The organism is Streptomyces sp. CB03238 (assembly GCF_002099185.1).
GTDB lineage: Bacteria > Actinomycetota > Actinomycetes > Streptomycetales > Streptomycetaceae > Streptomyces.
Map to the genome: position 1 here is coordinate 233,105 of NZ_NBCN01000009.1, position 57,671 is coordinate 290,775.

Consider the following 57,671-nt stretch of genomic DNA (forward strand, 5'->3'; position numbering starts at 1 on the left):
CCGGGAACCGGTCCGGGGGCGGGCGCGGGTGGGAAGGGGTCGGCCGGCGGCACGGTGGGGGGTCCGGGTGGGGCGGCTGCCGGCACGGGGGTGGTGCGGGGGCCGTCGCGGTGGTCGGGCTGTGGTGGGGCGGTGGGGGTGGGTGCCGGGTCGGCAGTCGGCGGGCCCGGCTCGGTGTGCGGCGATGCCGCTCCGCTGCGGTCGGCGCCGCCCGCGTGGGGTTCCGGCTCGGGCGCGGGCGGTCGGGCGGGCTCGGTGCCCCGGTGGCCGTCGGTGGGGGCGGGTGGGGCGCCGGGGGCGGGGTCGCCCGTTGGGGCGGGCGGTGTGGCCGGGCCCGGCTCGCCCGTCGGGGCGGGGGGCTCGGAGGGGCCCGGTTCGCCGTCGGGAGGCGGCTCGGGGGCGGGCGCCGGCTCGCGCGGCGTGTCGGGGGCCGGGTCCGCCGGGGGCGGGGGGTCGGGGGGCTCGGTCACGCGGCCACCGTAGGGGGGTACGGGGCGGTTCGCCCGTTGTGGGGACTTCGGGGGTGACGGCTTCCCACGGATGGCGTCCGGAGCCAGGGCCTCTGCTGTCCTGTGGGGATGACCTCCCCTCCCCGTACGCCCCTGCGGCCCCTGGTCTCGCGCAGCCGCGACGAGGCGCACCGCGCCGCCACGCCCCTGGAGCTCTTCTTCGACCTGTGCTTCGTCGTGGCGGTCGCCCAGGCGGGTGTCCAGCTCGTGCACGCCGTCGCGGAGGGCCATGCCGGGGACGGCATCGCGCGGTACGCGATGGTGTTCTTCGCCATCTGGTGGGCGTGGATGAACTTCTCCTGGTTCGCCTCGGCGTACGACAACGACGACGCCCTGTACCGCGTCGTGACACTCGTCCAGATCGCGGGGGTCCTGGTGCTGGCCGCCGGGGTGTCCCGGGCCTTCCAGGAGCACGACTTCTTCCTGGTGTGGCTCGGGTACCTGGTGATGCGGCTCGCGCTCGCCTCGCAGTGGGTGCGTGCCGCGCGGGCCGCGTCCGGTGCGGAGCGGACCATGGCGCTGCGGTACGCGGCCGGGGTGACGGTGTGCCAGGTGGGCTGGACGGCGTTGTTGGTCGTGCCCGAGGCGGCCCGTCCGTGGGTGTTCCTGGTGATGGTGGTCGCCGAGATGGCCGTACCGCCGCTCGCGGAGAAGGACTTCGCCTCCAGCTGGCACGCGCATCACATCGCCGAGCGGTACGGGCTGTTCACCATCATCGTGCTCGGCGAGACCATCGCGGCGGCGACCGTCGCCGTGAAGACGGGTGTCGAGGAGAACGACGCGCTGGACGACCTGCTGCCGATCGCCGCCGGTGGGTTGCTGCTGATCTTCGCCGCCTGGTGGATCTACTTCGTCGTCCCGGTCCACCGGCGGCTGCTGTCCAACCGGCAGGCGTTCCTGTGGGGGTACGGCCACTACCTGGTCTTCGCGTCGGCGGCCGCGATCGGCGCGGGCATCGAGGTCGCGGTCGAGCAGACCGTCGGCGAGGCCCACCTGTCGGCGACGGCTGCGGCGGCCGCGGTGACCCTGCCGTCGGCGCTGTTCCTGCTGCTGGTGTGGGCGCTGCATTCCCGGTACTTCAAGGTGGGCATCGCGCAGCAGTCGGTGCTGCCGTGTGCCGCGCTCGGGATCCTGCTCTGTACGTTCGCGGGGCGCTGGGGCGTCCTCGCGGCCGGGCTCGTCGCGGCGGCGTCCGTCGCGGTCGGGGTCACGCTCACCGCCCGTATGGACCGTGGTACTCAAGGGGCATGAATGACGCACTGACGGACGTGGCCGGGCTACGGGTCGGCCACGCGCGCGTACCGGGCGACAACGCGCTCAGCGGCACCACCGTGGTCCTGGCGCCGGAGGGCGGGGCGGTCGCGGCCGTGGACGTACGGGGCGGCGGGCCCGGCACCCGGGAGACCGACGCGCTCGACCCGCGCAACCTGGTCCAGCGCATCGAGGCGGTGGTCCTCACGGGCGGCAGCGCGTACGGGCTGGAGGCGGCGGCCGGCGTGATGGCCTGGCTGGAGGAGCGCGGCCGGGGTGTACGGGTGGGGCCCGACCCGTCGCAGGTGGTGCCGGTCGTCCCGGCGGCGTGCGTGTTCGACCTGGGCCGGGGCGGTGACTGGACGGCGCGGCCGGACGCGTCGACGGGGCGTGCGGCGGTGGAGGCGGCGGACGCGGCGGGCGCGCGCGCCCCCGTGGAGTGCGGGGCCGTCGGCGCCGGGACGGGGGCGGTGATCGGCGGGATGAAGGGCGGGGTCGGGACGGCCAGTACGGTGCTGGCGTCCGGGATCACCGTCGGGGCGCTCGTCGTGGCCAACGCGGTGGGTTCGGCGGTCGATCCGCTGACGGGGGCGCTGTACGGGGCGTACGGCGACGGGCCGGTGGCGTACCCGGACCCGGAGGTGCACGCGGCGGCGGCACGGCGGCTGGCCGAGGCCCTGGAGCGCAACGACTGGCCGCCGCTGAACACCACGCTCGCCGTGGTCGGTACGGACGCCGAACTGACCCGCGCGCAGGCGCAGAAGCTCGCGGGGACGGCGCACGATGGCATCGCGCGCGCCGTGCGGCCGGTGCACCTGCTCAACGACGGCGACACCGTGTTCACCCTCGCGACGGGCGAGCGCCCCCTGCCGGACACGCACGGCCCGCTCGCGCTGAACGAGGTGCTGGCCGCCGGTGCCACCGTCGTGACCAGGGCGATCGTACGGGCGGTGCTGGCGGCCGGGTCGGTGTCGGGACCGGGCGGCGACTTCCCCTCGTACCGCGATCTGTACCGGCTCGACTGAACTGCACCGGCATGGAGTTGTGGGGGGCGCGCGGGAACTCGCCATGTGCGCCCCTCGTTTTGTGGAAGCCGGACGCGTTGTCAGACCCAGGCACTACCGTAAGCAAGCATCGAGTGACACGCGGCGACGGCCTGGAGACCCCTCTTGAACGTTCCGAACAACGAGACGACCGAGATGCACGTCGAGCGCCTCCTGGGGCGGGCGCTGAACTCCTTCGACCTGCCCGACGCGCTGGTCGAGCGACTGGACTCCGCGCTGGCCCACGCCAGTTCGCTGCACTCGTCGCACCACAGCGCGGCGCTCCACCGGGCGACGTACCGGCATACGTACCTGCTGGCGGACGGCTCGCCGCTGACGTTGTGGGAGCTGGTGCACAACACCGGGCGGGACGGCAGCGAGCAGCACGAGCTGTACGTGGACGAGTCCGACGTACGGCTTGCCGCCGCCCGCCTGCCGGTCGGCTCCCCCGGGCCGGAGGAGGACCTGTCCGTGGACCTGACCGCGGACCTGGATGTGGACCTGGACGCGGATCTGGAGCTGCTGGGCGCGCTGCTGACCCGGCCGCCGGTCCCGGCCCCGCTGGTGTACGTACCGGACGACTCGGCGGACCACGCGCGCCGGGTGCTGCGCCGCGCGGAGAACGAGGACCGGCCGGGCGAGGCGGTGGCGGCGCGGCTGCGGGGCGCGTTCGCGCACCACATCAGGCAGGTCTTCGGCCGGCAGTGCAGCGTGGCGGGGAAGGACGCCGGGTTCACGCTGTACGAGCACGCGTTCCTGCTGCTGGACGGCAGCGAGATGAGCGTCTGGGAGGTGGAGCACACGGCGACGCCGGACGGCCGGCACATGTGCGAGGTCTACGAGGACGAGCACACCGCGCGCGAAGCGATGGAGCTCCGCGCGCGGGTGCGGGGGCGCGTGCGCTGACGGCTCGGCGGCGCGGGCGAGCGGCCTTGGACGAGGCGGGGGCCGGCGGTCGCCGGGGTGACGGCTCCCGGTCACCGGGGCGGGCCGCCGCCGGTTGCCGGGGCTCGGCGCGGGCTGACCGTGGCCGACGCCCGGACTGGGGCTCGGCGCGGGCTGACCGTGGCCGACGCCCGGACTGGGGCTCGGCGCGCTGGGCGGTACGCCACGCGACGTGCCATACGTGCCATACACCACGGGCGCCGCCCCGGGCGACCAGCGGCACGCGTAACGGCTCCCGGTCGCCGGGGCGGCAATGGCGCACCGCCGTCGCCGTCGGCGTCAGGCCGCGACGGTGACCTTCTCGTGGGTCTCCCCCGGCTCGTCCGCCGCCGGGACGAGGGCGGGGGCCTTGCGGGCGTGGCCCTTGAGGAGGACGACGAGCGCGGTGCTCACCAGGGTGCCGGCGACGATCGCGACCAGGTAGAGGGCCGGGTTGCCGATCAGCGGGATCACGAAGACGCCGCCGTGCGGGGCGCGCAGGGTGCACTCGAAGAGCATCGACAGGGCGCCGGTGACCGCGCCGCCCACCATGGCCGAGGGGATGACGCGCAGCGGGTCGGCGGCCGCGAAGGGGATCGCGCCCTCGGTGATGAACGAGGCGCCGAGCACCCAGGCCGCCTTGCCGTTCTCCCGCTCCGTCTTGGTGAACAGCTTGCCGCGCACCACCGTGGCCAGGGCCATCGCCAGCGGCGGCACCATACCGGCGGCCATCACGGCGGCCATGACCTTCAGGGAGCCCTCGTTGGGGCCGGCGAGCCCGCCGATGGCGAAGGCGTACGCGACCTTGTTGAGCGGGCCACCCAGGTCGAAGCACATCATCAGGCCGAGGATCACGCCCAGGACGACCGCGTTGGCGCCGGACAGGCCCGACAGCCAGTCGGTCAGCGCCTTCTGGAGCGACGCGATGGGCTTGCCGATCACCAGGAACATCAGGAAGCCGACGATCACCGACGAGATGAGGGGGATGACGACCACGGGCATGATGCCGCGCAGCGGGGCGGGCACCCTGACCCGCTGGATCGCCATCACCACCCCGCCCGCGAGCAGGCCGGCGGCCAGGCCGCCGAGGAACCCGGCGTTGATGGTGAGCGCGACGGCGCCGCCGACGAAGCCGGGGACGAGTCCGGGTCGGTCGGCCATCCCGTACGCGATGTATCCGGCGAGGACCGGGATCAGGAAGCTGAACGCCAGGCCGCCGATCTGGAACAGCAGCGCGGCCCAGCTGTCGGCCTGGCCCCAGGCGAAGTGCTCGGCGACGGAAGGGGCCTTGTCGATGGTGTAGCCGCCGATGGCGAAGCCGAGGGCGATGAGGAGTCCGCCGGCGGCGACGAACGGGACCATGTAACTGACGCCGGACATCAGCCACTTGCGGAGCTTGGTGCCGTAGCCCTCGCCGGGCTCGCCCGCACTCTCGACGGGCGTGCCGCTCCCGGCCGCCGCCGGGGCGGTGACCTCGCCGCGCAACGCCTTGCCGCGGACCTCGGCGATCAGCTCGGCGGCCCGGTTGATGCCGGCCTTGACGCCGACGTCGACGGTGGGCTTCCCGGCGAACCGTTCCTTCTCCCGGACGGGGACGTCATGCGCGAGGATCACGCCGTCGGCTGCGGCGATGACGGCGGGGTCGAGCCGGGCGAACCCGGCGGAACCCTGCGTCTCGACGGCCACCTCGACCCCGGCGTCCCGTCCGGCGCTCTCCAGGGACTCGGCCGCCATGTACGTGTGGGCGATCCCGGTCGGGCACGACGTCACCGCGACGACCCGGAACGGCACGGACGGCCCGCCCCCGAGCGTTCCCCCCGGCCCCCCGGCGCCCGGCGGCGCGGCGCTCCCGGCACCGTCGGCCGGCCCCGAGTCGGCCTCGGCGGCGGGCCGTTCCGCCCCGGCTCCTTGCCGTGCGGCGGGCTCGTCGGGCATGGACGACACCGACTCCGCGTCGGCGGCGGTGCCGGCCGCCCCGGAAGGCGCCTCGCCGGAGGCGGAGCCCCCGGCCGGGGTCGACGGGATCGACGGCGCCGCCTCCGGGGCGTCGCCGTGGATCAGGGTGGCGGCGTCGGCCGGGGAGGTCATCGTGCGGAGCGCGGAGGTGAAGGCGGGGTCCATCAGGCGGCGGGCCAGGCTGGACAGGATGGTCAGGTGGGCGTCGTCCGCGCCGGCCGGGGCGGCGATCAGGAAGATCAGGTCCGCCGGGCCGTCCGGGGCGCCGAAGTCGATGCCGGGGCCCGAGCGGCCGAAGGCGAGCATCGGTTCCGTGACGTGCGCGCTGCGGCAGTGCGGGATGCCGATGCCGCCGTCCAGGCCGGTCGGCATCTGCGCCTCCCGTGCCGCCACGTCGGCCAGAAAGCCGTCCAGGTCGGTCACCCGGCCCAGCCGCACCATGCGCTCGGCGAGCGAACGGGCCGCCGCTTCCTTCGTGTTCGCGGCCAGGTCGAGATCGACCAGGTCCGCGGTGATCAACTCGCTCATCGCGGGCTCCCTTGCTCGCTCAGGTATCGGTCGAGGGGTACGTCGGCGGTCACCGTGACCGCCGACAGGTTCAGGTCGGACGGCGTCGGCATCTCGCTGCCCGGCAGCCGCACGGCCGCCGCGCCGTGCGCCACCGCCGCCGCCAGGGCGTCCGGGCCCGCGCCGCCCGCGGCGAGGAAACCCGCCAGGGACGCGTCGCCCGCACCGACGTTGCTGCGTACGGCGTCGACGGCGGCGTACCCGTAGAGGGCTCCGGCGTCGGAGACCAGCAGTTGCCCGTCCGCGCCCAGGCTGGCCAGCACCGCGCCGGCGCCCGCGTCGCGCAGTTCCTCCGCCGCCTTGAGGGCGTCGCCCACCGTGACGAGGGGGCGGCCGACCGCTTCGGCGAGCTCCTCGGCGTTGGGTTTCACCACGTCGGGGCGGGCGCGCAGCGCGGCCGGCAGCGACGGCCCGGAGGTGTCCAGGGCGATCCGTGAGCCGTACCCGTGCGCGCGGGTGACCAGGTCGGCGTACCACTCGGGGCCGAGGCCGCGCGGCAGGCTGCCGCAGCAGGCGACCCAGTCGGCGGCGGGCGAGTACGCGCCGACCGCCGACAGGATCGCCTCCGACTCGCCCGGGGTCAGCCAGGGCCCCGGCGCGTTGATCTTCGTGAGCGTGCCGTCCGGTTCGGCGACCGCGATGTTGGAGCGGGTGTGGCCCTTCAGGGGGACGGGCGCCACCTCGATGCCCTCCGCCGCCAGTAGTTCGGCGACCAGCGCGCCGGGCGCGCCGCCCAGCGGCACGACGGCGACGGTACGGTGCCCGGCCGCCGCCACAGCGCGGGAGACGTTGACGCCCTTTCCGCCCGGGTCCATGCGCTCACCGGTGGCGCGCAGCACTTCGCCGCGCTCCAGGGACGGGACTTCGTAGGTCCGGTCCAGGGACGGGTTGGGGGTGACGGTGAGGATCATGCGCGTACGACTTCCGTTCCGGCCGCCTCGATGGCGGCCGCGTCTTCGGGCTTGAGTCCGGTGTCCGTGATGAGCAGGTCCACATCGGTGAGGTCACCGAAGCGGGCGAAGTGCTCCGTGCCGTGCTTGGCCGAGTCGGCGAGCAGCACCACGCGCCGGGCGGCGGCGACCATGGCGCGCTTCACGGCCGCCTCGGCGAGGTCGGGGGTGGTGAGCCCGTACTCGACGGAGAACCCGTTCGCGCCGAGGAGGAGCACGTCGGCACGGATCTCGTCGTACGCCCGCAGCGCCCACGCGTCGACGGCGGCACGCGTACGGTGCCGGACACGGCCGCCGACCAGGTGGAGGGCGATGCCAGGGTGGTCGGCCAGCCGGAAGGCGGCGGGCAGGGCGTGGGTGACGACGGTGAGCGCGCACTCGGGGGGCAGTGCGGCGGCCACCCGGGCAACGGTCGAGCCGGCGTCGAGGATGACGCTGCCGTCCTCCGGCAGCTCGGCGAGGGCGGCGCGCGCGATGCGGTCCTTCTCGTCGGCGGCGGTGGACTCGCGTTCGGCGAGGTCGGGCTCGAAGTCGAGCCGCCCGGCCGGGATGGCCCCGCCGTGCACCCGGCGGACGAGCCCGGCGCGGTCCAGGGCCTTGAGGTCGCGCCGGATCGTCTCGGCCGTGACCTGGAACTGCTCGGCGAGGGACAGCACGTCGACCCGGCCTCCCTCGCGGGCGAGGCGCAGGATCAGCTGCTGGCGCTCCGGTGCATACATGTGGTTTTACGTCCGATCAATGCCCGAACCTGTGGTTTCACTCGCAGACTACGTCCGCTTTTCCGGGAAGTAAACACATTCGGGCAAACGGAAGGCCCGACTCCAGAGACCGAGAAGGTCCCCGAAGCCGGGCCGCCATGACTCCGACGTCTACGCTGCCGGCGCCGGCGCGAGGTGCCGTCAGTGCGTGAGCACCGGTTCCGGCGCCTCCGCCACCTCCGGGGCGGCCGCGCCGCCCTCCAGGTGCTGCTTCGGCCGCCCCGGCAGCGCGAACATCACGGCGAAGATCAGCGCGAGGACCGCCACGACCCACCACAGCGCGCCCTGGAAGGCGTCCGCGAACGCCGCGCCGACCTCCGTGGGCGCGGGCCGCCGCTCGTCGATGACCGAGAAGAACACCACCGACACCAGCCCGAGGCCGAGCGCCGTGCCCATCTGCCCGGTCGTGTTGATCAGCCCGGACGCCGAACCGGCGTGCTCACGCGGCACGTCCGACAGCACCGCGTCCGTCAGCGGCGCCACGATCAGGCCCATGCCCACGCCCATCACGATCAGCGGCGCGGCCATCTGCCAGGGCGCGATCCCCGTCCCGTACCGCCCGGCCTCCCAGATGTAGAGGAGCACCCCGGCGGCCATGGTCAGCGCACCCGCCTGGAGCACCTTCCGCCCGTAGCGCGGCACCAGTTTCTGTACGGACATCCCGGCCGCGGCGGACACGGCGATGGAGAACGGCACACCGGTCAGGCCGGCCTTCAGCGGGGACCAGCCCAGGCCGATCTGCATGTACAGGGTCCAGACCAGGAAGAAGATGCCCATCACGACACCGAAGGTCAGCTGCACCGCGATGCCGGCCGCGAAGCTCTTCACCCGGAACAGCGACAGTTCCACCAGCGGCGAGCCGTCCTTGCGCGTCTTGTACTTCTCGTACGCCACGAACACGCCGAACACCGCCAGACTGCCCACCATGCACACATGGCCCCACAGCGGCCAGCCCAGCTCACGCCCGCGTGTCAGCGGGTAGATCAGCATCAGCAGCGCGAGAGTGACCAGCGCGACGCCGACCAGGTCCAGCCGCAGCGCCTTGTCGGCGCGCGACTCGGTGATGAACTTCCGGCCCAGGATCAGCCCGGCGATGCCCACCGGCAGGTTGATCAGGAAGATCGGCCGCCACTCCAGCCCGAACAGGTTCCACTGGGTCAGCAGCGCGCCCAGCAGCGGCCCGGAGACCGCCCCGAGACCCACGATCGCGCCGAACATCCCGAAGACCTTGCCGCGCTCGTGCGCCGGGAAGGTGACATGGATGATCGCCAGCACCTGCGGCACCATCATCGCGGCCATCGCGCCCTGCAGCAGGCGGGAGGCGACCAGCATCTCGGGGCTCGCGGCGAGACCGCAGAGGGCGGAGGCGACGGTGAAGCCGGCGATGCCGACGAGGAAGAGCCGCTTGCGGCCGTAGATGTCGCCGAGGCGTCCGCCCGTGATCAGCCCGGCGGCGAAGGCCAGCGCGTACCCGGCGGTGATCCACTGGATCGCGCCGAACGACGCCGACAGGTCCCGCTCGATGCTCGGGATCGCGATGTTGACGATGGTGACGTCGACGAGGTCCATGAACGCGGCCGTCATGACGATGGCGAGCGCCAGCCATCGCCGCCGGTCGGCGGCGGCGCTCTGCCCCGCTGCGTGAGTGGTGGAGGAAGTCATGCCGGAAAACTAATCGGTATATAGGACAGGTCATGTCCTAGTGGGGCCGCATGCTGGAAAGCATGACGGACACTCCGGCACGACTCCTGAATCTGCTGTCGCTCCTTCAGACGCCGCGCGAATGGCCGGGCAGCGAGCTGGCGGAACGGCTCCGCGTCAGTCCCCGTACGGTCCGCCGCGACATCGACCGGCTGCGCGACCTGGGCTACCCGGTCGAGGCGACCCGGGGCGCGGTCGGCGGCTACCGGCTGGTCGCGGGCGCCGCGATGCCGCCGCTGCTGCTGGACGACGAGGAAGCGGTGGCGATCGCCGTCGGGCTGCGCGCCGGGGCGGGCCATGCCATCGAGGGCGTCGAGGAGGCGGCCGTACGGGCACTGGCCAAGCTGGAGCAAGTGCTGCCGTCGCGGCTGCGGCACCGGGTCGCCACCCTCCAGAACGCCACGATCCCGCTGACGCGGGGCGACGGCGCGACCGTCGCGCCCTCGACGCTGACGACGCTCGCGGCGACGGTCACCGCCCATGAGCGCCTGCGGTTCGGTTACCGCGCGGGCGACGGGACGGAGACGAAACGGCAGGTCGAGCCGTACCGCCTGGTGTCGACGGGCCACCGCTGGTACCTGGTGGCCTACGACCTCGCGCGCGAGGACTGGCGCACCTTCCGTGTCGACCGGGTCGCCGACCCCTTCCCGACGGGCGCCCGGTTCACACCGCGCGAGCTGCCGACGGGCGACGCGGCGCAGTTGCTGGGCCACTCGGTGACGCGTACGCAGGAGCACGACGTGGACGTCACCTTCGAGGCCCCGGCGGAATTCGTGACGGCCCGCCTTCCCGAGCACCTCGTCCCCACACCGACGGGCCCGGGCACATGCCGGCTGCGCGCCCGCTCGGCGGACTCCGTGGAGTGGCTGGCGCTGCGGCTGGCCCTGGCCGACTGCGAGTTCACCGTCCACGGCCCGGAGGCGCTGGTGTCCTACGTGACGGACCTGGGCGCCCGCCTGACGCGGTCGGTGTCATAAAGGGCCGCCCCCGAAGGGGGGCGCGCAGTGCGTCGTGTTCTGGGCGTAAGACGACTGGGCTTGCGAAGGAGAGCCCAGGACACGATCCCCGGAGCGGCCCCAACGGCACGCTCCCGCGCCGGGCCGCCCCCGAGGGCCATACGACGGTGCCCGCCGAAACGGGCGCACCACACAACGGCGCCCCGCCGAAACGGGGCCCGAGGGCGACGCCCCGGAGGGTTACGCCGCCGCGTCGAAGCCCGTGTCGCGGGCCATGCGCTTCAGTTCCAGCAGTGCGTGCTTCTCGATCTGGCGGATCCGCTCGCGCGTCAGGCCGTGCTCCTTGCCGACCTCCGTCAGCGTCCGCTCGCGGCCGTCCTCGATGCCGTACCGCATGCGGATGATCGACGCCGTACGGTTGTCGAGCTTGCCGATCAGGTCGTCCAGCTCCTCGCTGCGCAGCAGCGTCAGCACCGACTGCTCGGGCGACACGGCGGAGGTGTCCTCCAGGAGGTCGCCGAACTGGGTCTCGCCGGCGTCGTCCACGGACATGTTCAGCGACACCGGGTCGCGCGCCCAGTCCAGGACGTCGATGACCCGCTCCGCGTTGGAGCCGAGCTCGGCGGCGACCTCCGCGGGCTCCGGGTCGCGGCCGTGCTCGCGGTTGAACTCGCGCTGCACGCGCCGGATGCGGCCCAGCTCCTCCACCAGGTGCACGGGGAGGCGGATGGTGCGCGACTGGTCGGCGATCGACCGGGTGATGGCCTGGCGGATCCACCACGTCGCGTACGTCGAGAACTTGAAGCCCTTGGTGTAGTCGAACTTCTCCACCGCCCGCACCAGGCCCGCGTTGCCTTCCTGGATGAGGTCGAGGAGCGGCAGGCCACTGCGCGGGTAGCGGCGGGCGACCGCCACCACGAGGCGCAGGTTCGACCGGATGAAGACGTCCTTGGCACGCTCGCCATCGGCGACCAGGCGCTCCAGCTCCTCACGGGACGCGCCCGCGGCGTCGGAGTCCACCTCCCCGTCCAGGATCTGCTGGGCGTACACACCCGCCTCGATGGTCTGGGACAGCTCGACCTCCTTGGCGGCGTCGAGCAGGGGCGTGCGCGCGATCTCGTCGAGGTACATGCCGACCAGGTCGCGGTCGGCGATCTCCCCGCCCACGGCGCGAACGCTGCTTGCCCGGTCGGTGGTCCTGGTCTCACTGGTGGTGGACTGACGACGGGCGACGGCACGGGTTGCCATGCGAGCTCCCTTGCTGAGTTGGGTCGCGACACCCTCCCGGGTGCCCTGCATCCGACGGAAACAACGACTGGAATCCGGACAGAATTCCCATGACACCCGTCGATTTCCGTGATCTTGCAGTACCCTGTCCCGCCACCGGGGGAGGGCGGATGTCGCACGACGACGAAGAGGTGCAGGTCAGGCCGGGCACGGAGCGCGACCTCACGGCCCTCACGGACATCTACAACCACTACGTCCGTGAGACGGCGATCACATTCGACACCGTTCCCCTCACCCCCGCCGAGCGGCGCCCCTGGCTGCACTCCCACCCGGAAGACGGCCCACACCGCCTGCTGGTTGCTCGCGAGGCCGGCGACCCCGGAACGGTTCTCGGTTACGCCACCTCCAGCCCCTTCCGGCCGAAGGCCGCGTACGCGCCCTCCGTCGAGGTGAGCGTCTACCTCGCCCCGGAGGCCGGCGGGCGCGGCATCGGGACCCTGCTCTATGGACACCTCTTCCAAGCCCTCGCCAAGGAGGACGTGCACCGCGCCTACGCCGGGATCGCGCTGCCGAACGAGGCGTCGGTGCGCCTGCACACCCGCTTCGGCTTCCGGCACACCGGCACCTTCGGCGAGGTGGGCCGGAAGTTCGGGCGGTACTGGGACGTGGCCTGGTACCAGAAGGACCTCTAACCGAACTGCACCGACCGCTTCGCCAGGCCCATCCAGAACCCGTCGATCACGCTGCGCCCGCCGCCCAGGTCGCCGGCCGCGTCGGCGGCGCCCAGCGTGACGAACAGGGGCGCGAAGTGCTCGGTACGGGGGTGGGCGAGCGGGCCGGCCGGCGAGGCGTGGGCGAAGTCCAGCAGCGCGTCCACATCCGCCGCCTCCAGCGCCCGCCGCCCCCAGTCGTCGAACTCCGCCGACCAGCCGGGTACGCCCTCGTGGCGCAGCGCCGCCAGGTTGTGGGTGAAGAACCCACTGCCGACGATCAGCACGCCCTCGTCCCGCAGCGGTGCCAGCTTGCGCCCGATGTCCATGAGCCGGGCCGGGTCGAGCGTGGGCAGGGACATCTGGAGGACCGGGACGTCGGCGTCCGGGTACATCTCGACGAGCGGGACGTACGCCCCGTGGTCCAGCCCCCGGTCGGGCAGGTCCTGTACGGGCGCGCCCGGCCCGCGCAGCAGCTTGCGGACGGATTCGGCGAGCCGGGGCGCACCGGGCGCGGCGTACCGCACCTGGTAGTAGTGCGCGGGGAAGCCCCAGAAGTCGTACACGAGGGGCACGGTCCCGGTGGCGCCGAGGGCCGACGGGGCCTCCTCCCAGTGGGCGGAGACCATCAGGACGGCGGAGGGCCGCGGCAGGCGGGCGGACCAGGCGGCGAGCTGGCCCGGCCAGACGGGGTCGTCGGCGAGCGGCGGTGCGCCGTGGGAGAGGTAGAGGGCGGGCATCCGCCCCGCGAAACGGTCACCGGTGGCGGTCATGGCGGCGGCTCCTGACGTGTCTTCCATCCTACGTACTTGAATCTTCAAGCATGCTCGAACAGAAGCGTATCGACCACTTGTTCAACTTTCAAGAAGTCGTAGAGTGGATACATGAATACGGCACCGAACGGCGGAAGCGAGGAGCCTCGCTGGCTCAGCGACGACGAGCAGCGCGTCTGGCGCGCGTATCTGCACGCCACCACGCTGCTGGAGGACCACCTCGACCGCCAGCTCCAGCGCGACGCCGGGATGCCGCACATCTACTACGGCCTGCTCGTCCAGCTCTCCCAGGCCCCGCGCCGCCGCATGCGGATGACCGAGCTGGCCAAGGACGCCAAGATCACCCGGTCCCGGCTGTCGCACGCCGTGGCGCGGCTGGAGAAGAACGGCTGGGTACGCCGTGAGGACTGCCCCTCCGACAAGCGCGGCCAGAACGCGTACCTGACGGACGAGGGGTACGCGGTGCTGAAGCGGAGCGCGCCCGGCCATGTCGCCGCCGTACGCCAGGCGATCTTCGACCGGCTCAGCCCGGAACAGGTCGGCCAGCTCGGCGAGATCATGCGGGTCATGGCCGAGGGCCTCCAGCCGTCGGGCCGGGACGCCGACCTGCCCTGGCTGCGGTAGCTCGGGCTAGGTCGTCAGCAGGACGCCCGCGTACGACGCCGCCGCCACGATCACCCAGGCGGTGAGCCCCAGCGCCGCGACCCGCGCCCCGGTCCGGGACAGTGTCGGCAGGTGGACCGCGCTGCCGAGGCCGAACAGGGCGGCGGCGAGCAGCAGCTCCTGAGCCGTCCCGGCGGCGTCCAGCGCGGGCGCGGGCAGCCACCCGGTCGTGCGCAGCGCCACCATGGCGAGGAATCCGGCGACGAACAACGGCACGAGGGGCGGCCGGTGGCCCGTGGGACGCCCGCCCACCGGCGCGGCACACCCCCGCCCCCGGGCGGCAGCGGTACGCCCCCGCCTCCGGGCGGCCAGCACCAGCGCCGCCACCAGCGGGGCCAGCAGCGCGACGCGCATCAGCTTGACCAGGACCGCCTCCCCCAGCGCGGCCGGCCCGGCGGTCTGGGCGGCGGCGACCACCTGGCCCACATCGTGCACGCCCGCGCCCACCCAGCGCCCGAACTGCGCGTCGCTCAGCCCCAACGGCCCCTGCAGCAGCGGAAGTACGGCGATGGCGAGCGTCCCGCACAGGGTCACCAGCGCGACCGACGTGGCCGCGTCGTCCTCGTCGCTGTCCCGCACCGCGCCCACCGCGCCGATCGCCGACGCGCCGCAGATGGCGTACCCCGTGGCGATGAGCACCGGCTGGTCACCCGGCAGCCCGAGACGGCGCCCGAGCCACCACGTACCGGCGAGGGTGGCGGCCACCACGGCCAGCACCATGGCGACCGTCCGCCAGCCGAGGCCAAGGACGTCCGAGAGGCTCAGCTTCAGCCCGAGCAGGACGACACCGACCCGCATCAGGCGCTTGGCCGCCAGCGTCAGGCCCGGCCGGCAGCGGCCCCGGATGCGGGCGCGCAGCCAGGGCGTGTGCGCGGCGGCGACGCCCAGCACGACGGCGGCGGTGAGCATGGGCACGGCCGGCACGGCGAGGTGCACCAGCCAGGCCACCCCCACCCCGGCGGCGGCGAGCGCCAGCCCGGGAACGGGACCGCGCCCGGTCCGGGCCCTGCCGCCGATCGCGACCGGACGGACGCGAGAGCCGACGAGCGCCATCAACGGTCCGCGTCCATGGGCAGGCGGTAGATGCGCCGGATGCTGGTACCCAGGCGCGTGATGTCGGCCCCGTAGACGTGGATGGACACGGCGGTGACCTCGCCCCCGTTGCGTACGGAGTGGATGTCGCCGGGCGGGGCGAAGGCGGCGACCGCGCCCGGGCCGTTCACCACGTCCTCGGTGGCGAGCAGCCGGGCGGAGGTGCCGTCCGGGACGAGCTGGTAGCGGCGCTCGTGCTCCTCACCCCGGTGGACGCCGGTCACGCACCACGAGACGTGGTCGTGGACGGGGGTGGACTGCCCGGGCAGCCAGACCAGGGCGACGACGGAGAAGCCGCCGTCGGGCTCGGCGTGCAGCACGTGCTGGCGGTAACGGTCCGGATCGCCCTCGCACTGCGCCGCGCCGAGCAGGTCGGGCGCGCCGAGGTGCGGGGCGAGGCGTTCCGCCACGAGCCGGGCGGTCGGTTCGGGCGGCAGCCCGCGGTCCACGGTCTCGCGTATGCCGGCGACGAGGGTACGGAGGCGCTCGGTGACGAGGCCGGGGGCGGGGGCGGAGGTCGTCGTCACGGATGTCGTCGTCATGGCCGCAGCGTCCGGCCGGACGACCCATCACGTCCAAGGAGGGTTTTTTGCCATCCCCCTGACGAACGCTTATGAGTACGTCGTGTTCAGCAGCCGACCTTCGACTCGGCCACCTCGACGATCTTGTCCAGCATGAGGCCCGTGGCGGGTATCCGCAGATGGTCGCGGAGGACGTACGCGTACACCTGGCGACGCGTGTGCGGCTCGACGATCCGGCCCGTGACCTTCTCGTGGCACAGGAACGACAGGACCAGCGCGGGCACCATGGCGATGCCGACACCGGCCGCCACCAGGCTCTGCATCACCAGGTTGTCGTCCGTGGTGCACGCGATGTCGGGGGTGAATCCCGCCTCGGCGCAGGCGTGCAGGAAGTTGGCGTTGCAGCGCGCGCAGCCGGCGATCCACCGCTCGTGCGCCAGGTCGGACAGGTGGACGGCCCGGCGGCGGGCCAGCGGGTGCCCGGTGGGCAGGAGCACCGTCAGCGGGTCCTCCAGCAGCCTGAACTCGTCGAGCTCGTCCGGGATGTCGACCGCCAGGCCCGGATAGCTGAAGGCCAGCGTGATGTCGCACTCGCCCCGGGTGACCATCCGCAGCGACTCGGGCGGTTCGCTCTCCACCAGCTCGACCCTGATGCCCGGGTGTTCGGCGGCCATCCGGGCCATGGCCTCGGGCAGGATCGTCGCCCCGGCGCTGGGGAAGGCGCACACGCGTACCCGGCCGGAACGCAGCCGCGCTATGGCGTCGATCTGTTCCTGGGCGGCGGCCAGGGTGTCGAGGATCGTCCCGGTGTGCCGGGTGAGGGCCTCCCCCGCCTCGGTGAGCCTGAGGCCGCGCCCGACGCGGGTGAACAGCGGTGTGCCGACGTCCCGTTCGAGCGCCTTCATCTGCTGGCTGACGGCCGGCTGCGTGTACCCGAGGGAACGGGCGGCCGCCGTATAGGAACCGGTCCTGACCACTTCGTGGAAGGTCTTGATGTACCGGGAGTCGAACACGCTCGAAAGCATAAGCAGAAATTGGGGTACGCAAAGGGGCGTTTCCCCGCCACGTCGGCGGCGGGGAAACGCCCCTCCTCGGCGCGTCGTCAGTGCGCGACGACCGGGACCCGCGCGTCGTCCTCGACCCCGCCGACGGCGACGGGCCGGCGAACCGGCACCCGGACGGCCCGTGTTGACGAACGTGAACGCGATCGCGGCGGCCACCACCAGGATGCCGACCGCCCACCAGATGGCGGCGGAGCAGCCCTCGACCATGCCCTCGACCATGCCCTGGAGCTGGAGCAGCTTCTGCGCCCCGCGGTGGGCGCGAGCAGCGCGCCGAAGGCGCCCTGGAGGGCTCGCGAGCCGAGCGGCATCGCCTCGCCGGTGGCCGCGCCGCCCAGCGCGGAGGGGGGTGGGTGTGGGCCCCGGGCCAGAGGGGCCGCCCGCGCTATGCGTGGGAGGCGGGCGTAGGGACGGGCGTCAAAGGCCGGCGTTCAAGGCAGGGCGCAGGGACGGGCGCCACGGCCGGGCGTCAAAGGCGGGCGTAGGGACGGGCCCACATGGCGGGCTCAGGGCAAGGCACCCGGACGGGCATCAAAGGCGGGCTCACGACCGGGCACCGGGACGGACATCAAAGGCCGGCGCCCACGACCGGGCACCCGGACGGACATCAAAGGCGGGCGCCATGGACGGGCGGGAGAAGCCCGCCCTGGGAAGGGTTACGGCTCGCGTCGCAGGTCCTCCAGGGTCGCGGGGGTGCCGGGCAGTGGGGAACGCGCGGGGGTCTCCAGGCCGTCGAGGAACAGCTGGAGGTGGCGGTGTACGAACCGGTCGAAGCTCGGGCAGGCGGAGCCGGGCAGGGGGCGGGTGAGCTGGGAGAGCGCAATCATCAGGTCGCCGACGGCGACGTCGGTGCGCAGCCGCCCCGCGGTCTGCGCCCGGTCGAAGAGCGCCTGTACGGCCTCCTCCAGCCGGGCGCGTTCGGCGAGCAGCTCGGGGTGGTCCTCGTCGAAGGCGCCGGAGAGCATCGGGCACAGGGCGCCGATCCGCTCGTCGGCGGCGGCGTGGGCGAAGCGGCGCAGCGCCTGGAAGGCGTCGCTCTCTTCGGCCGCCGCCTCCACGGCCCGCTCGGTGGTGCGGGACACGACGGACAGGACGACCTCGTGGACGAGGGCGAGCCGGTCGGGGAAGTGCCGGTAGAGCGTGGCGTTGCCGACGCCGGCCCGGCGGGCGACGTCGCCGAACGGCACGTCGGGCCCGAACTCGGTGAACATCTCGCGGGCCGCGTTCACGATCCGCTCGCGGTTGCGCAGGGCGTCCGCCCGGGGGCGGGACACGCGGCGCGTGGCGGTGCTGGTCACGGTTCACTCCCTACTGGCCACAACCGGGGACGGCTTCCCCGCTTACTGGTGACGCAGGCGTAACCGGGGATCCGGTCCCCGGTTATCTCATGCGCCTCATGCGACCTGCATCACGACCCTTCTCGCGAGTAACCCACGATCGGCCGCACCCGGCGGGCGCCCGCCCACCGCCCGGCACAGGCTGATCGGACGGAGAGCAGTCCGGACCCGGCCGGCTGCCGCGGACCGAAGGCGATCAGCACGCATGCAGCAGACCCGCCGGCGGATACGCAGACCGGTCGCCCTCGGCGCGGCCGCCACCCTCGCCATAGCCGGCCTGGCCACGGCGAGCTCGACCCTCCCGGACCGGACCAGCGCCTCGGCCGGCCCCATCGCCGCCCGTTCCGCAACCGACGCCCCGGGGCTCGCCCCGTGCCGGATCACGACCGCCCTGGGGGTCCAGCTGTCGGAGGGCATACCCACGGGCCCGGGCTACGCCCGCTCGACGGGCGAGGTCCGTGCCCTGACCCTGATGATCGACTTCCCCGACGCCCCCGGTGAGGGCCCGGCGATGAACCGGTTCGCCGAGTTCTTCCCGCAGACCACCGACTGGTTCCGCGTCAGCTCCTACGGGCGGCTGCGCTACCGCCCCGAGGCCCCGCTGCCGGGCTGGCTGCGGATGCCGATGCCGTTCGCGTCGTACGGGATCGAGCGCGGCTCACCGTACGAACCCGGCTACCGCCGACTCGTCCAGGACATCGTGACGGCCGCCGACCCCAAGGTCGACTTCGGCGCGTACGACCTGGTCAACGTCCTGGTCACCCCGAACGCGGGCCCCTCGGCGCTGGACACCGTCCTGTCCGTCACCTTCTCCGGCAACGGCGAGGCCCCGCACGCCGACGGCTCGCCGCTCGCCAACACGTCGTTCGTCTACAGCCGCCAGGACGACGGTTCGGGTACGTACCACGAGACGGGCTACCGGGTCCTGCCGCACGAGAACGGCCACGTCTTCGGCCTGCCCGACCTGTACACCGCCGAGGGCGGCGGCGCGGTGGGGCACTGGGACATCATGTCCGAGGACTGGGGGGCCAACAACGATCTGCTGGCCTGGCACAAGTGGAAGCTGGGCTGGCTCGACAACGACCAGGTGCGCTGCGCCTCCGCGTCCGGCAGCCGGGAGTACACGCTCACGCCGCTGGCCACCAAGGGCGGGCCGAAGCTCGCCTTCGTCCCGCTGACGCCGGAGTCCGGGTACGCGGTGGAGGTCCGCACCCGGGACGGCAACGACGAGGCGGTGTGCGAGCCGGGCGTGCTGATCTACCACGTTCAGTCGGACGTGGACACCGGGCACGGCCCGGTCACCGTCGTCGACAGCGACCGCGACAGCGGCGGCTGCACGCGCCGCCCGAACGTGCACGCGGAGCTGTCGGACGCCCCGTATCGCCCCGGCGAGTCGTTCACCGACCGCGAGAGCGGCGTACGCGTCACGGTGTTGTCCGAGGACCCGAAGACGGGCGCCTACCGGGTCCGCGTCAGCCGCGCCTGAGCCGCCCAGACGCCTCGTCCGCCCGGACCCGCGCCTGGACGTCGACCCGCAGATCCCGCTTCAGCACCTTGCCGGTCGCGTTCCTCGGCAGCGGCCCGTCCTGTACGAGGACGTGGGCGGGCACCTTGAAGGCCGCGAGGCTCCGCGCCACATGCGCCCGCAGCTCCTCGGCCCCGGCCGCGGCCCCCTCCCGGAGGCGTACGACGGCCGCGACCTCCTCGCCCAGTACGGGGTGGGGGACGCCGAGCACGGCCGCGTCGGCCACGTCGGGGTGGTCGTACAGCGCCGCCTCGACCTCCACGCAGTACACGTTCTCGCCGCCCCGGATCACCATGTCCTTCAGCCGGTCGACGACGCTGACCCGCCCCTCGCGCACCGTGGCGAGGTCACCGGTGCGCAGCCAGCCGTCGGGCGTGAACGCGGCGGCGGTCGCCTCCGGGTCCTCCCAGTAGCCGCGCACCAGGGTCTGGCCGCGCAGCCACAGTTCGCCCACCTCGCCCTCGGGCAGCGCCCGCCCGTCCGGGGCGGCGATCCGCACCTCGGTGACGGGGGTGGGCCGCCCGACGCTCCCGGGGAAGCGCCGGTAGTCCGCCCCGAAGTTGGCCAGTACGCCGCCGCTGGTCTCGGTCAGCCCGTACCCGTTGCGGGGCTCGACGCCCTCGGGGCAGCGGGCGACCAGGCCGGGCGGTGCGGCGGCGCCGCCGGTGTTGAGGTGGGCGAGCGTCCCGAGCCCCCTCTCGCCCGCCGCCTCCAGCAACTGGAGGGCGGTGGTCGGCACCCCCGCGTAGTGCGTCACGCCGTGCTCGTGGATCAGCTCCAGGGCCTTCACGGCGTCCCACTTGCGCATCAGCACGAGGGTGCCGCCCGCCGCCATCACCGAGTAGAACGAGGTGAACGCGGCCACGTGGAAGAACGGGAACGTCGTCAGCGACACCGGCGCCGGACCCTGCCCCGGCACCTCCCCCCGCTCGAGCGCGGCGACGGCGGCGTGGAAGCGCGGGTTCATCGCGGCCCCGGCCTGGGCGAGGTGCGTGGCGACCGCGCCCTTGGGCCGCCCGGTGGTGCCGGACGTGTAGATGATGGTGGCGTCGTCCTCGGGCCGGACCTCCACCTCCGGCGGGCCGAGCGCGGGGTCGGCGGCGGGGAGGTCCTCGTACCGCTCGAACCCCTCCTCGGCCTCCCCGTGGAAGACCAGCCCCCGCACGCCGTGACGCCGCGCCCAGGCCCGTACGCGCGCCACCCGCTCCCCGTCCACGAGCAGGATGCCGGGCCGGCAGTCGTCGAGGGCGTACGCGAACTCGTCCTCCGTCCACCAGGCGTTGAGCGGTACGGCGACGAGGCCGGCCAGCTGGGCGGCCCAGAACGCGATCTGCCACTCGGGATGGTTCCGCATCGCGACCACGGCCCGGTCGCCCGGCCGCAGCCCGTACACGTCGGTGAACCGGCGGGCGAGCGCGCAGGCGGCGGCGAAGAACTCCCCGTAGGTGTACGTCCGGTTCTCCGCGACGAGGAACGGCTGCTCGCCGTACGCCCAGGTGACCTCGGCGAACTCCCGCAGCGTGCGCGGCCCGCCGGCGTACACGAGGCGCCCGTCCCCGTCCGCCACGACGGCGAAGGGCGCCCCGGGCGCGGTGAGTACCGACGGGTGATGCGTGGACGGATCGGTGTGCGGCACGATCGCCTCTCCTAAGCGCTTGCTCAGTCCCTCCGGGCGACGCTATGCGCCCCGACCGTACCCCGTCAAGATCCGTGTATCAGCCACTTACCCGCTGCGGAGCTCCAGCGCCCGTCGCGGAGTGCGGCGGGCGCTGGTCTCGCTGCGGGAGGGGCCGGAGCCCCGGGGCGTCAGGGGGTGATGTGGATCCTGAACGTGGAGGTGGTGTTGCGGATGTTCTCGGCGTTGCCGCTCATCCGCAGGCCGTGGAAAGTCACCTCCCCGACGGCCGGACCCTGGCCGGGTTCGGGCAGCTCGTTGGCCCACAGCCCGAAGCCCGACTTCGCGTCCCAGGCGTCACCGCTCTTGCGGGCGCCGGTGATGGAGATGTCGGTGAAGACGGTGTCCTTGATCGGGAACGTGGGCTGACCGCCCACGTACTGCGTCTGGAACATGATCCCGCTGTACGTGGGGTCGACGATGTCCACGTGGTTCACCCGGATCCCCTGGAACACCTTGGAGGCGGAGAACAGCCAGATGCCCGGGAACGTCTGATTGCCCCAGAAGTGGCCACCCGCCCGGACGACCGAGATGTTCTCGAAGGTCGTCGGCTCGGTCCCGAAGCCGTTCATCGGGTAGCCGAAGTCCAGCGACGAGATCGTGATCCCCGAGTAGACCAGGGTGTCGGCGATGTGGATGTTGCGGAAGGTGTTGTTGTAGCCGCCGTAGACGGCGACACCCGCGGCCCGCCAGGTCAGGGTGGAGGTGAGGTTCTCGTAGACGTTGTTCTTCATGTCCGCGCCGCCCGCGTCGATCGCCGAGAACAGCGCGAAGCTGTCGTCGCCGGTCGCCCGCGCGTCATTGTTGGACACGAGGTTGTCCGTGGAGCCGTTGGTCATGTTGATGCCGTCGGCGAACATGTTCCGGATCCGGGAGTTCCTGATCGTGATCCGGTCGGTGTTGGCGCCCCAGTAGAGGCAGACCATGTGCTCGTTCCAGATGTCGTCGATGACGATGTCCGACACGTTGGAGAAGTCGAACACCTTGCCCGGCCCGTCGATGCGCGAGGTGTAGTTGCCGAAGTAGGCGAAGCCCTTGAACAGGGAGCCCTTCGCCGCCGCCTCGGCCCGGAAGCCGACGTCGGTGTTGTCCTGCGTGGACGGGGCGTGGAACTTCGTGTACCAGGGTCCGGCGCCGACCACCTTCACCGCCTTGCCGTACACCTGGAACTTGCTCGACGTCCGGTAGTCGCCCGGCGGCAGGTACACGCCGACGAGCGTGCCCGTGGTGTCCATCCGGACCCGGTCGAGCGCGTTCTGCACGTCCTGGTGCGTGAATCCGGCGGGCACGGTGTACCTCGCCGGGTCCGGGTTCGCGACCGGGACGGCCTTCTCCAGGCTGACGAAGTCGATCGCGTACGTGGTGGTGTTGGCGGCGTCCTTCTGGAGCCGGATCCTGCTGCCCGCGGGGACGGTCCCGCCGAGCATGAGGTGCGCCTCGTCGTAGATGTGCCGGGGGGCGCCCGCGCCCGGGGAGTTGCCGGGCGATGCCTCCGCCCCGTACAGCCAGGCGTACTTCGAGGTCAGCGGCAGTGCCTTCCTGAAGGTGCCGTCGACGTACACGTTGATGGTGGAGTCGGTGCCGCCGCCGCCCGGGGCGTCCGGGATGGAGAAGCGGGTCACCAGGGTGTTGGTGTCGGCGCGGGTGGTGAACTCGACGTACTCGCCGGTCGCGTCCAGGTTCACCGCCCTGCGGCCCGACGCCTCGCCCGCGATGTCGCCGACGGTGCGGTTGGGTCCGACGACCGTGGCGCCGCCGCCGGCGGTGCCGTCCTCCGCCTCGTACATGTCGTACGGCATGTCGGCGCCGCGTCCGACGAACAGTGGCTGCGTGGAGGTGTTGTTCTGCCGCTTGACCGGCAGCTCGTTGGCGTCGTCGGCGAGGACGACCTTCACGGTGTACGAGCCGTTGGCGGCCGTCCAGGGGCCGAGGCTCACCTCGGCCGAGCCGCCCGCGGCGATGACGCCGGTGTGGGTGCCCGTCAGGGTCCTGACCGTGGCGCCCCAGTCGTCGAGGAGGGTGAGCGTCACACCGTGGCTGCCCGCGGCGCTGGCCGCGTTGCCCTGGTTCTTCACCATGGTCTTGAAGGTGACGGTGTCGCCGGCGGCCGGACTGGAGGGGGATGTCGTCACCGAGGCGGCGACCAGGTCCGCGCTCGTGACCGGCTTGACCACCAGCGGGTTGGGGCTGGTGCGGGTGTTGTTGGTCTCGTTCTGCTCGACCACCGCGTTCGCCTCGTCCGCGACCGCGCTCAGCTCGTACGAGCCGGCCGGGCGCGCCCCGAGGGACGCGTCGACCGTGACCTGGGCGCCGGGCGCGAGGGCGCCGACCGGCGCGGTGGCGACCTTGGTGCCGCCGAGGCGCACCGCGACCGTGCTCGCGGGAGCGGGGGCCGGGCCGTCATTGCGGACGGTGGCCGACACGGTGATGGCGTCCGACTCCACGGGTGAGGCGGGCGAGGTGGTCAGGCCGGTGACCACGAGGTCCGGGTTGGGCGCGGGGACGCCGATGACCTGGAACTCGGCGAGCTGACCGGCCGGGGCGCCGGAGTTGGCGGTGAACTTCAGCTGGACGTCGGCCACCCGGCCGGAGACCGGAACGGTGACCGTGTTGCCGCTCGACGGGTCGAAGCCGTAGCTCTTGGCGGCGACGAGGCTGGTGAAGCCGGTGGCGTTCTGCTCCCGGCCGAGGACCTCGATCGTCTGGGAGCGGGCGGCCCACACGGTGTCCGGGTTCAGCTTGAGCACGAGCCGGTCGAGGTCGGCGTTGGACCCGAGCTTGACGGTGAGGGTGTTCGGGTAGCTGCCGCCCGCGCCTTCCCAGTAGGTGGCGGTGTTGTTGTCGTTGGCGTTCTCCGGCACGTAGGTGTGCACCGTGGAGGAGGCCCCGATCGGCTTGCCGGTGGCGAGGTCGGAGCCGGTGCCGCCGTTGCCGCCGCGGGTCACGCGGTTGCTGTCGCCCGACCGGTTGCCGGCCGCGTCCTTGGCCCGTACGTGGTAGGTGACGGTGCTGGTCGTGGGCTGGGTGTCGGTGAAGGTGGTGACGTCGCCGGCGACGCTGCCACGCAGGACGTTGTTCGCGTAGACCTCGTAGCCCGTCACACCGGCGTTGTCGGCGGAGGCGGTCCAGGTCAGCCTGATCGTCCCGCTCGTGGGCTCGGTGAAGGCCAGGTTCGCCGGGGCCGTCGGGGCCTGCGTGTCGCCGGCGTCGCCGACGCGCGTGACGGTGTTGCTGTCGCCCGACTGGTTGCCGGCCGCGTCCTTGGCCCGTACGTGGTAGGACACGGTCTGGTTCGCCGGCCGGGTGTCGGTGAAGGCGGTGACGCCACCGGCGACGCTCGTGAGCAGCTCCCCGTTGGCGTAGACGTCGTAACCGGTCACGCCCACGTTGTCGGTGGCGGCGTTCCAGGTGAGCCGGATCTGGCCGGTGGCCGGCTCGGTGTACGCCAGGTTCGCGGGTGCGGTCGGCGCCTGGCTGTCGCCGCCGGCCGGGCCGTAGACCTCCAGCTCGGATATCTGGGCGGCCGCCTGGACGGTGTTCGCGGTCACCAGCACGCGGACGTAGCGGGTGGTGGTGGCGTCGAAGGCGATGGTGGCCGCGTGGCCGCTCGCGGCGTCGAAGGCGTACGCCCGGGAGGCCGTCAGGTCGGTGAAGTCCGTGCCGTTGCCGCTGCCCTGGATCTTCAGGGTCTGGCTGCGGGCGCCCCAGGTTCCGGGCAGGCGCAGGACGACGCGGTCGACGCGCACGGAGGAACCGAGGTCGGCCCGGAGCCACTGCGGGAAGGCGTTGTTGGCGCTCTCCCAGTAGGTGGCGCGGTTGCCGTCGTTGGCGTTGGCGGCGGTGTAGGTCTGCGTGTGGCTGCCGGCGGTGAGGGTGCGGCCGGTGACGAGGTTGGCCGACGAGCCGTCCGCGGCGTGCACCTCCAGCTCCGAGAGCTGCGCCGCCTGCCAGCCGGTGTTGGCGGTGATGTCGATCCGGACGAACCGCGTCCGCGTGGCCGGGAAGGAGACGGTGACCGTGTTCCCGGACCCCGGGCTGAAGGTGTACGCGGCGGAGCTCTTCAGCGTGGTGAAGCCGGTGCCGTCGGCGCTGCCCTGGACGGAGAGGGTCTGGCTGCGGCTCTCCCAGCCGGCCGGCAGCTTCAGCACGACCTCGTCGACCCGCTCGGTCGTCCCGAGGTCGGCCTGGACCCACTGGGGCAGGTTCGACCCGGCGCTCTGCCAGTACGTGCCCTGGTCGCCGTCGGTGATCTTCGGTGCGCCGTACTCGGCGTGGGAGCTGCTCGCCGACGCGGTGTCGCCGAGCGCGATGTTGGGTCCGCCCGCCGCGCGGGCGGTCGTCAGCGGACCGCCCAGCGCCAGCAGGCTCGTCACGATCACGGCGCTCAGGCCCCGTGATCTCCAGGTGGGGGTGGTCATCAGTCCTCGCTTCTCGGGAATACGGGGCGCTTCGCCATGCGGACTGTGCGCGCGGCGGCCCGGAGGGGCGGGCCGCCGTACCGGTGCCGTGGGTGTCAGCCGGTGCGATGGACGACGAACTGCGAGCCGGGCTCCACGAGGACGTCACCCTCGGCCGAATTGGTGATGGTCACGCCCGTCAGCGTCGCGCTGCCCCGGGCGCCGCTCATCGCGAGGATGCCGGAGCCGTTGACCGATCTGTCGATGCGTACGTTGGTGATCCTCACGTCCGGCATCGCGCCGCCACCCGTCTTGAACTGGATGCCGTCGTAGGTCGAGTCGTGGATCTCGGTGTCCCGGATGGTGACGCCCGGGATGTCCTGGCCCTGGGCGAAGAGCGTGATGGCGCCGAACTCCTGGTCCTCGTTCCAGAACGCACCGCCCGTGCGGTGCAGCGCGTTGTTGGCGATGAGGGTCTGCCCGGAGAAGGGCAGCGGGTCGTGGTCGGTCGCCAGCATGATCCCCGGGTAGTTCATGGTGTCGGAGATGATGTTGTTCTCGACCGTGTTTCCGTAACCGCCGTACACCGCGATGCCGTTGGCACGCCAGGGCAGCTGGATGGTGTTGTTGCGGAAGTGGTTGTCGTGGCCGATGTCCACCGACGGGTTCTTGACGTACTTGCTGGCCCAGACGGCCAGGGCGTCGTCACCGGTGTTGCGGAAGGACGAGTTGTGGACGGTCGAGTTGCGGGTGCCGTTGGCGAAGTTGATGCCGTCGGCGTACGTGTTGCGGACCCGCATCCCGCTGAACTCCAGGCCGTCGCCCGGCCCCCACAGCTCGGGGATGTTCGAGTAGTCGCGACCCACCCAGACGCCGACGTTCGCGTGCTCGATCCACACGTTGCTGATCCTGGTGTTCTTGCCGAACCGGCCGTTGAGGCCGACACCGCCCTCGGCGTTGCCGTCGCCGCCCCGGATGGTTCCGGAACCGAAGATCGCGACGTCCGAGATCTGGGTGTTGTCGTCGATGTCGAAGCCGAAGTTGCCCTCGTGCGGGTGGTTGATACCGCCCGCCTGGTGGGGCGGGGTCAGTGTGTACAGCTGGGAGTGCCACATGCCGGCGCCACGGATCGTCACGTCACGGATGCCGACCTGGTTGTGGGTACCGCGGTCGAGCGGGTCGTCGGTCAGGATCTTCTGTTCCTGGCGCCACTGGCCCGCCGGTATCCATACGCAGGTGATCTCGCCCTTCTGGTCGGCGGTGACCGCCCGCTGGATCGCGTCCGTGTCGTCGGTCCCGTCATTGGGGACGGCGCCGTACTGGGTGATCGAGGTGCACGCCGCGGGCTTCGCGGCCGGGGCGGCGACCTGCTCCAGGTCGATGAGGTCGATGATGTAGAAGGCGGCGGTGTCGCCCGCGTCGCGCTGGAGGCGGAACTCCGTGCCCACCGGGTAGGTCTCGGTCAGCAGCGCGTGGGACTCGTCGAACAGCCGGCGCGCGTCACCGCCCGGGGTGTTGGTCAGGCCCTCGGGGTCGTCGGTGTTCCCGTAGAGCCAGCTGTGCTTGGAGGAGAGCGTCAGCTTCCGGACGAAGTCGCCGTCGGCGTAGAGGCTGATGGTGGCCTCCCTGCCGCCGCCGGACGGGGCGTCGGGGATGGAGTTGCGGACGACGATGGAGTTGGCGGCGTTGGTGGAGGTGAACTCCACGTACTGACCGGTGCTGTCGAGGCGAACCGACCGGCGGCCGGAGGACTCGGTGGCGAAGTTGGTGTGACCGAAGGTGCGCTTCTTGTCCGAGGTGAGGAGGGTGCCCTGGTAGCGGGCGTCCTCGGCCTCGTACTCGGTGTACGGCACGGCCGCGCCGCGTCCGACGACGAGGGAGCGGGCGTGGACGTTGTTGTTCTCGTCCGTCTCGGCGACCGTGCCGGTGGCGTCGGCCGTGGCGGTCAGGGTGGCGGCACCGCTCGTGGCGGTCCAGGTGCCGGCGATGGCGACGGTGGCCGTCGCCCCGGCGGCGATGGCGCCGGTCGTGCCCTGCAGGGTGGTGCCGCCGACGGTCAGGCGGGTGACGGTCCCGGCGGGGACGCCGGTGGTGCCGCGGTTGTTCACCGCCACCGTGAAGGAGACGGACGCGCCGACCGCGGGCGCCGCCGGGTTGGCGGTGATGGCGGTGACCCGAAGATCCGGGCCCGGGCTCTGGGCGACGGTCAGCTTCGTCGCCGCGGTGCGGCTGTTGTTGCTGTTGTCCAGTTCGGGGACGGTGTCCGTCGGGTCCACGGCGGCGGAGACGGTGTACGTCCCCATGGGGCGCCGGCCGACGGGGACGGCGACGGTCGCGGACGATCCGGCCGGGAGGGCGGCGACCGGAGCGGAGCCGGCGACGGTGCCCTCGACGCTGACGTTCACCGTCGTCGCGGGGGCGGGGGCCGTACCGGCATTGCGGACGGTGGCCTTGACCGTCACCTCGTCCGCCTCGGACGGAGAGGCCGGGGACCAGGTCAGGTCGGTGACGACGAAGTCCGGGTGGGGCGCGGCCCTGCCGATGACCTGGATCTCGGCGACCTGGGCGCCGGGGGCGCCGGTGTTGGAGAAGAAGGTCAGCCGGAGGTCGGCGACGCGGCCGGTCACCGGGATGACGACGGAGTTCCGGCCCGTCGACGGGCTGAAGGCGTAGTCGGCGCGGGCCTTCAGGGAGGTGAACGCGGAAGCCGCTTGCCCACGCCCCAGGACCTGCAGGGACTGGGTCCTCGGTCCCCACACCTGGTTGGGGTCGAGCTTGACGACCACGGCCTCGACGTCCGCGTCGGCGCCCAGTTTCACGGTCAGGCTCGACGGGAAGCCCGCGGACTCCCAGTAGGTGGTGAGGCTGTCGTCGTTGGCGTTGGTCGCCACGTAGTTCTGCGTCGTGGATGTCGCCTCGATCGGTTTGCCGCGCGCCAGGTTCGTCCCCTCGGCCGGCGGGTCGACGGGCCCCTGGCCGCCTGCGCCGTAGATCTCCAGCTCTGACAACTGTGCCGCGTTCCAGCCCGTGTTGGAGGCCACCTGCACCCGGACGTGCCGGGCGGTGGCGGAGGGGAGGCCGATGGTCACGGTGTTCGCCGCGGACGGGGTGAACGAGCGGGCCTGCGCGGGAACGAGGGTGGTGAAGGAGCTCCCGTCGGCACTGCCGAGGATGCCGAGGGACTGGGAGCGCGCCTCCCAGCCGGTGGGCAGTTTCAGTACGACGCGGTCGAGGGCGACCTGTGCGCCGAGGTCGACCTGCACCCACTGGGGGAAGGAGCCCGCCGGGCCCTCCCAGTACGACTGCTGGCTGCCGTCGGTGACGTTGCCCGCCGGGTAACCCCCGTGTGCTCCGCCGGCCGTCGCCGGTCTGCCGAGAGCGAGGTTGGGCTCCGCCGCGGCGTACGCGGGGACGGGTAGCAGCCCGATGGCGATCAGGCCGGCTATCAGCAGGCCGACGGCGAGCCGCCTGCTCGGATGTGTGCCTCTCATGGTGGCCTCTCCCCGATCCGGGCGCGGCGCGTGGCCCGCCTCCACTTCCCGGATCCGGCCGCGGGCGGATGACGCGCGAGGGAGCCCGGGAGAGAGGAGAAGGTCACGCGCCAGGAGCCCAGCATGACTCCGACAATGAATGGCGACGACAAGCCAACTTCTTGAGTAATTCTGTGATCTATTTGCGTCGCTAGAGTCACAGGTTTCTACTGCATGACGGCTTTGTCAACGGTTCCGTACCGCCGTGACGGGCTGCGTGCCCCGGAAACGCCACCGGCACCGGTATCGGAGCCGCGCTGGGCGGCGGTGATACCGGTGCCGGTGGGGTGACGGGGATGCGGAGGACGGGATCAGCGGGCCGGGGGCGGGGCGGTCGATCCGCGGACGACGAGCTCGGGCTCGAAGAGGAGCTCGCCGGAGTGGGTCTGGGTCCCCTGGATCTGGGCGCACAGCAGATCGACCGCCGCACGGCCCATGGCCTCGATGGGCTGGCGCACGGTCGACAGCGGCGGCTCCGTACAGGTCATGAAGGCCGAGTCGTCGAAGCCGACGACCGACACGTCCGACGGGACGGAGAGCCCCCGCCGGCGGGCGGCCCTGATCGCCCCGAGGGCGAGGGGGTCGCTCCCGCACACGATGCCGGTGACCCCTCGCTCCAGGAGGCGTGAGGTCGCGGCCTGCCCGCCCTCCAGCGAGAAGATCGACCGCTCCACGAACTCGTCGGCCCACTCCAGGCCCGCGGCCCTGGCCGCCCCCTGGGCGGCTTCCAGCTTGCGCCGCGACGGCACGTGGTCGGCGGGGCCGAGGACCAGGCCGATCCGCTCGTGGCCCAGCGAGGCGAGGTGGCGCCACGCCTGCTCGACGGCGACGGCGTCGTCGCAGGCGACGCACGGGAAGTCGAGCCCTTCGATCGACGCGTTGACGAGGACGACCGGGATGTTCCGCTCCGCAAGCCGGTGGTAGTGGTCGTGCGGCGCGTCGGCCTGCGCGAAGAGGCCACCGGCGAAGACCACGCCGGAGACCTGCTGCTGGAGCAGCAGGTCCACGTAGTCGGCCTCGGAGACACCCCCCTTGGTCTGCGTGCACAGCACGGGCGTCAGCCCCTGCTGCGCGAGCGCACCCCCGATGACCTCCGCGAACGCCGGGAAGATCGGGTTCTGCAGCTCCGGCAGCACCAGGCCGACGAGCCGGGCGCGCTCCCCGCGCAGCTGCGTCGGCCGCTCGTACCCCAGGACGTCCAGCGCCGTGAGCACGGACTGGCGGGTCGCCTCGGACACCCCGGGCTTGCCGTTGAGGACCCGGCTGACCGTCGCCTCGCTGACCCCCACCTTCTTCGCCACCTGAGCAAGTCGTCGCGTCATGCACGCAAGGCTAGCGCAAGCCCCGCAAGTGGATTGCGGTCGTTCTGCGTCCGTCCACGATCGAGGCGCAGCGCGTTACAGCCCCGCCACGGTTCCGGGCGGACCCGACTCCCATGTGGGACGTACCCCTGCCGCGGGCCGACCACGAGCCGCACCCGGGCGCCGGTCCGGACCCGGCCCCGGGGCCGTCAGGCCCGCAGCCACACGGCCGTGTCCCGCGGCAGCGCTCCGTCGGCGTCGAGCGGTCCGCTGGCGAGGAGCAGCCGTTCGTGCGGCGGAAGGGCGACCGGGCGGCCGGAGAGGTTGACGACACAGAGCAGGCCGTCGGCGCGGGCGAAGGCGAGGACGTCGTCCTCGGCCGGCAGCCAGGCCATCGGGCCGTCGCCGAAGCCCGTCCCGGACCGGCGTACGAGCAGGGCTTCGCGGTAGAGCGCGAGCATCGACTCCGGGTCGGTGCGCTGGCGGTCGACGGCGTAGCGTGCCCAGTCCCCGGGCTGGGGCAGCCATGGCTCACCGCCGGCGCCGAAGCCGTACCACGGGGCCTCCGCCTCCCAGGGCAGGGGGACCCGGCAGCCGTCGCGGCCGGGGTCGGTGCCGCCGGAGCGGAGGTGCATGGGGTCCTGGATCCGGTCCGGTGGGATGTCGGCCTCGGGCAGGCCGAGCTCCTCGCCCTGGTACACGTACACCGAGCCGGGCAGCGCGAGGGTGAGCAGGGCGGCGGCGCGGGCGCGGCGGGTGCCGAGTTCCAGGTCGGTGGGGGTGCCGAAGCGCTTCGTGGCGAAGTCGAAGCCGGTGTTCTCGCGCCCGTACCGGGTCACGGTGCGCGTCACGTCGTGGTTGCACAGCACCCAGGTGGCGGGGGCGCCGACGGGGGCGTGCTCGGCGAGGGTGGCGTCGATGGCGCTGCGCAGCCGGCCGGCGTCCCAGGGGCAGGTGAGGAAGGTGAAGTTGAAGGCCGTGTGCAGTTCGTCGGGGCGCAGATAGCGGGCGAAGCGCTCGGCGTCGGGCAGCCAGACCTCGCCGACGAACACGGCGCCGTAGGTGTCGGCCACCGCCCGCCACGAGCGGTAGATGTCGTGGATTTCGTCCTGGGTCGACGTACGGGTGCGGGTCGACGCCCTCCTCGAAGTCGGCGAGCGCGGGATCCTTGACGAGCAGGGCGGCCGAGTCGATCCGTACGCCCGCCACACCCCGCTCGAACCAGAAGCGGAGCACGTCCTCGTGTTCCCGGCGGACGTCCGGGTGGGCCCAGTTGAGGTCGGGCTGCTCGGGGGTGAAGAGGTGCAGGTACCACTCACCGTCGGGCACCCGGGTCCAGGTGCTCCCGGAGAACTGCGACGGCCAGTCGTTGGGCGGGAGTTCGCCGTGCTCGCCACGGCCGGGACGGAAGTGGAAGCGCGCGCGCTCCGGGCTGCCGGGTCCGGTCTCCAGCGCGGCCCGGAACCAGGTGTGCTGGTCGGAGACGTGGTTGGGGACGATGTCGACGATCACCCTGATGCCGAGCGCGGCGGCCTCGGCGATCAGCTTCTCGGCCTCGTCGAGGGTGCCGAAGGCCGGGTCGATGGCGCGGTAGTCGGCGACGTCATAGCCACCGTCGACCATCGGCGAGGCGTACCAGGGGGTGAACCACACGGCGTCGACGCCGAGTTCCGCGAGGTAGGGCAGTCTCGCCCGGACGCCCGCGAGGTCACCGGTGCCGTCGCCGTCGGCGAAGCTGCGGGGATACACCGGGTAGATGACGGCGTCGCGCCACCAGTCGTCGGTGCGGGGCGAGTGAGGGGCTGCCACGTGAGGTCCTTTCGGGCAGAAGGGGTCTTCGCCGCCGTCCCGGTGGCTGCGGGGCATGAGGCCGGGACGGCGGCGAAGGCATGGGGAGGGTGACGGACCGGGCGGGGAGGACGTCATCCCTTGAGCCCGCCGGCGGTGAGGCCGCTCATGATGTTGCGCTGGAAGAGCAGGAAGATGAGCAGGGTCTGCAGGGACGCGATCGTCAGGGCGGCGATCAGGACGTTCACCGGGACGCCGCTGGAGAGCGAGTAGATCCCGACGTTGAGAGTCTGCTTCGCGGGGTCGGGGAGGGTGAGCATCGGCCAGAGGAAGTCCTTCCAGACCCCGACGACCGCGAAGATCGAAGAGGCCGGCGCCGTCGAGTTCGGCCGCCTCGTACAGTTCGCCGGGGATGCCCTGGAGCGCGGCGAGGTAGATGAGGGCGGCGCCGCCCATGTTCATCCACGTCGCGGCGATGACGACGGAGAGCATGGACAGGTCCGGGTCCTGCAGCCACTGCTGCTCGGGCAGGTGGAGGAAGCGGAACAGCTCGTTGAGGAGCCCGTACCCCGGGTCGTAGAGGTACTTGAAGAGCAGCACCGAGGCGACCGGCGGCAGCATCACCGGCAGGTAGACGAGCAGCCGGAGGTAGCCCTGTCCGTGGTGGAACTCGTTGACGACGATCGCCACGACGAACGGCACCGCGAACCCGAAGATCAGCGCGAGCACGGTGAACAGGAGCGTGTTGCGCCATGCCTGCCAGAAGGCCGGGTCGTTGAAGACGGTGGTGAGGTTGTCCAGGCCGACCCAGGTGACCTCGCCGCCCTCGGTCTCTGGAAAGCCAGGAGGAACTCCCTGACCATCGGGTACCAGGAGAACACCGCGAAACAGACGACGGCTCCGATGAGGAAACCGTGGGCCGTCAGATTGCGCCGCAGGCTCTTGGCGAACCGGCCACCGGCGGGTACGGGGCCCGGCTCGTACGGCGGGGAGTGGCGGGGAGGTGCCGCCTTGCTCGGGGTCAGGCTGGGGGCCGACATCGTCGCTCCTCGGTACGGGTCTGCCGTGTCTGCGCTGCCATGTCTGCGCTGCCGGGCGGGGCGGGCCATGGGGCCGGCCTTGGGCGGACCGCCCCGCCCGGCGTCCGGTCACTGGTTGGCCAGGACCTGGTTGACCTGCGCCTCCGCGGTGGCGAGGAGCTTGTCGATGTCGGCGTCCTTGTTGGTGAGGATGCCGGACATCACGTTGTCGAGGACCTTGTAGACCTCCTGCGCCTTCGGCGGCTCGGCCTTGCCGGGCACCGGCGTGTCCATGAAGGACTTGAAGTTGGCGACCGGCATGGTGGCGTTGGCCAGGCGGGCGGCGTCGTCCTTCTTCTTCGACTCACCCAGCCAGAAGTTGGGCTGCGGGACGCCGACGGGAAGCTTGTCGGCCTTGGTGCGGGCCCAGTTGAACTGGCCCTTGCCGACCGTGAGGTTCTTGAAGTTGAGCCAGGCGATCGCGGCCTTGACCTTGTCCGGGGAGATCCCCTTCTTGATCATGTAGTTGTTGCCGCCGGCCAGGGTGTTCCTTCCGCCGGGGATCGGCCCCATGCCGAAGTTCTCGTACTCCGCGCCGAGTTGCTGGACCATGTACGCGATGTCGTCGGGGGCGGCGAGGAACATGCCGAGCTTGTCGGTGGCGATCTGCTTCTGCAGGTCGCCCCACTTCAGCAGCTGGGTCTTGCCCATGCTGTCGTCCTCCCAGCGCATGGCGTGGAGGTTCCTCGCGACCTGCTTGCCGAGCTCGTCGTTGAACGCGGCCTTCTTGCCGCCGGCGTCGACGACCTCGCCCCCGACGCTGTACATCTGGGCGGCGGTGAAGTGCCAGCCGCCGGTGTTGCCTGCGCTGTACTCGCCGAAGCCGGCGATGCCGTCGCCGAGCGCGGCGATCTTCCGGGCGGCGGCGCGGACCTCGTCCCAGGTGCGCGGCGGGGCGTCGGGGTCGAGCCCGGCCTGCTGGAACAGCTTGCGGTTGATCAGCAGACCCATGGAGTAGTTGCTGGTGGGCAGCCCGTACAGCTTGCCCTCGTGCTTGAGCGAGCCGAGGACGTTCGGGTCGATGTCCTTCAGGAGCGGAACCGTCTTGTCGGTGACGTACGCGGTGAATCGTCACCTTGGTCTTCGGGTCCAGCGGGGCGGACGGATCGGAGGACCCGCTGCCCTTGGAAGCGCCGCTGCCGTTGTCGCTGCTGCTCGTGCCGCAGGCGGCGAGCGCGGTCAGCGTGAGTGCGGAGAGGACGGCGACCGCGCCGGCGCGGCGGGTACGGCGGAACCGGGCACTTCTCATGGGTGGTTTCCCTCGGGCATGAACGTGGCGGTGCGGGGCGCGGCACACTCAACCACCCTCAACAAATGACCGCAAGATATCGCGCTGATTTGGTAAATACTCGACACCGCACAGTCGGTCCGATGCGTACCACTCCCCAACAGCTCACTGAACGGAGCACCGCCGCCGCACATGCCCCGCTGTCCGGCACCCTTACGACAGCGCCCGATCGCCTCCCCCACCGAAGCCCGCCCCTCACCGCCCAGCCTCTCTCCACCGCCCGAGGCCGATCCGCTACCCTGTTCAAGGCCCCGCCTCCGTAGCTCAGGGGATAGAGCACCGCTCTCCTAAAGCGGGTGTCGCAGGTTCGAATCCTGCCGGGGGCACAGAGAAATACCAGGTCAGAGCCTGTGTGAGCATGAGAAAGGCCCTCCGTGAAGATCACGGAGGGCCTTCTTACGTCAGATGGGAACGCACTGGGAACATGCCGTCAGGCGGCTGTCTCCCCCAGCTCATCGCTGGGAACCTCGGCCTCCCCAGACGGCTCCTGCTGCTTCCGGGCTCGCGGCACCAGGGCGACCGGAGCTTCGGCCTCGGCCTTCTCGAACTGGGGCAGCACCGAGGTGTAGGTGTCGGCGGTCAGGGAGTAGCTGCTGTGGCCGAGGAGGGCTTGGATCTTCTTCATGTGGATGCCGGCGGCCAGGGAGAGCGTGGCAGCGCAGTGTCGGAGATCGTGGAGCCGAACTGGAGGCAGGTTCAGCTTCTTGATCAGCCGGTCGAACGCCTGTGACAGGTACTCGGGGTGGTAGGCACGTCCGTTCTGCCACGTGAAGACCAGGCCGGTGTCCTTCCACGGCTCCTTCGGGGCCTTGCGGTTTGGCTCGTCGGGCTGGGTCTTGCGGTGTTGCTGCCAGAGCTCGTAGGCGCGGTTCCATTCCTCGCACTCGGCCTGCTGGCGCTGCCGCCACAGCTTGAGCAGTTCGTGGGTCTGTGAGTCCAAGGAGACGGTGCGCGCACCGCTTTCGCTTTTGGGTGTGTCTTCCCAGACGTCGTAGGAGGCGGCGACGAGTTGTTCGCTGATGTGGACGGTACCGATGGTCAAGTTGGTCTCGCTCCAGGGCAGTCCGGCGACTTCGCCTCGGCGCAGGCCCCGGAAGACCATGAGGTGGAACATCGGGTAGAGCCGGTGCTCGGCGACGGCGTCGAGGAACGTTCCGGTCTGCTCGGGTGTCCAGACCATGACCTTGCCAGGCTTCTGCCCGGTGGCCCGCCAGCGGGCGACCCGCTCGTCGGTCCACACCACTGGCTTGGGGCGCACGTACTTCGGCAGGACGACGCTCTTGGCCCAGTTCTCGCTGATCAGCTTCTCGGCGAGCGCGTCCTCGAGGGCGGCGCTGAGCGTGTTGTTCATCTTGAGTTGGGTGCCGGGGCCGGTGATGTGACGCGGCTTGCTGCGCGCTGTTCGGAGTGCGGCCTTGGCGGCGTTCCAGTTCTGGCGCAGCTCGGGCGGCCGGGGGCGGATCGTGCAGGTGCGCCATGCTGTGTGTGCGGCGCGCTCGGCTGCGAGGGCTTCGTCGGCTGCCTCGCGGTTTTGCTGGTGGGTCTTGTTGTCCGCCCAGATGGCTTTGAACATGTCCTGGATGTGGCGGGTGCGTAGGTCGCGCATCTTCAGGTGGCCCAGGGCGGGTATGAAGACGCGTTCGATGTGGTCTTCGTAGCCCTTGCGTGTGGACCGCTTCAGGTCGACGCGCTTGGCGAACCAGCGGCGGAGGAACTCGGCGACGGTCTCGTTCGACTTGACCTGTACGCCGCCCTGGGCAAGCTCCCAGATCTCCTTGCAGGCTGTTGCCGCGTCCTTCTGGGTGCGGAAGCCGCCCTTCTTGGCGGTTTCGCGCTTGCCGCCTGGGCCTGGTGGCAGTTCGATCGAGTAGTACCAGGAGCCGTGGTCACGCCGCTTGAGCTTGGGGCATCGCTTCTCCAGGTAGCCGATCTTGGGTGTGCCGTCGTCCTTGAGGACTGGCTTGCCCTCCTTGTCTGTCAGGGGGCCCTTGCAGGCGCACCGCTTGTAGGTCTTGTCCTCGAACATTGCTGTCCCTCGCCCTTGCCGCCCGTGATCTGGGGGTTTGCCGGTTGTTTCTGTGATCGCGCTGCGATCTGTCTCGATCTTGAGGGGGCTGTCGGACAGTGTTGTAAAGTCGCCTTCAAGTTGGCGCGGGGGAGATTGCGACCAACGACATGGCTGCTCAGGAAGCGGGCGGGCAGGCTTCGGCCGGAGCGATGGGCTTGGAGGAGCTGCTGGCCCTTCCGGCCACGGTCAATGTGACAACGGCAGCACGGGCCTTGGGGATCAGCCGGGACAAGGCGTACGCCTTGATTCGCAGCGGGTCCTTCCCGGTCAGGACGCTCCCGCTGGGCAGCACCGTCCGGGTGCCGACGGCGGAGCTGTGGAAGGTGCTGGCTGTTGAGGGGCTGAAGTCCAGGCATGGGTGATCGGCGCGGCTTTGCCCGCTCTTGTGATGTGCTGCATCCCTTGCATCAGTGTGACCTACCTTGGGTAAAGTTATAAGGGTCAACAGGGGGTCGGTCCAGGCGAGGGGAGCTGTCAGGTGCCACGGCTGTACGGGTTCGAGGACATGGCGTACCGGCGGCTGCGTGAGTCGGAGGCGGCTGCCCTGCGACTGGCGGCAAGCCGCCGCCTGCTGAAGCAGTCGTACCCTGCGATCACGGACTGGATGAACGCCGAGGGGCATCGCACGACGCGCGGTGGGCTGTGGCGGCCGGCCGTGCTGGCGAACGTGCTCGATCACCCGGCGATCGCCGGCCTCACCGAGAATGAGCAGGGCGAGCTGGTGAGCAGCGGCGGCCCGCAGATCATCACGCCCGAGGAGTTCTTCGCCATCCGCGCGCTCCGTCCGTCCAACGATCCCGACAACGATCGGGCGGAGCAGCGCGAGTACCTCCTGACCGGGGGCGAGAGCGTGTGCGGGCTGTGCACCGAGTGGCTTGACGCGTCGCCGTCCGGCAGCGGGAGCCGCGGGTACCGGTGCAGCCCCAGTACCCAGCAGCATCCGGGCGGCTGCGGCAAGGTGCGGATCAACGCCGACCTGCTGGAGACATACGTGGCGGAGCACGTGCTGGCGGAGTTGGCGAAGCCGGAGGTGCGTGCCCTTCTGGAAGCGGCGCGGGACCAAGTGCTCGGCGAGGTCGAGCAGTTGCGCAAGGACATCGAAGCGGCCCGTGCGCAACAGAAGGAGCTCGGGAAGGACTACGCCCGCCGGGAGATTTCGAAGGAGTCCTTCAAAACGGCCGACCAGGAGCTGACGAAGAGCATCCGGGCGGACGAGGTACGCGCGCGGATCCTGGAGCAGGTCAAGCATGCTCCCCTGGGCGGCGTAGCCGACCTGGTGCGGTGGTGGAAGCATGCGCCCCTGCGGGCCCAAAAGGGACTGGTCGTACTGATGTTGGAGCAGGTGGCCGTGTATCCGGCCGCTTCCCGCGGCTCGCGCACGGTCGATGCCGACCGAGTGGCCTTGAAGTGGCGCAAGTGGGATGAGCCTGCCGCGAAGTCGCCTGGTAAATCTGGCTAGATAACCGGTGAGCGCCCCGAATGGCGAGTGGCACCAGGTGCTCAACGACAGCACATGGTGCCAGGGGCGTCTACTCGTTCGCCTGGTCTCTGCCATCCCAGAGGGGGCGTGGCGATGCGTGGGCTCGCGTCGCCTCGCAGACGCCGTAGACGTCGTCCGGAAGAAGAGGCGGCACATCTCCTGGCAATGTCGAGATGCGCCCGCCGATGAACAGGGCTATGACCATCTCGTGGGCGCCTGCGGCACCCGCCAGGAGCGGACGCTGGAGCAGCCGTTCCGCGCTGCGTAGATGTCCCCGGACGGTCTGCGGATGCACTCCGAGCTCGGCCGCTGCGCTGTCGGCACTGGTGTTGTGGGCCAGCCACGCACGCAGCGTGCGCCGCAGATCCCGGCGATCCTGATCCAGCGGGGCGAGGGTCATCTCGGCCCATGCGTGGGCTGTGCAGGTGGAGAGCACTTCTTCGAGGCTCACGGCGTTCGAGGACGGTGGCGTGGGCGGGAGGCTGGCTGCTCGTGCGTCGATCTGGAGAGCCAGGTCCAGGACCGCGCGGGCACGGATGTCACTCAGGTCGAGCTGAAGGAGGTCGCCAACTCGCCTGAACCGGCTGGCGACGGTGTTGCGGTGCACGTCGAGGATCTTGGCCGCTTCCGTGGTGGGGAAGGCAAGGGCAAGGCGAGCTGTGGTGAACAGGTGATCCCGTTCTTGGTATGGCGCGTGGAAGAGGGGCTGGAGGAACGCTTCAGCCCACTGTCGGGCTCGGTCGTCGAGCATGGAGGCGAGCTGTGAGTGGCCGTTGTACTGCCATGTCCGCTCCGGAAGGTGCTGGGCGACGTTAAGGGCGCGGGTCGCGTCCCGGTAGGCGTCCGCGATACGGGTGAGAGCGGTGGTCTCGCTGGCTCCGAGGTAGTGGCCGGGCCGGTCGGCAACGATCTTGCGCAACGTCTCCCCCACCGAGTCGCTCCGGCCGACCCCGGAGGGCTGTCCGGCACCGTCCTCGGCGGGGGCGACGATGATGAGGTGGTTGTCGTAGGCCGGGCACCGCACGACGAGCACGCCGGGCGCAGTCGCTTCTCGTTCGGACCTGGTCCGCTTCCTGGCCAGGCCGCAATTCCTGATGGCTGTCTCGATGACTTCCGCTGTGTGCTCACGCTTGCCTGCCCGGCAGTCCACGACGTAGACACGCACGTCGTCAGCCAGTACCTGGGGAGCGATGCTGGCCGCCGATCGCCGTGCGAGGGCCACTTGACCGCCCATCAGGAGTTGAAAGATCGCCAAGCCGACCTCTGTGGTGGCCTGACGCACCCGCTGCCAACTGGCTTTGAACTCTGTGGTGGGCAAGAGCAATGCCACGAGGTCGGCGACGTGGCCCACGATGTCGGCCACAGCTGCGGGGTACGGCTCTGTTCGAGCAGTCGCCAGGACGGCATGGGGGGCGTGGTGACCGATGGCCAGCAGTCGTGCCTTCAAGGGACCCTCGTCCAGTGTCGCGGACTTCAGCTCCCCGATTGCTACGCGTGACCGCTCGTGTGCTGCCGGCGCCAGAACCGCGCGGGCACCTTCAGGTGCCTGGGCCAGGACTTCGCCCGTGGCGCTGGTCACGGTCACGTGGCCGTCGATGGCATCCGCCAGCCATGCGATCAGGCGTTGCAGGCTGGGGTCGGCGGCCTGACGCCGCATCTGCTCCAGGAGCCCGAGCTGAAGCCGTTCGCGTCGTGTTTCATGCGCACTGATGGGCATGTGAATCCCCGAGATGCCGCATAGACCGAGCGGTCGTGCACGGCGCGGCTCATCGTGGGCCCCCGAACACCCGCGGCCGGCGCGTGGGGACGCCAGCGACTGATTGATCAACATCTACTTTGCGCCAACATCCAAACTTCACACAGAGGACATGTCAATGTCGCACACACCACGGCGTGTTGAGGCGTGCCTGATTGCCCGCAGGGGTATACGGGCGCGCTGACCTGCATGAATGCGTGAAGTCTGCGCTACCGCGCATGCTCCCCCTGTTCAAGCCGCACGCCACTGTGCGCCGTGACAAGCGCAAACACATGCGCTGTGCACGGAGAGTCGGCGCGCGCGGTCGGCACTGGCTAGCGTCATGATCACGCCGAAATTACGGATTCCGCTTGCGGTGCAGGCCGAGCCTGCCAGCGGGAATGGAGCCTGGGCTCGGTGGCGCAGTGACCGGCTGAAGGGAAGAAGCGAACGCCGGTCTTCACGGGAGGAATGGCATGGCTGAGCTGGATCTGAACGCGGAACGCATCACCGCCCTGTCGAGGGAGCAGCCTCCGCACGTAACCGAACAGGGCGCGGCGCAGTCGGGGACCCTTGAGGCGGGCCGTACGGGCCTCGAACTGCTGTCAGTGGTGCCGGGATCCGGGCAGGCCGCGGGGGTGACGGGGGCCGGCGAAGCCAACGGCGCCAGCACATAGATAGACGACATTCTTGAATCGTGTGCTACGTTCGTGGCGTCGCTCCGGTACAGCAGCCGCAGGATCCCGGGCGACTGGCGCCGGTTGTGCGGCGCCTTCCCTGCTCCTCGCGGGTGGCCGACCCCCCGCGCCCCGCCCGCGAGGAGCTGGCCGCAATCGGTGCGGTCGTTGGGGTGCGTGATGGGAGCTGAGCCCGTCGCGGCCGTGAGGCCGCGGCGGGCTCACCTCATATCCGGGGCCCTCTGGAAGCTCCCGACACTGCGACACCCCTCCCTTCATGACGGCCACAAGCGCCGCAAAGCCGAGTGGGTTCCGAAATTGAAATTCGGAAATTAAAAGAAATCCTCACTTGCTTTAGCGGTGTTTGCGATTAAGATATAACTGTAAGAACAAAGGGGAAACCACAAAGGACGGTTTCCCTCGGAATTCAGAAAGGCGCGGGAATTATGTTCGCCAACCTCAAGATTGACGAGATCGCCCCCAACCCGGAGCAGCCCCGCAAGTTCTTCGACGAGGAGGCTCACCAGGAACTGGTCGGCAGCATCAAGGAGAACGGTCTCCTCCAGCCGGTCGTGGTCCGCCCGGTCGAGGGCGCCGAAGCCCCCTACATGCTGATCGCGGGCGAGCGCCGGTGGCGGGCCTGCACGGCGGCCGGCCTGGAGGTCGTCCCGGCCAAGGTCATCGAGGGGGTCAGCGAGGAGGAGGCGTACGTCCTCAGCATCGCTGAGAACGTCAACCGCTCGGACATGACGATCATGGAGGAGGCCGGTGCGTACGCCGACCTGAAGGCCGCCGGATGGACCCCGGCGAGGATCGCCAAGCAGTTCGGCAAGACGGAAACCCACATCACCTGGCGGCTCGGCCTGCTCACCCTGCGCCCCGAGGTCGCCGAGATGGTCGACAAGGGCCAGATCAAGAACAACCTCGCCTGGCACATCGCCCAGCTCAACCCGGCCAACCAGATGGTGGCCGCCATGCGCTACGTGCGGGGCGACTTCGACAGCGAGGCCGAGGCGCAGCACTTCGCCAACGGCCTCAAGATGATGGAGCAGCAGACCTCCCTCACCAACGAGAAGGCACCGACCGCCGAGGAGGAGGACAAGCGGAAGAAGGCCAAGGCCAAGGCGAAGGACGGCCTCGGCAAGGCCGAGGAGGTCCTGATCCCGCTGCTGGAGGAACTGGCGGAGAAGAAGCCGGAGGACCTGGCCGTCATCCTCGGCGACGACCTCGCCCGTCACCTGCGGGTCGTCGGCCGCCTGTACGCCAAGGTGCAGATGGTGCGGAACCTGCTGTCCAAGGCTCAGGGCATCCAGCGGGCCATGGAGGCGGAGTTCAACAAGGCGGCCGTTGAGGTCCAGCAGGAGGCGGCGGCTGCGAAGAAGACGGAAGTGGCGACCAAGCCCGAGGCGGCCGAGAACGAGAAGCCGGTCGAGAAGCCCGCAGCGAAGACGACGGCCAAGCCTGCTCCGAAGCCTGCGGCGAAGACGGCGGCGGCCAAGCCCGCCCCGAAGCCCGCGACGCGGACGGCCACGGCGACCAAGCCCGCGGCGCGCCGGACGCCCGCCAAGAAGGCCGAAGCGACCGCGAAGTAGAACACAGGGGGCGCGGCGGAGGCCGCGCCCCACCTCTCCCCAGGAAGCGGAGGAGCGGGCGCAGCCAGAAGTCCTGACTGCGCCCGCTTCAATTGGAATTCCCTGCCAGATTCCATGTTAATGGAATTGCAAATGTCATAAAATATAAGCACGGAAAGGGAAATTCCCTTCGGGATTGGAGATACGGAAATGGCGGAAAACGGGAAACTGGACTCGGTCGGATTCCATCAGGTCAGGTCGGAGTATGTGGACTGGGGGTCCAAGTCGGCATCCCCCAGGATTCGTCAGTTCACCGACCACCTCTCCTAGCTCCTGGCGGAGGCCCGGGACCTGGTGCCCGGTCCGGCCTCGGAAGTGATCTCCGAGGTGGAGGAGACCACGGCCTCCGCGTTCGCCAATGAGACCAACAGGGTCATCCGGGTCACGGCCAACTATGCGGACGGGCCGGTGGAGTTCGACGTCATCGTCCAGCTCGCGGCCCGGACCTCCTTCGTCTTCTCGGGCGAGTAACAAGACCCGGCCCGGGTTCGCGGGGAGTTCGTTCCTCGCGGGCCCGGTGTCGCCCGGCTCCCGCTCCCCAGGTAGCGGGCGGGGCCAGCAAGACCCCGGCCGCCAGCGCGACGCCCACGGCCGGGTGATCAGCAGTAAGGAAGGAAGCAAGCGTGCTCACCCTGTTCACCAACCGGTTCCAGGCGTTCCAGCCCCCGCAAGGGGTGCCGGTGCGCATCACCCTGGGCGGCGTCCGGTTCAAGCTCCCCTACTCCCTCACCCACTCGGTGCGGGAGCTCGCGCCACGTCGGGCCTACCTCAACGCGCCCGAGCCCGAGTTCACCGCGGCCTACCGGGCCGACCTCGATCAGCTCGGCCCCGAGCGGATCGCGGCGCGGCTTCGGCAGATCACGCAGGCCGAGGGTGATCACCGCCTGGTGCTGCTCTGCTTCGAGGACCTGGCCAAGCCGGGCCTGTGGTGCCACCGCCGCGTGTTCGCCGCCTGGTGGAAGGACGTCACCGGAGATGAGGTGCGGGAGCTGTCTCCCGTGGCGGATAGTGGCTTCCAGCAGGGCACCCTGCTGTGAGCGGTGTCGGCGCAGTTCAGAGCGAAAGACGGGCGGGGAGGAACATGATGAGGGACCTGAAGGCCGTCAAGCCTGGCTCCAAGATCGAGGTGAGGCTTCGGGGGCATGAGGACATCGCGGACGGCGTGTACCCGGCGCAGGTGGACTTCGTTTTCGATGATCACCTCATGGTCTGGGTGGAACCGGGCGGAGATGAGGGGTTCGCCGTCGCGGTGATGGAGGCCGACGACTCCGGCGTGTGGCTCTGGAGCAAGCGGCCGACCGGTTGAGAAGCCCCTCCTGTCGAGACTCCGTCAAGTCAAAAGATAGATGACATGATTCCAAGGGGCTGCGTGCTCCTTGTGTAAGGTTTCAGCGCAGCGCCCGGCCCCGGCACCCCGCCGAGGCCGGGCGCTGTCGTTCGTCGGGAGGCGAGAGATGTTCCAGGGCACCATCCCGGGCCCCATGCGCTCCATCGTGCGCGAGACCGCCAGCCAGTGGCCCAGCGGCCCCGTGTACGTCCCGTGCTGCGGGAACTTCACCATCGAGCGCAGCGTGGCCGGCATGGGCTTCGCCCTCCATTCCTCCGACGTGTCCATCTACACCAGCGCGGTCGGCCGGTGGCTCACCCGGCAACCGGTCGGCATCCAGCTCCGAGAGGAGAGCCGAGACGAACTCGGTTGGCTTGCGGACTCCTTGGACGACGGTGTCGGCACCGTCGCCACGCTCATGCTCGGCACGCGGTTCCTCGCCAGTGTCGGCCGCGAGGGGCTATGGCACGAGCGGGTCGTTCGCTCCTACCGGGAGCAGTGGAAGGTCAAGCACGCGGAGACGGTCGAGCGGCTGTCTGGCTCGGACATCGAACTGGCCTCGTACGAGGTGGAGGACGTGCGCTCCTGGCTCCAGAAGGTCCCTGGTGATGCCCCGGTGTGCTCTTTCCCTCCCTTCTACGGCGGTGGCTACGAGAAGCTGTACGAGCCGCTGGAGGCGCACTTCACCTGGGACGCGCCTGAGTACGAGCCGCTGTCCGACGACGACGTGGTCGGCGTGCTCGGCGCGATCACGGACCGGCCGTACTGGCTGACTGCCTCCAACCACGACGTGCCCGAGCTGCACCCCTACTTGCGCGGCGTGATCAAGGCGACGCCACGCGCTGCTCCCTTCTACGTGTACGCCAGTCAGGCCCGGACGAGGATCGTCGCTCCGCGCCAGCCGATCGAGCCGGTGAAGGTCCCCCGCCTGCGCGAGGGTGACCAACTCGTCGGTCCGCTGCGGCTGTCGTTGCTGAAGCCCGGCCAGTTCAACGCGCTGCGCTCCCGGTACCTCAACCCGAAGATCGCGCCGGGTGCGGCGAACCTGGCCGTCGCGGTGAAGGACGGCGGCGGACGGCTCCTGGGCGTGTTCGCGATGGCCCCGAGCACGTTCACGCCGGACGAGGCGTACGTGCTCTCGGACTTCGCGGTCGCGCCGACCGACTACCCGCGGTTGTCGAAGCTGATCGTCCTCGCGGCCACCAGTGCCGAGGCGCAGTTGCTGTGCCAGCGGGCGTTCTCGCGGCGGATCCGCAGGGTGGCGACGACGGCGTTCAGCAACAACCCGGTGTCGATGAAGTACCGCGGGCTGCTGCGGCTGCACAAGCGCAGCCCGTCGAACGAGGACGGCTGGAAGTTCCAGCTCCAGTACCAGGGGGCTATGGGCCAGCACACGCTGGCCGAGGCCCTTCAGACGTGGGCGAAGCGGTGGGGCGCCCAGACGACGAAGACGGGAGTCTGACCATGGAGGAGACCACTCGCCTCGCCCCGCCGCAGATGGTGCAGGGCGACCCGCGCACGCTGACACTGCTCGACGTCAACGCTCGGTTCCTGCCGCACGAGCAGTTCCGGCAGCTCGTGGCGAACATCGAGCGGGATGGCTGCCTGACCTCGACGCCGCTGGTGTGGAACGACCGCGATACGGGGCGGCTGGTCGTCCTGTCCGGCAACCACCGCACGCTCGCCGCGATCGAGGCCGGCCTGACGCAGATCTGGTGGATGCAGATAGACGAGCCGCTGCCCCGCCAGCGGCAGATCGCTCTCCAGCTCTCGCACAACGCGATTGCGGGCCAGGACGATCCTGCGATCCTCAAGGAGCTGTACGACGAGCTGGAGTCGGTGGAGTGGCGGCAGTACACGGGCCTGGACGACAAGGCCCTGGACCTGCTGGAGAAGGTGGACGTCGCCTCCCTGGGCGAGGCGAACCTCGACTTCGCCAGCGTGCAGTTCATGTTCCTGCCCGATGAGCTGGAGCGAGCCGAGGCCGCCTTCGACGCGGCCCGGTCCACGGCGACGGCGGACCAGCGGTGGGTGGCCGGGCTGGAGCAGTACGAGCCAGTGCTCGATGCGCTGGAGACCTCCCGAGCCGCGTACAAGATCGGCAACAGCGCGACGGCGCTCGGCGTGATCCTCGCTGTGTTCGAGCGGCACCTGGGCGAGCTGGCCGAGGGCTGGTTCGACGCGGCTACCGGGGAGGCGACCCGGGCGGGGACGGCGCCGCTGGAGACCGTGTTCGGCGTTCGGGACGTGCCGGTGGAGACGGCCGCCGTCGTGCGGGCGGCCATCGACCGGATGGTGCAGGACGGCACCGTACCGGCCGACGAGCCGTGGCGGGTGCTGGAGGTGCTCGCGGCGCCAGAACATTAGTACTCCCGCTGACATTCTGGGTGCCCTTGTTTCCCGGCAAGCCCTTACAAGAAAGCAATGCCGACTTGGCCCAGGAGGCGCCCAGCCCGGGCGCCCCCTTCGCGCCGTGGGCCCGTTGATCATGCGCTCATGCTGCCCCGCCACCTGGCTCGGAATGCTCCCAGGGCTCTGGAGAGTGGCGAAGTCGGTGTGCGCCTGCTCGACCGCGTCCGCTTGCCGCTTCCCGTGCTCGGCAAGCACCGGTAGATGCTTGACGGACCCCGGGTTTCGGACCTTCCGGTGGCCGGTGGGGACGATCAGGCTGGGCTTGATCTGTTCGACGCTCTCGCCGCCCGCGCGGCGACGCAGCATGGTGTGCAGCGTGTCGTCGGTGGTGCCGCCCGGGCACCGCAAGCGTCGATCCTGGGTCTGTGCTGTGCTGGTTCGGGAGCATTCGCACTCGGTGACCGTGTTGCTCGGGACGAGCGTGGCGGCGTGGTTTAGCGGTGCACGAAGACTGATATGAGCCGCTCGTCAGCCGCCCGGTCCTGTCTGCCGTGGCCTTGGACAGCAGCGAGCCGATCGCTGTGGCCCGGCGTTTTGCCCGCCGATTCATGACCGAGGTGCAGGCCGTTCACGGGCTTCCGGTCTCGGAGTGAGCGATGGGCATGGTGAAGCTGGTGACCAACGCGTTCACATACGCGTCAGGACCGTGCCTGCTGGACCTGGAGGTCAGCGGCGGCGCTGTGGAGATCAGCGGATGGGTGACCTCCCCGGCCCTGCGGCCGGCCTGTCCTGCTGATGCGGGCTGGGTCGGGCGGCCTGAGTTGCGGCGCGAGACAGTGGGTAAGCGCGTGAGGGCCGCGATCGTGCTGGCCGACGAGCCCGGCGGCGGGGCCCGGGACCGCCTGATGTGACGGGCGGCAGAGGATCCCCTACCGGGCCTGGGAGTGTCTGCGATTGGGGTCCAGCCGAAAGTCGGGACAGTCGCGGTTTTGACACGCGCCTGGTCCCCAGACGGGAACGAATACGCCGAGGGTCTTGTGGCGGTGTACTGCGGTCGGCACCGGCTTCTTGCAGGTCGGACACAGGTACGCTTCTCGCTCGCGCTTCATCTTGACCATTTTTTTACGATATGCCCGTACTGGCGGGTCGGGAAGCCGCCCCGAGCGCGGGCGGCCGTCCCGCCCCGGTGAACTGGCGGGGGGGTCAGGGGCGTCCACCACAGGTGGTGGACCGGGCTGCTCGGTGACCCAGGAGGCGTCCCTCTGTTCGTCGGCCTGTTCCGGAATGTGCAGCGGGGCGGGCCTTCTGAGGCTGAGCACCACGGAACCCGTCAGGACGACGACGATGACCGCGAGGCTGATCGGTGAAGGGATCTCCGGGATGCTGGGGCTGATCATCTTGTGGGATGCCTGGAGGATGAGCTTGACCCCGATGAAGCCCAGGATGATCGCCAGGCCCTTGTTCAGGTAGTGGAAGCGGTCCAGGAGCCCGGCGAGCATGAAGTACAGGGCCCGCAGGCCGAGGATGGCGAACGCGTTGCTGGTGTAGACGATGAACGCGTCGTCGCTGACCGCGAGGACGGCCGGGACGCTGTCGACGGCGAAGATGAGGTCGGCGGCCTCGATGGCGGCGACCACTGCGAGCAGCGGGGTCGCCACCCGCTTGCCAGCTTCTTTGACGAAGAACTTCGCTCCAGCGTACTCGTCCCGGACCGGGACGATCTTGCGGAGCATCCGTACAGCGAAACTCTTGCCCGGGTCGAAGCTCTCCTCCTCGTCCTTGAGGAGTTTGTAGGTGCTGTAGAAGAGGACGGCGGCGAAGGCGTACAGCACCGCGGTGAAGCGGCTGACCACGGCCACGCCAAGGGAGAGGAAGATCCCGCGGAAGACGAGCGCGCCGATGACGCCGAAGAACAGCACGCGGTGCTGGTAGGCGCGGGGCACCTTGAAGTAGGCGAAGATCACGGCGAAGACGAAGAGATTGTCGACCGACAGGCTCTTCTCCAGCAGCCAGGCCGTCGTGTACTCGGTTCCGGCGGTCGTGCCCAGAACGAGGAAGACGACGGCGCCGAAGATCAGGGCAAGGCTCACCCACAGGCCACTCCAGGCAGCTGCCTCCTTGAAGCGGATGACGTGCGCGGTGCGGTGGGCCAGCAGGTCCACCGCCAGCGACACGACCACGGTCGCGGCGAACACCATCCACAGCCAGAGCGGGACCTCAAGCACGCCGAACACCCTCACTCTTGACCCGCGCGAAATACGCCAGCCTTATACAGGAGTGTCCGGCATGGCGCGCCCGGGAGCACGCGGAGCAGGTGAGCCCCACCAAAGGCATGATGTTAGAGGCGGTAGTTCCTCAGGAGGTGCGTGATGGCGCGCAGTCACCACTTTCACCTCGATGCCAGGAGCCACTCGGTGACCGTGAGCATCCACGGCGGCCATCCCGGGCTGGTCGAGCTGCTCGTCGACGGCAAGGAGACCGGTCGCGTTCCGCTGCGGGGCCATCGCCCCCAGGTTTTGACCGGGGAACTGCCCACGGATCCGCCGCTGCCTGTGATCGTCCGTGTCGTTCCGGGCCCTGGCACGCCCCGCTGCACGGCAGTGATCGACGGTGCGGAGACGCTGATGTCCCCGCGTGCCTTCTAAGGGAGATGCGTAATGGCGGATCGGACCACGGGGGGCGCCGGTCATTCCCGTCGGCGCGGGCGGGGCGCGCTGGAGGCGGAGATGCTTGGGGCGCTACGTCAGGCATCCACGCCAGCGACCGTCGGATGGGTGCAGGAGCGGCTCGGCGGTGACCTTGCCTACACCACTGTGATGACCATCCTCACGCGGCTCCATGCCAAAGGTGCGGTGGTTCGGGAGCGGGTGGGCCAGTCGTTTCAGTGGACTCTGATCAGCCGCGGCGCGCCCTAGTCACCCTCGCGGGAATCGCCGCTGCCGCGCTGTTTCCGCGCCGGTAGCCGCTCTCCGGCCGGGCGCCCTCCGGCCGGAAATGGCCTCCGGCGTTCACCGCGGGAAGCCTCGCTGCCTGGGGTGCGGCGGCCGGCACCGCCGCCTCAACCATGTCCTCGGCGAACTCGGCCATCACCCTGTACTTCATCCTCCACGCGGCCACCCCTGTCGGCGTACAAGCGAACGTGGCCCTGGCAAGATTTCCGTGAAACGGGGCTGTGCAACCGTGCGCCGGTGACGCTCCGTCACAGGTAGCTGCGTCGGAGGTGCGCCATGAGGACGACGCGGTGGCGCAGGAGCGGAACACCGGCGCGGCCGGCCATGATCCTCTTTTGGAGCTTCAGATCCGTGATGCGGCCTTCGTTGACGCCGGAGTTGAACGGGGTGGTGATCCCCTGCACGACTGCTGGCTGGTCTTCGCGAATGGCGTTGGCCAGGCTCGCCAGGGCAGGCAGGCCAGAGTCCGCGAGTTGGTCGAGCCAGTCCGGCAGCGGGGCGGCGTTGCGGGCATCGAGCATGGCCGCGAACTGCCTGACCAGAGTGTGGGTTTGGTCGAGAGATGGCCATCGCGCCGCTGCGTCGCGGACCCGCTGGTAATGGCCGCGGTAGCCCTTGGCGGCGATCTCCTGGTGCAGCACGGTCGCGGTTTGCTCGCCTTCCTCCCAGCGTTGCCGCAAGTAGTCCAGATACGGGTCGAGGCTCGTGGACCGGCGGGGCGGTGTGCGGCGTATGCACTCCTGCCAGGATCCAGCGCGTGCGTACTTGGCCACGGTGCGGCGGTTCAAGCCGAGTTCGCGGGCTATCGCGCTGAGACTGCGGGCTGTACCGGTGTATTCCTGGACGGTCTCGAACAGTCGCTTCGCGTGACGGCGGGCGGGAGTATCGGCCGCCTCGCGCGGTTCGTCCGACGGCGGTGGGGCCGGTTGGGGTTCAGGTACTGCGGCGGTCAGGCAGTCGCGGTGGGCCGCGGCGATGTCCGAGACCCGCTTCGACAGCCCCTGCCACAGGTGAAAACGGTCGCTGACCTGCACCGCGTCCGGGGCTCCCTCGGTGATGCCCTGTCGGTAGACCAGCGAACCGTCCCGGCACACTACCTCGACGCCGGGATGCGCACGCAGCCAGGAGGCCAGTTGCTCGGCATCGCGCCCGGCCCACAACTCGATCGGCAACCGCCTGTCGGCATCCACGAGCAGCGTGCCGTAGACGTCCGCGTACAACGCGAAGTCATCCACGCCCAGCACCCGCGGTGTCGCGGCCGACGGCAGCCGGATGCGCATCAACTGGAACAGCACACTTGTCCGCGACAACGGCGTCTTCAAGATGCGCAGAAGCCGGGCCCCGCCGCGGCCAGCGAGCAGCACCCCGGCCATCTCGACCAGATGCTGCAGCAGCGGACTGCGACGCTGATAGCGCACCGTCAGCCCCTCCACCTGCTCGGCAAACGTCCGCCGACCGCAGTCCGCACTGTCACAGAACAACCGCCGCACCATCAGACTGATCAGCACCGGGCGGCCACCGGCAGCGACATCGGCCAGCGTGCGGGAGTACCGGCTGTGCACCCGCGCAGAACCGAGACCGCAGTCCGGGCACGCCAGCGTCAACTCCCGGGTGCAGGCTGCGATGCGGACCACGCCGCCCGCCACCCACACTCGCTCCACCCGCACCGCATCCAGATGCGGAGACAAGATCTGTACGAGGTCATCACACTCGCTGACAGTGCAGCTACCTGTGACGGAGCGTCACCGGCGCACGGTTGCACAGCCCCGTTTCACGGAAATCTTGCCAGGGCCACTCAGACGAGTACGCCGACAACCCCCCTGGAGCGGACGGTGAACTCAGTCGCGGATCGCCTGGGACCGGTGGCAGCGGCACGGGGCCATTGCGTGGCGGATGGTGTGACGGCAGGGGAAGCTGGAAGGGGCAGGCGGTGACGCCTCTGCCCTTCCATCTGCTGGCAGGAAGAGGCACGATGAGTGGGCCGGTCGTCGTCGGCGTGGACGGCTCGCCTTCCGCGCTCGCCGCTGTGGACGTCGCAGCGCGCGAGGCGCGGATGCGAAAGGTGGAGCTGCGGGTGGTTCATGCCTTCACGTGGCCGGCCATGCACGCCCCGCCCGGCGCGTCGCCGCTCGGCCCTCCGGCCGGGGCCCTGCGGGAGGCGGTTGACCACCTGCTGGCGCAGGCGGTCGGGCGGGCCGAAACCGCAGCACCGGGGATAGAGGTGAGCCGCGCGGTGCTCCCGGGTGTGCCAGTGACCGCGTTGGAAGCTCAGTCGCGCACCGCGCAGCTCCTTGTGGTGGGCCATCGCGGCTCGGGAGGCTTTCTGGAGCTGTTGCTGGGATCGACCGCAGTCCACTTGAGCGCGCACGCGCGCTGCCCGGTGATGGTCGTGCGGGGCCGCCCGGACCCGGCCGGGCCGGTGGCGGTGGCCGTGGACGGCTCCCCACAGGGGCAGCCCGCCGTCGCGTTCGCCTTCGCCGAAGCCGCACTCAGGGGCGCGGATCTGCTGGCCGTGCACGCGTGGTCCACCTGGACCGACCACGGCGAGCACCACTTCGGCGATCCGGTGGACCTGACAGACCTGATCGGTGATGCGGACCAGCTTCGGGCGGAAGAGAACCGACTGCTTGCCGAGGCCCTGGCCGCACATCGCCGACGGTACCCGCAGCTCACCGTCCGCACCTCCCTGCTACGCGGGCGGACCCGTCCGGCCTTGATCGAGGTGAGCGGCAGAACGCAGCTGATGGTGCTCGGCGCGCGCGGACGAGGCGGCTTCACCGGCATGCTGCTGGGGTCCGTCAGCCAGGCGGTGCTCCATCACGCCCATTGCCCCGTCACCGTGGTGCGCTCCGGCCTGTAGTCCACGCTCGAGCGGGGCTGGGCGTCTGCCCCGGCCCGGACCTCTGGAGTTCTGACCTTGCCGCGGGGACGTTGCACTGTGTAGCCGGTTCGCTCCGGGCGAAACGGGCAATGCTGACGATATGGACGTGCCTTTCGTGGCGTGGGTCATCTTCATCGCCTTCTTGGTGGCGGTGCTGACGCTCGACTTGTTCGTCGTTCATCGTCACGCCACGGAGATATCTCTACAGGAAGCGGCGTGGTGGAGTGCGCTGTGGGTGGTGCTGGCCCTGGCCTTCGGGGCCATTTTGCTGTGGTGGCAGGGCATGGTGGCTGCCGAGGAGTACCTGGCCGGCTACCTGATCGAGAAGAGCCTGTCGGTCGACAACATCTTTGTGTTCGCGCTGATCTTCGCTCATTTCGGGATCCCGGACCAGTACCAGCACCGGGTGCTGATGTGGGGCATCATCGGCGCCCTGGCGATGCGAGCGGTGTTCATCGGCGTGGGTGCGTCACTCCTGGACGCCTTCCACGTCACGATCTACGTCTTTGGCGCCATCTTGCTGCTGACCGCGTGGAAGGTGCTGCGGCACGGCGGCGCGCAGGTCCGCCCGGAACGCAACATCGTGCTCAGGGCGATGCGCCGCGTGCTGCCGGTGACGGACGAGTTGCACGGACAGCGCCTGCTGGTGCGCACCGCCGCCGGCTGGGCCGCCACGCCGCTGCTGGCGACGCTGGTGGTGATCGAGACGACGGATGTGGTGTTCGCCGTCGACAGCATTCCGGCCATCTTCGCCGTCACCGAGAACACCTTCATCGTCTTCACCGCGAACGCCTTCTCGCTGCTCGGCATGCGGGCGGCGTACTTCCTCATCAGCGGTGCCGCGCGGCGCTTCCGCTATCTGCAGACTGGCCTGGGAGTGATCCTGGCCGGTGTCGGCGTCAAACTCCTCATCTCCGACTTCTACAAGGTGCCCGTCTGGGCGTCGCTGACCTTCATCGTCACCGTGCTCGCGGTCACGTTCGCCGTGTCGTGGCGCGCGACCCGCACCACGACGGTTACAGGGGCGGGCCAGGGCCGGGGCCGCCACGGCTGAGTACGCGAGGGACGTTCACACCGCCCGCGAGGATGCGGGTAGGGCTTGCGTCACGTGCGGTGTGAGCCCAGCAGGCGGCTGATCAGGTCGTCCAGGCTGACCAGGCCGGTCAGCCGTCCGTCGCTGTCGCGTACGACGGCGAGCGAGGCGCGATGGCTCCGCAGTGCCTCCACCGCTTGGGCGACGGTGGTGTCCTGGCTGAGCTCGGGCACCGGGCGGGCTAGCCCACCCGCCGTGACCGGGCGGTCCTGGGCTCGGGCGGCGAGAGCGTCGCGGGCGTGTACCGAGCCGAGGACTCGGTCCTCGTCCCTCACCAGGAGCCGGGTGCGGTCCGCGGCGGTGGCTGCGGCCAGGATCGCGACGGTGTCCGCGCCCGCGGGCACCTGCGCGATCCGGTCGGCGGGGACCTGCAGGGCGCCGATGGGGGCTTGCGGTTCGGTCAGGGAGCGGGTGATCAGGGTGGAGTCGCCTGCGCTGATCAGCCCGAGGCGCTGGGACTCAGCGACCAGGTGGGTGAGCTGTTCGCGGTTGTGGACGGAGGTGAGTTCCTCGCGCGGGGTGACCCTGCACAGCCGCACCAGTGCGTTGCTGACCTGGTTGAGGATCCAGATCAGGGGCCGTACCAGGCGGATCAGGGCGCGGAAGGGCGGTGCGAGGAGCATCGCGGAGCTTTCCGGGTGGGCGATCGCCCAGGATTTCGGCGCCATCTCGCCCAGGACCATGTGGAGGAAGACCACGACGGCCATGGCGAGGGCGAAGGCGATGCCGTAGCTGAGCCCGGCGGGCAGGCCCAGCTTGAGGAGCAGGGGGTCGATCTGGTGGGAGAGGGCGGGCTTGGAGACGATGCCCAGGCCCAGGGTGCACATGGTGATGCCCAGCTGGGCGCCGGCCAGCATCAGGGACAGCTCCCGCATGCCCGCGAGCGCCGAGCGGGCGCCGCGCCGGCCGTGGGCGGCTGCTTGTTCCATGCGGTGGTGCTTGGCTGCGACCAGGGCGAACTCGGCGGCGACGAAGAAGCCGCTGCCGATCAGCAGCAGGACGGTGACGAAGGCGGCCATCATCGGATTCATGCGGGCCGCTCCTTGCTGCGGTCGGACTCGGTCCCCGTGCTGTTCCGGTCGGCGCCGGGCACAGGTTCGGGAAGCTGCTTGATGTAGATGCGTTCGGGTACGTGCCGGTCCACCTCGGTGACCTCGATCGTGGCCCGGTGGCCGTCGGTGAGGTCCACGGTGACCTGGTCGCCGATGACGGGCAGGCGCCCGAGCCGGTCGATGACGAGGCCGGCGACGGTCTCGAAGTCGGCGTCCTCCTCGTCCGATAGGGCGATGCCGGTGGCCTCGGCTGCCTCATCGATGCGGCGGCCGGCGTCGATGAGCCAGCCATCGCCGTCGCGGACGGCCAGAGGCACGACGCGGTCGCTCTCGTCGGCGATCTCCCCGACGAGCTCTTCGGCGATGTCCTCGAAGGTGACGATCCCGGCCAGCCCGCCGTGCTCGTCCAGCACCACGGCGAACTCCTCCCCGGCTGTTTCCATCTGCTCGACCGCGCGGGGCAGGGAGAGGCTGTCGGGGAGGAACAGCGCCGGGCGGGCCAGAGACCGGGACGTCTGCTGGGCGAGCCGGCCGGCTGGCAGCGGCATGAGCTCACGGACTCCGACGACGCCCACGACGTCGTCGGTGCGCTGTCCGATGACGGGGTAGTGGGAGTGGCCGCGGCGGGCGATCAGCAGGGCCACATCTTCGCCCGAGGCGGCCTCGGGGACGGTGTCGACGTCCACCCGGGGCACCATCACCTCGGCCAAGCGTCGCTCGGAGAACTCCAGCGCGCTCTCCAGCAGGTCGGCTGTGGCCCGGGGAAGCTGCCCGTGATCGTGGGACTCGCCGATCAGGTGACCGAGCTCCTCCAAGGTCGCCCCGTGGTGCAGCTCCTCCACCGGCTCGATGCCGACCCGGCGCAGGATCTTGTTCGCGGATGCGTCGAAGACGCGGATCACCGGGCCTGCAACCGTCAGGTAGGCCAGGGTGGAGGCACCCAACGACTTGGCCAGCCGCTCGGGAATCGCCAGTGCGAGGTTCTTGGGCGCCAGCTCGCCCAGCACCATCTGGATCACCGTGGCCAGGGCGAACGCCAGCGTCAGCGCGATCCCGCTCACCGCGGCGTCAGGGATCCCGGCCCCGCTCAGCAGCGGACGCAAAAGCTCGGCCAGAGCGGGTTCGGCCAGGAAGCCGACCACCAGGCCCGTGACGGTGATCCCCAGCTGGGCACCGGAAAGCATGAACGACAACCGCTCCAGCACCTTCACCGCCCGGGCCGCCCGCTTGTCACCGGCCGCGGCCTCACGGGCAAGCGCAAGGCGGTCGGCAGCGACGTAGGCGAACTCCTGGGCCACGAAGTAGCCCGTGCCCGCGGTCAGCACCAGCACGGCCAGCAAGCCGAGAACGGCACTCACAGGACACCACCGCACTCGCCGCGACCAGCCGGGCTCTGGCGGGACACTCGGGGACTATGCCCCGACGGGCCCGTCGAAGATGCGGACAACGACCTTCTCCTTCACAACGATCCACCGGTACGGCAGCCAATACGCCGACAGGCGCCCCTTTCGGGCATCTTCCCCCGCCAGGCGCCGCGATACTGGTGTGGCGGACTGAGGCAACCTTATGCTTCTACATGTCTGTAGAGAACTCGGGAGTGCGCCCGCGGGTTCCCGGCAGCGGCCAAGGGCCTCTCGTAGTGCACGCCCGCCGCGTCCGTCCTGACCACCGCACCGTGAGGGACTGATGTTCTCCCGTTTACCTGCGCCGCCCCCCGGCTGGCAGGGATCGGGCTGGTCCTCGTCCTCGGACAGTCGTACGCGTGTTCAGTGCGCGGCCGTGGACCGGATGCATGACGGTCCGCGCACCGACTACAACCGGGAACTGATGGCCCAGGGGGCGGGCAAGGCGGTGTGCGGGCTGCTCGGCACGCTGCCGATGACCGCGGTGATCGTACGAATCTCTCGCGCGTGCTGCACGGGTGTGGCTGCTGCTGTTCGCCGCCCTGGTGCCGTTATGGCGCGGGCACCGCGGCGAGGCGGTCGTCCTGGTGATGACCGCGCTTGCCATGCTCGTGACGAACCTGTTCGAGGGCGTCCTGCTCGGGCTGTTTGCGGCCGCGGCGAAAGCAGCCAGGGAAACCTCCGTCGTTCACCTGGAGGTCGACGACAGCCACCCCTCAGTGCATCCGTGTCCGGCTCGCTGGCAAGGCCGCTTTCGGTGGGAGCGCAGGGCACGGGAGGTCGGGCGGGAGAGTCCGAAAAGGCCACCCCCGCCGCTTCACACACACCTCCTCTGGTCGGGGACTTTGCGAGCCCTTTAAAGTTGTCGCGCGGATACTTGTCCGACCAGATCCCCCGGACCGTGATCGGTCCGGCCGAGTGAAGAAGGAGCAGCAGACCCGCAATGGGTGAACCTCCCAGTACGAGCCGTGCCACGCCTTGCCCGCAGGTTCTTGAGCCGGGAGCGGGGGTGGCACGGTGACCGAAGTCCTGCTGCTGCTCCTCGCGCTGGCTCTGACGCTGGCGTGCGCCGTGTTTGTAGCCGCCGAGTTCTCTCTCACCACCGTCGAGCGCAGCGAGCTCGAACGCGCCGCCAAGGCGGGTGAGCGTGGCGCCGATGGCGCCCTGAAGGCCGCCAAGCGGCTGACCTTCCAGCTGTCGGGTGCCCAGCTGGGCATCACGGTGACCTCGCTGGTGATCGGCATGCTCGCCGAGCCTTCCGTCTCCGCCCTGCTGCGCGAGCCCCTTCAGGCCGCCGGGCTGCCCGCCGGGGCCGTGTCCACCACCGCGACCTTGCTGGGTGTGGCGATCTCAACCGTCGTGCTGATGGTGGTCGGCGAGCTGGTACCGAAGAACTGGGCGATCTCTCGGCCCTTGGCCGTGGCGAAGGTGGTCGCCGGCCCGCAGCGGGCCTTCACGGCCGCCTTCTCACCGCTGATCCGGCACCTGAACAGCACCGCGAACCATATAGTGCGCCGCTTCGGCCTGGAGCCCGCCGAGGAACTGGCCTCCGCCCGCACCCCCGAAGAGCTGGCCGCCCTCGTGCAGCACTCCGCCCGCCAGGGCGCTATCGAAGCCGACTCCGCCGAGCTGTTCGTCCGCACCCTGCACCTGGGCGAACTGACCGCGGAGAACGTCATGACACCGCGGATCGACGTCCAGGCCCTGGGGGCCCACGCCACCGCCGCGGACGCCGCGAACCTGACCCTGGCCACCGGCCTGTCCCGCTTCCCCGTCTACCGCGACACCCTCGACCAGGTCATCGGCACCGTCCACATCCGCGACGTACTCGCCCTGGAAGAGCACAAGCGACCGCTCACCGCTGTCACCGACCTGATGACCGAGCCGCTGCTGGTGCCGCACTCCCTGCCCGTGGACACCCTCCTCGGCCGCCTGCGCAAGGCCCGCACCATGGCCGTGGTCATCGACGAGTACGGCGGCACGGCCGGCGTCACCACCGTCGAGGACATCGTCGAGGAAGTCGTCGGCGAGGTCCGTGACGAGCACGATCCGCTGGAGGTCCCCGACCTCATCCAGGCCCCCGACCAGGACGGCCGTCCCGTATGGGAAGCCGACGGCAGCGTCCGCCTCGACGAGCTGGAAGAGATCGGCCTCACCGCACCCGAGGGTCCTTACGAAACCCTCGCCGGCCTGATCGCCACCCGCCTGGAACGCATCCCCCGCCAGGGCGACACCGTCACCGTCGACGGCTGGGAACTGTCCGTCCTCGACATCGAGCACCACCGCGCCGACCGCGTCGCGATCACCGCACCGGCCCCCGCGCCCGCCCACGTCCCGGAGAAGAGCCGATGACCGCCATCCAGCTGCTAATCGGCGCCTTCACCCTGGTCACCAACGCTTTCTTCGTCGGCGCCGAGTTCGCCCTGATCTCCGTACGCC

At 70.6% G+C, this 57,671-nt stretch carries 41 protein-coding genes, 1 tRNA gene and 7 pseudogenes (1 of these 49 cut by a window edge); 25 read left to right on the forward strand and 24 right to left on the reverse strand.

Annotation, left to right across the window (positions count from 1 at the left end; all coding sequences use genetic code 11):
- Positions 1–470, reverse strand: a pseudogene (locus BKD26_RS42035) (hypothetical protein); the annotation flags it as partial.
- A 108-nt stretch (positions 471–578) separates the two neighbouring features.
- Here BKD26_RS42035 and BKD26_RS18545 point away from each other — a divergent pair.
- The 3 genes from BKD26_RS18545 (at position 579) to BKD26_RS18555 (ending at position 3,709) form a co-directional block, all read left to right on the forward strand.
- Positions 579–1,760 (forward strand): low temperature requirement protein A, encoded by a 1,182-nt coding sequence (locus BKD26_RS18545; protein WP_084899212.1) that lies wholly within the window; start codon positions 579–581, stop codon positions 1,758–1,760.
- Complete coding sequence (locus BKD26_RS18550; RefSeq protein WP_084899214.1) at positions 1,757–2,785, forward strand: P1 family peptidase; 1,029 nt, start codon at positions 1,757–1,759, stop codon at positions 2,783–2,785. The genes BKD26_RS18545 and BKD26_RS18550 overlap by 4 nt, the downstream gene beginning before the upstream one ends.
- Before the next feature lie 144 nt (positions 2,786–2,929).
- Positions 2,930–3,709 (forward strand): DUF6227 family protein, encoded by a 780-nt coding sequence (locus BKD26_RS18555; protein ID WP_084899215.1) that lies wholly within the window; start codon positions 2,930–2,932, stop codon positions 3,707–3,709.
- 318 nt (positions 3,710–4,027) lie between these two features.
- Here the strand turns inward: BKD26_RS18555 and BKD26_RS18560 are convergent, their stop codons facing one another.
- The 4 genes from BKD26_RS18560 to BKD26_RS18575 form a co-directional block, all read right to left on the reverse strand.
- A complete protein-coding gene (locus BKD26_RS18560) occupies positions 4,028–6,211 on the reverse strand; it encodes a fructose-specific PTS transporter subunit EIIC (protein WP_084899217.1) in 2,184 nt (727 codons plus the stop codon).
- A complete protein-coding gene (gene pfkB, locus BKD26_RS18565; RefSeq protein WP_084899219.1) occupies positions 6,208–7,161 on the reverse strand; it encodes a 1-phosphofructokinase in 954 nt (317 codons plus the stop codon). The genes BKD26_RS18560 and pfkB overlap by 4 nt, the downstream gene beginning before the upstream one ends.
- Complete coding sequence (locus BKD26_RS18570) at positions 7,158–7,919, reverse strand: DeoR/GlpR family DNA-binding transcription regulator (RefSeq protein WP_084899220.1); 762 nt, start codon at positions 7,917–7,919, stop codon at positions 7,158–7,160. Before BKD26_RS18570 ends, pfkB begins: the two co-directional genes overlap by 4 nt.
- A gap of 180 nt (positions 7,920–8,099) precedes the next feature.
- Positions 8,100–9,620, reverse strand: coding sequence for an MFS transporter (locus tag BKD26_RS18575; protein WP_084899222.1), 1,521 nt, complete (start codon positions 9,618–9,620; stop codon positions 8,100–8,102).
- A gap of 62 nt (positions 9,621–9,682) precedes the next feature.
- Between BKD26_RS18575 and BKD26_RS18580 the strand changes: the two genes are divergently transcribed.
- Positions 9,683–10,636 (forward strand): transcriptional regulator, encoded by a 954-nt coding sequence (locus BKD26_RS18580; RefSeq protein ID WP_084899392.1) that lies wholly within the window; start codon positions 9,683–9,685, stop codon positions 10,634–10,636.
- Between the two features lie 219 nt (positions 10,637–10,855).
- Here the strand turns inward: BKD26_RS18580 and BKD26_RS18585 are convergent, their stop codons facing one another.
- The gene (locus tag BKD26_RS18585; RefSeq protein WP_084899223.1) at positions 10,856–11,863 is read right to left on the reverse strand and encodes a sigma-70 family RNA polymerase sigma factor; all 1,008 of its coding nucleotides are present in this window, start codon (positions 11,861–11,863) and stop codon (positions 10,856–10,858) included.
- A 149-nt stretch (positions 11,864–12,012) separates the two neighbouring features.
- On the opposite strand from BKD26_RS18585, the gene BKD26_RS18590 reads away from it, so the two are divergent.
- Positions 12,013–12,534, forward strand: a complete 522-nt coding sequence (locus BKD26_RS18590) for a GNAT family N-acetyltransferase (RefSeq protein WP_084899225.1) — start codon at positions 12,013–12,015, stop codon at positions 12,532–12,534.
- Here BKD26_RS18590 and BKD26_RS18595 read toward each other — a convergent pair.
- The gene (locus tag BKD26_RS18595) at positions 12,531–13,325 is read right to left on the reverse strand and encodes a class III extradiol ring-cleavage dioxygenase (protein WP_084899227.1); all 795 of its coding nucleotides are present in this window, start codon (positions 13,323–13,325) and stop codon (positions 12,531–12,533) included. The genes BKD26_RS18590 and BKD26_RS18595 overlap by 4 nt on opposite strands.
- A gap of 111 nt (positions 13,326–13,436) precedes the next feature.
- Between BKD26_RS18595 and BKD26_RS18600 the strand changes: the two genes are divergently transcribed.
- Positions 13,437–13,949: a MarR family transcriptional regulator gene (locus BKD26_RS18600; protein WP_084899228.1), complete on the forward strand. Its 513-nt coding sequence runs from the start codon at positions 13,437–13,439 to the stop codon at positions 13,947–13,949.
- Positions 13,950–13,955: 6 nt separating this feature from the next.
- Here the strand turns inward: BKD26_RS18600 and BKD26_RS18605 are convergent, their stop codons facing one another.
- From BKD26_RS18605 to BKD26_RS18625, 4 genes are all read right to left on the reverse strand, one after another.
- Positions 13,956–15,041: a putative sulfate exporter family transporter gene (locus tag BKD26_RS18605; RefSeq protein WP_084899230.1), complete on the reverse strand. Its 1,086-nt coding sequence runs from the start codon at positions 15,039–15,041 to the stop codon at positions 13,956–13,958.
- On the reverse strand, positions 15,041–15,622 hold the full coding sequence (locus tag BKD26_RS18610) for a cysteine dioxygenase family protein (protein ID WP_084899232.1): 582 nt from the start codon (positions 15,620–15,622) through the stop codon (positions 15,041–15,043). Before BKD26_RS18610 ends, BKD26_RS18605 begins: the two co-directional genes overlap by 1 nt.
- A gap of 86 nt (positions 15,623–15,708) precedes the next feature.
- Positions 15,709–16,614: a LysR family transcriptional regulator gene (locus BKD26_RS18615; protein ID WP_084899394.1), complete on the reverse strand. Its 906-nt coding sequence runs from the start codon at positions 16,612–16,614 to the stop codon at positions 15,709–15,711.
- A 704-nt stretch (positions 16,615–17,318) separates the two neighbouring features.
- Complete coding sequence (locus tag BKD26_RS18625) at positions 17,319–17,960, reverse strand: TetR/AcrR family transcriptional regulator (protein WP_084899233.1); 642 nt, start codon at positions 17,958–17,960, stop codon at positions 17,319–17,321.
- A 244-nt stretch (positions 17,961–18,204) separates the two neighbouring features.
- Here BKD26_RS18625 and BKD26_RS18630 point away from each other — a divergent pair, with 244 nt between their 5' ends.
- Entirely contained in the window at positions 18,205–19,485 is a 1,281-nt protein-coding gene (locus BKD26_RS18630; RefSeq protein WP_084899235.1) for a M6 family metalloprotease domain-containing protein, read from the forward strand.
- On the opposite strand, the gene BKD26_RS18635 is transcribed toward BKD26_RS18630, so the two are convergent.
- The 7 genes and pseudogenes from BKD26_RS18635 to BKD26_RS18670 all read right to left on the reverse strand — a co-directional run bounded on the left by BKD26_RS18635 (position 19,472) and on the right by BKD26_RS18670 (position 34,543).
- A complete protein-coding gene (locus BKD26_RS18635) occupies positions 19,472–21,160 on the reverse strand; it encodes a class I adenylate-forming enzyme family protein (RefSeq protein WP_241518718.1) in 1,689 nt (562 codons plus the stop codon). The genes BKD26_RS18630 and BKD26_RS18635 overlap by 14 nt on opposite strands.
- A 170-nt stretch (positions 21,161–21,330) precedes the next feature.
- Positions 21,331–25,617: a discoidin domain-containing protein gene (locus BKD26_RS18640; RefSeq protein ID WP_084899238.1), complete on the reverse strand. Its 4,287-nt coding sequence runs from the start codon at positions 25,615–25,617 to the stop codon at positions 21,331–21,333.
- Between the two features lie 95 nt (positions 25,618–25,712).
- Entirely contained in the window at positions 25,713–29,087 is a 3,375-nt protein-coding gene (locus tag BKD26_RS18645) for a CARDB domain-containing protein (RefSeq protein ID WP_084899239.1), read from the reverse strand.
- Between the two features lie 350 nt (positions 29,088–29,437).
- The gene (locus BKD26_RS18650; protein ID WP_084899241.1) at positions 29,438–30,448 is read right to left on the reverse strand and encodes a LacI family DNA-binding transcriptional regulator; all 1,011 of its coding nucleotides are present in this window, start codon (positions 30,446–30,448) and stop codon (positions 29,438–29,440) included.
- Positions 30,449–30,636: 188 nt separating this feature from the next.
- Positions 30,637–32,236 (reverse strand): annotated as a pseudogene (locus BKD26_RS18655) (glycoside hydrolase family 13 protein).
- Positions 32,237–32,349: 113 nt separating this feature from the next.
- Positions 32,350–32,629: pseudogene (locus BKD26_RS18660) on the reverse strand (carbohydrate ABC transporter permease); the annotation flags it as partial.
- A 734-nt stretch (positions 32,630–33,363) separates the two neighbouring features.
- Positions 33,364–34,543, reverse strand: a pseudogene (locus tag BKD26_RS18670) (extracellular solute-binding protein).
- Positions 34,544–34,835: 292 nt separating this feature from the next.
- Here BKD26_RS18670 and BKD26_RS18675 point away from each other — a divergent pair.
- A tRNA-Arg gene (locus BKD26_RS18675) sits at positions 34,836–34,908 on the forward strand.
- 104 nt (positions 34,909–35,012) lie between these two features.
- On the opposite strand, the gene BKD26_RS18680 is transcribed toward BKD26_RS18675, so the two are convergent.
- Positions 35,013–36,608: a site-specific integrase gene (locus BKD26_RS18680; protein WP_084899242.1), complete on the reverse strand. Its 1,596-nt coding sequence runs from the start codon at positions 36,606–36,608 to the stop codon at positions 35,013–35,015.
- Positions 36,609–36,757: 149 nt separating this feature from the next.
- Between BKD26_RS18680 and BKD26_RS18685 the strand changes: the two genes are divergently transcribed.
- Both BKD26_RS18685 and BKD26_RS18690 read left to right on the forward strand, forming a co-directional pair.
- On the forward strand, positions 36,758–37,012 hold the full coding sequence (locus BKD26_RS18685) for a helix-turn-helix domain-containing protein (protein ID WP_241518719.1): 255 nt from the start codon (positions 36,758–36,760) through the stop codon (positions 37,010–37,012).
- A gap of 116 nt (positions 37,013–37,128) precedes the next feature.
- The gene (locus BKD26_RS18690) at positions 37,129–38,109 is read left to right on the forward strand and encodes a recombinase family protein (protein WP_084899246.1); all 981 of its coding nucleotides are present in this window, start codon (positions 37,129–37,131) and stop codon (positions 38,107–38,109) included.
- Positions 38,110–38,179: 70 nt separating this feature from the next.
- Here BKD26_RS18690 and BKD26_RS18695 read toward each other — a convergent pair whose 3' ends face one another.
- Entirely contained in the window at positions 38,180–39,847 is a 1,668-nt protein-coding gene (locus BKD26_RS18695; RefSeq protein ID WP_179166589.1) for a helix-turn-helix domain-containing protein, read from the reverse strand.
- 494 nt (positions 39,848–40,341) lie between these two features.
- Between BKD26_RS18695 and BKD26_RS18700 the strand changes: the two genes are divergently transcribed.
- From BKD26_RS18700 to BKD26_RS18730, 8 genes are all read left to right on the forward strand, one after another.
- On the forward strand, positions 40,342–40,542 hold the full coding sequence (locus BKD26_RS18700) for a hypothetical protein (RefSeq protein ID WP_084899249.1): 201 nt from the start codon (positions 40,342–40,344) through the stop codon (positions 40,540–40,542).
- A gap of 446 nt (positions 40,543–40,988) precedes the next feature.
- Complete coding sequence (locus BKD26_RS18705) at positions 40,989–42,134, forward strand: ParB/RepB/Spo0J family partition protein (RefSeq protein ID WP_084899250.1); 1,146 nt, start codon at positions 40,989–40,991, stop codon at positions 42,132–42,134.
- A gap of 333 nt (positions 42,135–42,467) precedes the next feature.
- Positions 42,468–42,644: a hypothetical protein gene (locus tag BKD26_RS40305; RefSeq protein ID WP_179166590.1), complete on the forward strand. Its 177-nt coding sequence runs from the start codon at positions 42,468–42,470 to the stop codon at positions 42,642–42,644.
- Between the two features lie 152 nt (positions 42,645–42,796).
- Positions 42,797–43,210 carry a DUF488 family protein gene (locus tag BKD26_RS18710; RefSeq protein ID WP_084899252.1) on the forward strand — a complete coding sequence of 138 codons (414 nt, stop codon included), beginning with the start codon at positions 42,797–42,799 and terminating at the stop codon, positions 43,208–43,210.
- Between the two features lie 44 nt (positions 43,211–43,254).
- Entirely contained in the window at positions 43,255–43,479 is a 225-nt protein-coding gene (locus BKD26_RS18715) for a hypothetical protein (protein ID WP_084899253.1), read from the forward strand.
- A gap of 175 nt (positions 43,480–43,654) precedes the next feature.
- Positions 43,655–44,962: a hypothetical protein gene (locus BKD26_RS18720; RefSeq protein WP_143662668.1), complete on the forward strand. Its 1,308-nt coding sequence runs from the start codon at positions 43,655–43,657 to the stop codon at positions 44,960–44,962.
- Positions 44,963–44,964: 2 nt separating this feature from the next.
- Complete coding sequence (locus tag BKD26_RS18725) at positions 44,965–45,867, forward strand: ParB N-terminal domain-containing protein (RefSeq protein ID WP_084899256.1); 903 nt, start codon at positions 44,965–44,967, stop codon at positions 45,865–45,867.
- Positions 45,868–46,514: 647 nt separating this feature from the next.
- Positions 46,515–46,763, forward strand: a complete 249-nt coding sequence (locus BKD26_RS18730) for an ATP-binding protein (RefSeq protein WP_241518720.1) — start codon at positions 46,515–46,517, stop codon at positions 46,761–46,763.
- A gap of 384 nt (positions 46,764–47,147) precedes the next feature.
- Here BKD26_RS18730 and BKD26_RS18735 read toward each other — a convergent pair.
- Positions 47,148–48,077: pseudogene (locus BKD26_RS18735) on the reverse strand (TerC family protein); the annotation flags it as partial.
- Positions 48,078–48,266: 189 nt separating this feature from the next.
- Here BKD26_RS18735 and BKD26_RS18740 point away from each other — a divergent pair.
- Both BKD26_RS18740 and BKD26_RS18745 read left to right on the forward strand, forming a co-directional pair.
- On the forward strand, positions 48,267–48,497 hold the full coding sequence (locus BKD26_RS18740) for a hypothetical protein (RefSeq protein WP_241518721.1): 231 nt from the start codon (positions 48,267–48,269) through the stop codon (positions 48,495–48,497).
- Between the two features lie 12 nt (positions 48,498–48,509).
- Positions 48,510–48,743: pseudogene (locus BKD26_RS18745) on the forward strand (BlaI/MecI/CopY family transcriptional regulator); the annotation flags it as partial.
- Between the two features lie 308 nt (positions 48,744–49,051).
- On the opposite strand, the gene BKD26_RS18755 reads toward BKD26_RS18745, so the two are convergent.
- Positions 49,052–50,491, reverse strand: a complete 1,440-nt coding sequence (locus tag BKD26_RS18755; RefSeq protein ID WP_241518722.1) for an ISL3 family transposase — start codon at positions 50,489–50,491, stop codon at positions 49,052–49,054.
- A 284-nt stretch (positions 50,492–50,775) separates the two neighbouring features.
- On the opposite strand from BKD26_RS18755, the gene BKD26_RS18760 reads away from it, so the two are divergent.
- Together BKD26_RS18760 and BKD26_RS18765 are read left to right on the forward strand one after the other, a co-directional pair.
- On the forward strand, positions 50,776–51,663 hold the full coding sequence (locus BKD26_RS18760; protein ID WP_084899262.1) for a universal stress protein: 888 nt from the start codon (positions 50,776–50,778) through the stop codon (positions 51,661–51,663).
- Between the two features lie 121 nt (positions 51,664–51,784).
- Positions 51,785–52,738 (forward strand): TerC family protein, encoded by a 954-nt coding sequence (locus tag BKD26_RS18765; protein ID WP_084899264.1) that lies wholly within the window; start codon positions 51,785–51,787, stop codon positions 52,736–52,738.
- 50 nt (positions 52,739–52,788) lie between these two features.
- Here the strand turns inward: BKD26_RS18765 and BKD26_RS18770 are convergent, their stop codons facing one another.
- Together BKD26_RS18770 and BKD26_RS18775 are read right to left on the reverse strand one after the other, a co-directional pair.
- Positions 52,789–53,808, reverse strand: coding sequence for a hemolysin family protein (locus BKD26_RS18770; RefSeq protein ID WP_084899265.1), 1,020 nt, complete (start codon positions 53,806–53,808; stop codon positions 52,789–52,791).
- On the reverse strand, positions 53,805–55,187 hold the full coding sequence (locus tag BKD26_RS18775; protein ID WP_084899266.1) for a hemolysin family protein: 1,383 nt from the start codon (positions 55,185–55,187) through the stop codon (positions 53,805–53,807). Before BKD26_RS18775 ends, BKD26_RS18770 begins: the two co-directional genes overlap by 4 nt.
- 415 nt (positions 55,188–55,602) lie before the next feature.
- On the opposite strand from BKD26_RS18775, the pseudogene BKD26_RS41380 reads away from it, so the two are divergent.
- From BKD26_RS41380 to BKD26_RS18790, 3 genes and pseudogenes are all read left to right on the forward strand, one after another.
- A pseudogene (locus tag BKD26_RS41380) lies at positions 55,603–55,939 on the forward strand (SulP family inorganic anion transporter); the annotation flags it as partial.
- Between the two features lie 310 nt (positions 55,940–56,249).
- Complete coding sequence (locus tag BKD26_RS18785) at positions 56,250–57,584, forward strand: hemolysin family protein (RefSeq protein ID WP_084899269.1); 1,335 nt, start codon at positions 56,250–56,252, stop codon at positions 57,582–57,584.
- Positions 57,581–57,671, forward strand: partial view of a hemolysin family protein gene (locus BKD26_RS18790; protein ID WP_084899271.1) — the 5' portion only. 917 nt of this gene lie beyond the right edge of the window; 91 of the gene's 1,008 nt are visible here — the first part of the coding sequence; it begins with the start codon at positions 57,581–57,583; its stop codon lies off the right edge, out of view. The genes BKD26_RS18785 and BKD26_RS18790 overlap by 4 nt, the downstream gene beginning before the upstream one ends.

Excerpts from the sequence above, each read along its gene's own strand:
- BKD26_RS18545 (WP_084899212.1), top strand. The coding sequence starts at position 579 with ATGACCTCCCCTCCCCGTACGCCCCTGCGGCCCCTGGTCTCGCGCAGC.
- BKD26_RS18550 (WP_084899214.1), top strand. The coding sequence starts at position 1,757 with ATGAATGACGCACTGACGGACGTGGCCGGGCTACGGGTCGGCCACGCG.
- BKD26_RS18560 (WP_084899217.1), bottom strand. The coding sequence starts at position 6,211 with ATGAGCGAGTTGATCACCGCGGACCTGGTCGATCTCGACCTGGCCGCG.
- pfkB (WP_084899219.1), bottom strand. The coding sequence starts at position 7,161 with ATGATCCTCACCGTCACCCCCAACCCGTCCCTGGACCGGACCTACGAA.
- BKD26_RS18570 (WP_084899220.1), bottom strand. The coding sequence starts at position 7,919 with ATGTATGCACCGGAGCGCCAGCAGCTGATCCTGCGCCTCGCCCGCGAG.
- BKD26_RS18575 (WP_084899222.1), bottom strand. The coding sequence starts at position 9,620 with ATGACTTCCTCCACCACTCACGCAGCGGGGCAGAGCGCCGCCGCCGAC.
- BKD26_RS18580 (WP_084899392.1), top strand. The coding sequence starts at position 9,683 with ATGACGGACACTCCGGCACGACTCCTGAATCTGCTGTCGCTCCTTCAG.
- BKD26_RS18585 (WP_084899223.1), bottom strand. The coding sequence starts at position 11,863 with ATGGCAACCCGTGCCGTCGCCCGTCGTCAGTCCACCACCAGTGAGACC.
- BKD26_RS18590 (WP_084899225.1), top strand. The coding sequence starts at position 12,013 with ATGTCGCACGACGACGAAGAGGTGCAGGTCAGGCCGGGCACGGAGCGC.
- BKD26_RS18595 (WP_084899227.1), bottom strand. The coding sequence starts at position 13,325 with ATGACCGCCACCGGTGACCGTTTCGCGGGGCGGATGCCCGCCCTCTAC.
- BKD26_RS18600 (WP_084899228.1), top strand. The coding sequence starts at position 13,437 with ATGAATACGGCACCGAACGGCGGAAGCGAGGAGCCTCGCTGGCTCAGC.
- BKD26_RS18605 (WP_084899230.1), bottom strand. The coding sequence starts at position 15,041 with ATGGCGCTCGTCGGCTCTCGCGTCCGTCCGGTCGCGATCGGCGGCAGG.
- BKD26_RS18610 (WP_084899232.1), bottom strand. The coding sequence starts at position 15,622 with ATGACGACGACATCCGTGACGACGACCTCCGCCCCCGCCCCCGGCCTC.
- BKD26_RS18630 (WP_084899235.1), top strand. The coding sequence starts at position 18,205 with ATGCAGCAGACCCGCCGGCGGATACGCAGACCGGTCGCCCTCGGCGCG.
- BKD26_RS18640 (WP_084899238.1), bottom strand. The coding sequence starts at position 25,617 with ATGACCACCCCCACCTGGAGATCACGGGGCCTGAGCGCCGTGATCGTG.
- BKD26_RS18645 (WP_084899239.1), bottom strand. The coding sequence starts at position 29,087 with ATGAGAGGCACACATCCGAGCAGGCGGCTCGCCGTCGGCCTGCTGATA.
- BKD26_RS18650 (WP_084899241.1), bottom strand. The coding sequence starts at position 30,448 with ATGACGCGACGACTTGCTCAGGTGGCGAAGAAGGTGGGGGTCAGCGAG.
- BKD26_RS18680 (WP_084899242.1), bottom strand. The coding sequence starts at position 36,608 with ATGTTCGAGGACAAGACCTACAAGCGGTGCGCCTGCAAGGGCCCCCTG.
- BKD26_RS18685 (WP_241518719.1), top strand. The coding sequence starts at position 36,758 with ATGGCTGCTCAGGAAGCGGGCGGGCAGGCTTCGGCCGGAGCGATGGGC.
- BKD26_RS18695 (WP_179166589.1), bottom strand. The coding sequence starts at position 39,847 with ATGCCCATCAGTGCGCATGAAACACGACGCGAACGGCTTCAGCTCGGG.
- BKD26_RS18700 (WP_084899249.1), top strand. The coding sequence starts at position 40,342 with ATGGCTGAGCTGGATCTGAACGCGGAACGCATCACCGCCCTGTCGAGG.
- BKD26_RS18705 (WP_084899250.1), top strand. The coding sequence starts at position 40,989 with ATGTTCGCCAACCTCAAGATTGACGAGATCGCCCCCAACCCGGAGCAG.
- BKD26_RS18715 (WP_084899253.1), top strand. The coding sequence starts at position 43,255 with ATGATGAGGGACCTGAAGGCCGTCAAGCCTGGCTCCAAGATCGAGGTG.
- BKD26_RS18720 (WP_143662668.1), top strand. The coding sequence starts at position 43,655 with ATGCGCTCCATCGTGCGCGAGACCGCCAGCCAGTGGCCCAGCGGCCCC.
- BKD26_RS18725 (WP_084899256.1), top strand. The coding sequence starts at position 44,965 with ATGGAGGAGACCACTCGCCTCGCCCCGCCGCAGATGGTGCAGGGCGAC.
- BKD26_RS18730 (WP_241518720.1), top strand. The coding sequence starts at position 46,515 with ATGGTGAAGCTGGTGACCAACGCGTTCACATACGCGTCAGGACCGTGC.
- BKD26_RS18760 (WP_084899262.1), top strand. The coding sequence starts at position 50,776 with ATGAGTGGGCCGGTCGTCGTCGGCGTGGACGGCTCGCCTTCCGCGCTC.
- BKD26_RS18765 (WP_084899264.1), top strand. The coding sequence starts at position 51,785 with ATGGACGTGCCTTTCGTGGCGTGGGTCATCTTCATCGCCTTCTTGGTG.
- BKD26_RS18770 (WP_084899265.1), bottom strand. The coding sequence starts at position 53,808 with ATGAATCCGATGATGGCCGCCTTCGTCACCGTCCTGCTGCTGATCGGC.